This is a genomic window from Arthrobacter sp. ISL-72 (assembly GCF_018613755.1).
GTDB lineage: Bacteria > Actinomycetota > Actinomycetes > Actinomycetales > Micrococcaceae > Arthrobacter.
In genome coordinates this window covers 281,936-339,168 of record NZ_JAGGPP010000001.1, presented here as the reverse complement: position 1 = coordinate 339,168, position 57,233 = coordinate 281,936, and the positions used below count along the sequence as shown (strand labels likewise).

The 57,233-nt window shown below is 66.4% G+C and carries 51 protein-coding genes, 1 tRNA gene and 2 riboswitches (2 of these 54 running past the window's edge); of the genes, 30 read left to right on the top strand and 22 right to left on the bottom strand.

Features of this window, described 5'->3' with window-relative positions; all coding sequences use genetic code 11:
- A protein-coding gene (otsB, locus tag J7I92_RS01610; RefSeq protein ID WP_214836402.1) for a trehalose-phosphatase crosses the window boundary here: on the top strand, positions 1-2,430 show its 3' portion. The gene continues 198 nt to the left of window position 1, outside the view; the window shows 2,430 of its 2,628 coding nt (coding positions 199-2,628); the start codon falls outside the window, past its left edge; it ends in the stop codon at positions 2,428-2,430.
- A 35-nt stretch (positions 2,431-2,465) separates the two neighbouring features.
- Here the strand turns inward: otsB and J7I92_RS01605 are convergent, their stop codons facing one another.
- From J7I92_RS01605 to J7I92_RS01595, 3 genes are all read right to left on the bottom strand, one after another.
- The gene (locus J7I92_RS01605; protein ID WP_214836399.1) at positions 2,466-3,389 is read right to left on the bottom strand and encodes an AEC family transporter; all 924 of its coding nucleotides are present in this window, start codon (positions 3,387-3,389) and stop codon (positions 2,466-2,468) included.
- 143 nt (positions 3,390-3,532) lie between these two features.
- Positions 3,533-3,961 carry an aspartate 1-decarboxylase gene (gene panD / locus J7I92_RS01600; protein WP_214836395.1) on the bottom strand — a complete coding sequence of 143 codons (429 nt, stop codon included), beginning with the start codon at positions 3,959-3,961 and terminating at the stop codon, positions 3,533-3,535.
- A gap of 98 nt (positions 3,962-4,059) precedes the next feature.
- On the bottom strand, positions 4,060-4,995 hold the full coding sequence (locus tag J7I92_RS01595) for a LysR substrate-binding domain-containing protein (RefSeq protein WP_214836392.1): 936 nt from the start codon (positions 4,993-4,995) through the stop codon (positions 4,060-4,062).
- 142 nt (positions 4,996-5,137) lie between these two features.
- Here J7I92_RS01595 and J7I92_RS01590 point away from each other — a divergent pair, with 142 nt between their 5' ends.
- Positions 5,138-6,601, top strand: coding sequence for an amino acid permease (locus tag J7I92_RS01590; protein ID WP_214836389.1), 1,464 nt, complete (start codon positions 5,138-5,140; stop codon positions 6,599-6,601).
- 290 nt (positions 6,602-6,891) lie between these two features.
- Positions 6,892-10,410 (top strand): bifunctional proline dehydrogenase/L-glutamate gamma-semialdehyde dehydrogenase, encoded by a 3,519-nt coding sequence (locus tag J7I92_RS01585; protein ID WP_214836385.1) that lies wholly within the window; start codon positions 6,892-6,894, stop codon positions 10,408-10,410.
- Positions 10,411-10,543: 133 nt separating this feature from the next.
- Here J7I92_RS01585 and J7I92_RS01580 read toward each other — a convergent pair whose 3' ends face one another.
- Positions 10,544-10,852 (bottom strand): hypothetical protein, encoded by a 309-nt coding sequence (locus tag J7I92_RS01580; RefSeq protein WP_251039301.1) that lies wholly within the window; start codon positions 10,850-10,852, stop codon positions 10,544-10,546.
- Positions 10,853-11,153: 301 nt separating this feature from the next.
- Positions 11,154-12,008, bottom strand: coding sequence for a LysR substrate-binding domain-containing protein (locus tag J7I92_RS01575; protein WP_214836379.1), 855 nt, complete (start codon positions 12,006-12,008; stop codon positions 11,154-11,156).
- 141 nt (positions 12,009-12,149) lie between these two features.
- Between J7I92_RS01575 and J7I92_RS01570 the strand changes: the two genes are divergently transcribed.
- Positions 12,150-13,616, top strand: a complete 1,467-nt coding sequence (locus J7I92_RS01570) for an MFS transporter (protein ID WP_214836377.1) — start codon at positions 12,150-12,152, stop codon at positions 13,614-13,616.
- On the opposite strand, the gene J7I92_RS01565 is transcribed toward J7I92_RS01570, so the two are convergent.
- The 3 genes from J7I92_RS01565 to J7I92_RS01555 all read right to left on the bottom strand — a co-directional run bounded on the left by J7I92_RS01565 (position 13,549) and on the right by J7I92_RS01555 (position 15,095).
- Entirely contained in the window at positions 13,549-14,709 is a 1,161-nt protein-coding gene (locus tag J7I92_RS01565; RefSeq protein WP_214836374.1) for a N(5)-(carboxyethyl)ornithine synthase, read from the bottom strand. The two genes, J7I92_RS01570 and J7I92_RS01565, sit on opposite strands and share 68 nt — an antisense overlap.
- A complete protein-coding gene (locus tag J7I92_RS01560) occupies positions 14,706-14,855 on the bottom strand; it encodes a hypothetical protein (RefSeq protein ID WP_214836371.1) in 150 nt (49 codons plus the stop codon). The genes J7I92_RS01565 and J7I92_RS01560 overlap by 4 nt, the downstream gene beginning before the upstream one ends.
- A 166-nt stretch (positions 14,856-15,021) precedes the next feature.
- Positions 15,022-15,095 (bottom strand) — tRNA-Gly (locus J7I92_RS01555).
- A gap of 272 nt (positions 15,096-15,367) precedes the next feature.
- On the opposite strand from J7I92_RS01555, the gene J7I92_RS01550 reads away from it, so the two are divergent.
- Complete coding sequence (locus J7I92_RS01550) at positions 15,368-15,814, top strand: SRPBCC family protein (RefSeq protein ID WP_214836368.1); 447 nt, start codon at positions 15,368-15,370, stop codon at positions 15,812-15,814.
- Between the two features lie 26 nt (positions 15,815-15,840).
- Here the strand turns inward: J7I92_RS01550 and J7I92_RS23650 are convergent, their stop codons facing one another.
- Together J7I92_RS23650 and J7I92_RS23645 are read right to left on the bottom strand one after the other, a co-directional pair.
- Complete coding sequence (locus J7I92_RS23650) at positions 15,841-16,602, bottom strand: VCBS repeat-containing protein (RefSeq protein ID WP_251039300.1); 762 nt, start codon at positions 16,600-16,602, stop codon at positions 15,841-15,843.
- 96 nt (positions 16,603-16,698) lie between these two features.
- Positions 16,699-17,700, bottom strand: a complete 1,002-nt coding sequence (locus tag J7I92_RS23645) for a CAP domain-containing protein (RefSeq protein ID WP_311380019.1) — start codon at positions 17,698-17,700, stop codon at positions 16,699-16,701.
- A 102-nt stretch (positions 17,701-17,802) separates the two neighbouring features.
- Here J7I92_RS23645 and dcd point away from each other — a divergent pair, with 102 nt between their 5' ends.
- A complete protein-coding gene (dcd, locus tag J7I92_RS01540) occupies positions 17,803-18,378 on the top strand; it encodes a dCTP deaminase (protein WP_214836365.1) in 576 nt (191 codons plus the stop codon).
- Between the two features lie 71 nt (positions 18,379-18,449).
- On the opposite strand, the gene J7I92_RS01535 is transcribed toward dcd, so the two are convergent.
- The 3 genes from J7I92_RS01535 to J7I92_RS01525 all read right to left on the bottom strand — a co-directional run bounded on the left by J7I92_RS01535 (position 18,450) and on the right by J7I92_RS01525 (position 21,630).
- Positions 18,450-19,643: a cation:proton antiporter gene (locus J7I92_RS01535; protein WP_214836363.1), complete on the bottom strand. Its 1,194-nt coding sequence runs from the start codon at positions 19,641-19,643 to the stop codon at positions 18,450-18,452.
- A 5-nt stretch (positions 19,644-19,648) separates the two neighbouring features.
- Positions 19,649-20,131 (bottom strand): cation:proton antiporter regulatory subunit, encoded by a 483-nt coding sequence (locus J7I92_RS01530; RefSeq protein WP_214836360.1) that lies wholly within the window; start codon positions 20,129-20,131, stop codon positions 19,649-19,651.
- Between the two features lie 65 nt (positions 20,132-20,196).
- Entirely contained in the window at positions 20,197-21,630 is a 1,434-nt protein-coding gene (locus J7I92_RS01525) for an MFS transporter (protein ID WP_396020338.1), read from the bottom strand.
- Positions 21,631-21,804: 174 nt separating this feature from the next.
- Here J7I92_RS01525 and J7I92_RS01520 point away from each other — a divergent pair, with 174 nt between their 5' ends.
- From J7I92_RS01520 to mnhG, 6 genes are read left to right on the top strand one after another with little or no spacing between them, the layout of a single operon-like run.
- A complete protein-coding gene (locus tag J7I92_RS01520; protein WP_214836352.1) occupies positions 21,805-24,855 on the top strand; it encodes a Na+/H+ antiporter subunit A in 3,051 nt (1,016 codons plus the stop codon).
- Positions 24,852-25,514 (top strand): Na(+)/H(+) antiporter subunit C, encoded by a 663-nt coding sequence (locus tag J7I92_RS01515; RefSeq protein WP_214836349.1) that lies wholly within the window; start codon positions 24,852-24,854, stop codon positions 25,512-25,514. Before J7I92_RS01520 ends, J7I92_RS01515 begins: the two co-directional genes overlap by 4 nt.
- Entirely contained in the window at positions 25,511-27,112 is a 1,602-nt protein-coding gene (locus J7I92_RS01510) for a Na+/H+ antiporter subunit D (RefSeq protein WP_214836346.1), read from the top strand. Before J7I92_RS01515 ends, J7I92_RS01510 begins: the two co-directional genes overlap by 4 nt.
- Entirely contained in the window at positions 27,109-27,654 is a 546-nt protein-coding gene (locus J7I92_RS01505) for a Na+/H+ antiporter subunit E (protein WP_214836345.1), read from the top strand. The genes J7I92_RS01510 and J7I92_RS01505 overlap by 4 nt, the downstream gene beginning before the upstream one ends.
- Positions 27,651-27,929 carry a monovalent cation/H+ antiporter complex subunit F gene (locus tag J7I92_RS01500; RefSeq protein WP_214836342.1) on the top strand — a complete coding sequence of 93 codons (279 nt, stop codon included), beginning with the start codon at positions 27,651-27,653 and terminating at the stop codon, positions 27,927-27,929. The genes J7I92_RS01505 and J7I92_RS01500 overlap by 4 nt, the downstream gene beginning before the upstream one ends.
- Entirely contained in the window at positions 27,919-28,380 is a 462-nt protein-coding gene (mnhG, locus tag J7I92_RS01495; protein ID WP_214836339.1) for a monovalent cation/H(+) antiporter subunit G, read from the top strand. Before J7I92_RS01500 ends, mnhG begins: the two co-directional genes overlap by 11 nt.
- A gap of 118 nt (positions 28,381-28,498) precedes the next feature.
- Here the strand turns inward: mnhG and J7I92_RS01490 are convergent, their stop codons facing one another.
- Entirely contained in the window at positions 28,499-28,762 is a 264-nt protein-coding gene (locus J7I92_RS01490) for a DUF4235 domain-containing protein (RefSeq protein ID WP_214836336.1), read from the bottom strand.
- 140 nt (positions 28,763-28,902) lie between these two features.
- Positions 28,903-29,045, top strand: a riboswitch (TPP riboswitch).
- A 72-nt stretch (positions 29,046-29,117) separates the two neighbouring features.
- On the opposite strand from J7I92_RS01490, the gene J7I92_RS01485 reads away from it, so the two are divergent.
- The 8 genes from J7I92_RS01485 (at position 29,118) to J7I92_RS01450 (ending at position 37,016) form a co-directional block, all read left to right on the top strand.
- Entirely contained in the window at positions 29,118-29,750 is a 633-nt protein-coding gene (locus J7I92_RS01485) for an ECF transporter S component (RefSeq protein WP_214836333.1), read from the top strand.
- Between the two features lie 16 nt (positions 29,751-29,766).
- Positions 29,767-31,374, top strand: a complete 1,608-nt coding sequence (locus J7I92_RS01480) for an ABC transporter ATP-binding protein (RefSeq protein WP_214836330.1) — start codon at positions 29,767-29,769, stop codon at positions 31,372-31,374.
- Positions 31,371-32,171: an energy-coupling factor transporter transmembrane protein EcfT gene (locus tag J7I92_RS01475; RefSeq protein WP_214836327.1), complete on the top strand. Its 801-nt coding sequence runs from the start codon at positions 31,371-31,373 to the stop codon at positions 32,169-32,171. Before J7I92_RS01480 ends, J7I92_RS01475 begins: the two co-directional genes overlap by 4 nt.
- Before the next feature lie 91 nt (positions 32,172-32,262).
- Positions 32,263-33,786, top strand: coding sequence for a UDP-N-acetylglucosamine 1-carboxyvinyltransferase (locus J7I92_RS01470; RefSeq protein WP_214836323.1), 1,524 nt, complete (start codon positions 32,263-32,265; stop codon positions 33,784-33,786).
- A 105-nt stretch (positions 33,787-33,891) separates the two neighbouring features.
- Positions 33,892-35,118 (top strand): glutamate--cysteine ligase, encoded by a 1,227-nt coding sequence (locus J7I92_RS01465; RefSeq protein ID WP_214836320.1) that lies wholly within the window; start codon positions 33,892-33,894, stop codon positions 35,116-35,118.
- Positions 35,119-35,150: 32 nt separating this feature from the next.
- Positions 35,151-35,474, top strand: a complete 324-nt coding sequence (locus J7I92_RS01460) for a hypothetical protein (RefSeq protein ID WP_214836318.1) — start codon at positions 35,151-35,153, stop codon at positions 35,472-35,474.
- Between the two features lie 100 nt (positions 35,475-35,574).
- Complete coding sequence (locus tag J7I92_RS01455; RefSeq protein WP_214836316.1) at positions 35,575-35,967, top strand: nuclear transport factor 2 family protein; 393 nt, start codon at positions 35,575-35,577, stop codon at positions 35,965-35,967.
- Positions 35,968-36,299: 332 nt separating this feature from the next.
- Positions 36,300-37,016 carry a hypothetical protein gene (locus tag J7I92_RS01450; protein WP_214836314.1) on the top strand — a complete coding sequence of 239 codons (717 nt, stop codon included), beginning with the start codon at positions 36,300-36,302 and terminating at the stop codon, positions 37,014-37,016.
- Positions 37,017-37,099: 83 nt separating this feature from the next.
- On the opposite strand, the gene J7I92_RS01445 is transcribed toward J7I92_RS01450, so the two are convergent.
- From J7I92_RS01445 to J7I92_RS01435, 3 genes are read right to left on the bottom strand one after another with little or no spacing between them, the layout of a single operon-like run.
- Positions 37,100-38,308 (bottom strand): O-succinylhomoserine sulfhydrylase, encoded by a 1,209-nt coding sequence (locus J7I92_RS01445; RefSeq protein ID WP_214836312.1) that lies wholly within the window; start codon positions 38,306-38,308, stop codon positions 37,100-37,102.
- Positions 38,309-38,719: a rhodanese-like domain-containing protein gene (locus tag J7I92_RS01440; RefSeq protein WP_214836310.1), complete on the bottom strand. Its 411-nt coding sequence runs from the start codon at positions 38,717-38,719 to the stop codon at positions 38,309-38,311.
- Positions 38,716-39,036: a DUF1737 domain-containing protein gene (locus J7I92_RS01435; RefSeq protein WP_396020334.1), complete on the bottom strand. Its 321-nt coding sequence runs from the start codon at positions 39,034-39,036 to the stop codon at positions 38,716-38,718. Before J7I92_RS01435 ends, J7I92_RS01440 begins: the two co-directional genes overlap by 4 nt.
- 13 nt (positions 39,037-39,049) lie before the next feature.
- A riboswitch (SAM riboswitch) is annotated at positions 39,050-39,165 on the bottom strand.
- 221 nt (positions 39,166-39,386) lie between these two features.
- Here J7I92_RS01435 and J7I92_RS01430 point away from each other — a divergent pair.
- The 4 genes from J7I92_RS01430 (at position 39,387) to J7I92_RS01415 (ending at position 44,619) form a co-directional block, all read left to right on the top strand.
- Positions 39,387-40,682: an NtaA/DmoA family FMN-dependent monooxygenase gene (locus J7I92_RS01430; RefSeq protein WP_214836308.1), complete on the top strand. Its 1,296-nt coding sequence runs from the start codon at positions 39,387-39,389 to the stop codon at positions 40,680-40,682.
- A 4-nt stretch (positions 40,683-40,686) separates the two neighbouring features.
- Positions 40,687-42,276, top strand: a complete 1,590-nt coding sequence (locus J7I92_RS01425) for an aromatic amino acid ammonia-lyase (RefSeq protein WP_214836306.1) — start codon at positions 40,687-40,689, stop codon at positions 42,274-42,276.
- A gap of 5 nt (positions 42,277-42,281) precedes the next feature.
- Positions 42,282-43,307 carry a PLP-dependent cysteine synthase family protein gene (locus J7I92_RS01420; RefSeq protein WP_396020337.1) on the top strand — a complete coding sequence of 342 codons (1,026 nt, stop codon included), beginning with the start codon at positions 42,282-42,284 and terminating at the stop codon, positions 43,305-43,307.
- A gap of 253 nt (positions 43,308-43,560) precedes the next feature.
- Positions 43,561-44,619 (top strand): EAL domain-containing protein, encoded by a 1,059-nt coding sequence (locus J7I92_RS01415; RefSeq protein WP_311380013.1) that lies wholly within the window; start codon positions 43,561-43,563, stop codon positions 44,617-44,619.
- Between the two features lie 221 nt (positions 44,620-44,840).
- On the opposite strand, the gene J7I92_RS01410 is transcribed toward J7I92_RS01415, so the two are convergent.
- Positions 44,841-45,785, bottom strand: coding sequence for an aminodeoxychorismate lyase (locus tag J7I92_RS01410; protein WP_214836299.1), 945 nt, complete (start codon positions 45,783-45,785; stop codon positions 44,841-44,843).
- Between the two features lie 94 nt (positions 45,786-45,879).
- Here J7I92_RS01410 and cls point away from each other — a divergent pair, with 94 nt between their 5' ends.
- On the top strand, positions 45,880-47,355 hold the full coding sequence (cls, locus tag J7I92_RS01405) for a cardiolipin synthase (protein ID WP_214836487.1): 1,476 nt from the start codon (positions 45,880-45,882) through the stop codon (positions 47,353-47,355).
- 8 nt (positions 47,356-47,363) lie between these two features.
- Here cls and pabB read toward each other — a convergent pair whose 3' ends face one another.
- On the bottom strand, positions 47,364-49,448 hold the full coding sequence (pabB, locus tag J7I92_RS01400) for an aminodeoxychorismate synthase component I (RefSeq protein WP_214836296.1): 2,085 nt from the start codon (positions 49,446-49,448) through the stop codon (positions 47,364-47,366).
- Positions 49,445-49,993 carry a low molecular weight protein-tyrosine-phosphatase gene (locus tag J7I92_RS01395; RefSeq protein ID WP_214836293.1) on the bottom strand — a complete coding sequence of 183 codons (549 nt, stop codon included), beginning with the start codon at positions 49,991-49,993 and terminating at the stop codon, positions 49,445-49,447. Before J7I92_RS01395 ends, pabB begins: the two co-directional genes overlap by 4 nt.
- A gap of 149 nt (positions 49,994-50,142) precedes the next feature.
- Here J7I92_RS01395 and J7I92_RS01390 point away from each other — a divergent pair, with 149 nt between their 5' ends.
- The 5 genes from J7I92_RS01390 to J7I92_RS24160 all read left to right on the top strand — a co-directional run bounded on the left by J7I92_RS01390 (position 50,143) and on the right by J7I92_RS24160 (position 55,746).
- A complete protein-coding gene (locus J7I92_RS01390; RefSeq protein ID WP_214836290.1) occupies positions 50,143-50,493 on the top strand; it encodes a DUF3846 domain-containing protein in 351 nt (116 codons plus the stop codon).
- Between the two features lie 207 nt (positions 50,494-50,700).
- On the top strand, positions 50,701-52,227 hold the full coding sequence (locus J7I92_RS01385) for an ABC transporter substrate-binding protein (protein ID WP_251039338.1): 1,527 nt from the start codon (positions 50,701-50,703) through the stop codon (positions 52,225-52,227).
- A gap of 15 nt (positions 52,228-52,242) precedes the next feature.
- Positions 52,243-53,184 (top strand): ABC transporter permease, encoded by a 942-nt coding sequence (locus tag J7I92_RS01380; RefSeq protein ID WP_214836284.1) that lies wholly within the window; start codon positions 52,243-52,245, stop codon positions 53,182-53,184.
- Positions 53,177-54,007 (top strand): ABC transporter permease, encoded by an 831-nt coding sequence (locus J7I92_RS01375; protein WP_214836281.1) that lies wholly within the window; start codon positions 53,177-53,179, stop codon positions 54,005-54,007. The genes J7I92_RS01380 and J7I92_RS01375 overlap by 8 nt, the downstream gene beginning before the upstream one ends.
- Positions 54,004-55,746, top strand: a complete 1,743-nt coding sequence (locus J7I92_RS24160) for an ABC transporter ATP-binding protein (RefSeq protein ID WP_214836278.1) — start codon at positions 54,004-54,006, stop codon at positions 55,744-55,746. Before J7I92_RS01375 ends, J7I92_RS24160 begins: the two co-directional genes overlap by 4 nt.
- A 29-nt stretch (positions 55,747-55,775) precedes the next feature.
- On the opposite strand, the gene J7I92_RS01365 is transcribed toward J7I92_RS24160, so the two are convergent.
- Positions 55,776-57,089, bottom strand: a complete 1,314-nt coding sequence (locus tag J7I92_RS01365) for a Y-family DNA polymerase (protein WP_214836275.1) — start codon at positions 57,087-57,089, stop codon at positions 55,776-55,778.
- Positions 57,082-57,233, bottom strand: the 3' end of a protein-coding gene (locus J7I92_RS01360) for a LexA family transcriptional regulator (protein WP_214836273.1). 280 nt of this gene lie beyond the right edge of the window; 152 of the gene's 432 nt are visible here — the last part of the coding sequence; its start codon lies off the right edge, out of view — the gene reads right to left on this strand; it ends in the stop codon at positions 57,082-57,084. Before J7I92_RS01360 ends, J7I92_RS01365 begins: the two co-directional genes overlap by 8 nt.

Here is a 57,233-nt window from a genome sequence, read left to right as displayed (position 1 = left end):
GCTGAAGGAATCTCCACCGAAACCCTCCCGCTGGGCAGCGCTGCGATTGCGCTCCGTGCGCTGGCAGCCCTGCCGAACACCCACGCCGCCGTCATCTCCGGCCGGTCGCTGCGTGACCTCGCCGCAGTTTCGAGGCTCCCGGCGGAGGTGCACCTGGTGGGTTCGCACGGCGCGGAGTTCGACATGGGCTTCGCCCACGGCCTTTCCCTGGCCACTGAATCAGTCCTGCAGCAGGCAAGCCAGGCCCTCGTTGAAACGATCGGTGCCTACAAGGGAATCAGCATCGAGCGCAAGCCCGTGGCGGTCTCCGTGCACACACGGCCGGCCTCGCCTGCGATCGTTGCCAAGGTGCTGGAGAAGGCCGAGGAGGTTGCCCGCGCCCACGGCCTGTTCTACATCATTGACGGCTCCGTGCTGGACCTTTCGGTGGTGGAGCCGTCCAAGGCCGACGCGCTGGAGCACCTCCGGGCCAGGCTCGGCGTGAGCGCGGCCCTCTATGCCGGTGATGCCTCCAGCGACGAACTGGCCATGGCCACCCTGCGCGGCCCGGACATGGGAATCCGGGTGGGGGAGGGGTCCACCGTGGCGGCGCACCGGCTCCGGGATCCCGAATCGTTCGCCCGGATCCTGGCCATCCTGTTCGAACTGCGCCGGGCCTGGCTCTTCGGGGAGGACGCCGTCGGCCTGGAACGCCACTCCATGATCGGCAACGGCTCGTCCACGGCCCTGATCACCCCCGAGGCCAAGGTCTGCTGGATGAGCCACCCGCTGCCGGACTCCGGTTCGCTGTTCGCCCACATCCTGGGCGGCGACGCGGCCGGCCACTTCTCGGTGGAGCCGGTCAAGGCGTCCCAGGTCCTGGGTCAGCGCTACGTCGACAGCACCATGATCGTGGAAACCCGCTGGGCCGACGTCACCGTGACCGACTACCTCGAACCGGCGCCGGACGGGATCACCAGCCTGGTCCGGGTGCTGTCCGGGAGCGGCGCGGCACGGATTGTCTTCGCACCCCGTCCCGACTACGCCAACGCCCCGTTCAGCATGGAGGCCAGGGGCGAGGAGCTGCACGTGGTGGGCACCTCCGATCCGATCATCCTGCTGGCTCCCGGGGTCAGTTTTGCCATCACGTCGGACGGTCGCCATGCCACGGCGACCGCGGACGTCAACCTGCAGAACGGTCCCGTGGTCCTCAACCTTCGGTGCGGTGACACGGATCCGGGAAACGCGGCGGCGGCCGGCGAAACGGAACGCCGTGCCGCCGTCGCCCATCACTCCCGGCGGTGGGTCCAGGACCTGGAGCTGCCCGGCGTCAAGCCGTCGCTGGTGCGCCGCTCGGCGCTGGTGCTCCGCGCGCTGGTGCACGAACCCACCGGCGCCGTCCTCGCCGCACCCACCACCTCGCTGCCGGAAGGCATCGGCGGCACCCGGAACTGGGACTACCGCTATTGCTGGCTGCGGGACGGATCCATGACCGTCAACGCGCTGGTTGACCTGGGTTCCACGGCGGAGGCGTACGGGTTCCTGCGCTGGCTGGGGCGGATCCTGGAGAATGCGCCGGGCCCCGAATGGCTGCATCCGCTGTACTCGGTCACCGGGGCTCCGCTGTCCACGGAAGCCATCATCGAAAGCCTGCCCGGTTATGCCGGGTCGCGCCCCGTCCGGATCGGAAACGCCGCGGACCACCAGGTGCAGCTGGATGTCTTCGGGCCCATCGCGGAGCTGATCTGCGCAGTGAGTGAACGGGAGGGCGGGCTGGAGGATTCGCTCTGGGAGCTTATGGTCCAGATGGCGTCCGCCGTGATGGCACGCTGGCACGAGGCCGACCACGGAATCTGGGAAGCCCGCCGGGCGCCCCGGCACCACGTGTACACCAAGGTCATGTGCTGGGTGACGCTGGACCGGGCGCTGCGGACTGCTGCGCGGCACGGCAGGGCACCGGAACCGTCCTGGGCCCCCACCGCGGCAACCATCCGCGAGGAGGTCCTCCGAGAAGGCTGGGACGACGGCGCGGCGTCCTACACCGTCGCCTACGACAGTCCCGACCTGGATGCCGCCGTGCTGCACATCGGCCTGTCCGGCCTACTCGACGTCAACGACCAGCGCTTCCTGGACACGGTCACCGCCGTGGAACGGGAACTCCGCGTGGGGCCCACCGTTTTCCGGTACAGGTACGACGACGGGCTGCCGGGACTGGAGGGCGGGTTCCACATCTGCACCACCTGGCTCATCGAGGCCTACGTGGCGGTGGGGCGGATCGAGGAGGCCTGGGACCTGTTCGACCAGCTGGTGAACCTGTTCGGCCCCACCGGGCTCCTGCCCGAAGAGTACGATCCGGGCACCGAGACCCACCTCGGCAACCATCCGCAGGCCTACTCCCACCTCGGCTTCATCCGCTGCGCCCGTCTCCTGGACCGGCACCAGAAACACTAAAGCGGGCGGTCCCGGACGGGCTTGGCCCGTAAGGGTCAGGTGAGCAGCAGGGCAACGCCGATCATCGCGGGGACCGCCACGATCGTGGTGATCAGCACAGTGTCCTTTGCCACGGTGATCCCCGTCCGGTAGCGGCTGGCCGCGACGAAGACGTTCTGGGCCGTGGGCAGCGCGGAAGTCACCACAACGGCGAACAGGGCCTGCCCTTCCATCCCGAGGGTGAGCGCGAAAACGTAGGCGACCGCGGGGTGGACCACCAGCTTGAAGACGCTGGACAGCAGCGTGTCGATGCGGCGGCCTTCGGCTGCCTGCAGGGGCCGGGACCCGTTCAGGCTCATGCCGAAGGCGATCAGCATGGCGGGGATGGCAGCTCCGCCGATCAGGTGGATGGGCTGCATGACCAGCTCGGGCACCTGCCATCCCGTTCCCGCCACCACCAGGCCCAGGGCCGAACCAACGATCATCGGGTTCCTGAGGATCATGAGCGCGAAGCCGCCGGGAGTGGTTCGGTGCGAGCTCGTCGTCGCGTCCAGTGCCATCAAGAAGAGCGGGGTGAAGAAGGCCAGCTGGAAGATCAGCAGCGGTGCCACATAGCTTGCGTCGCCGAGGACGTACACGGCGATCGGGATGCCCAGGTTCGCGGAGTTCGCCAGCGATGCGCTCATGGACGAGGTCAACGATTCGGGCGCGGCCCGTTTGAGCAGGAACCGGACGATCACAAAGAACAGAGCGGCCGTGACTATTGCGCCGACGGCCGTGACCAGCAGGGGAGCGGCGAAGACCTCCTGGAGCTTTGCCTTGCTGAGGGTTTCAAACAGGAGCGCCGGGCTCGCCACGAAGAAGGTCAGTGCGCTGAGGACCGAACGGGCATTCTCTCCCAGCACCTTCCGGCGGCCCACGAACATGCCCACCAGGATGATGGCCCACACCACGAAGAAGCCTGCGAGAACGCCTAGCACCCGGGGGTCCCTGCAAGGCCGGGTAGGCGGGGGTTGGCGTTCACCACCCCAGCCTAATCAGATTTAATCGGCCTGAAGCGCTAGGGTGGGCAGGATCTCGGTATCCGGACTGGCCGAAATACAGCCGCTGCGGAGGCCGCCGCCTAGTTCAGCGCGGAGTTGTTCAGCGCGAAAGGCGGCCGCATGAGACCGCGGGTGTGGCCCTCGGCGGGGTCGTTCCCGATCTGGACAATCCTGTTGTCCTCGTCCACATGGACCACCTTCGGAGTGTAGGCCTTGGCCTCTTCCGTGGTCATTTCCGCGTAGGTGATCAGGATGACGATGTCGTTTTCGTGCATCAGGTGCGCAGCTGCCCCGTTGATGCCGATGACTCCGGACCCGCGCTCGCCGGCAATGGTGTAGGTCTCCAGGCGGGCGCCGTTGGTCACGTCAACGATCGCCACGAGCTCTCCGGGGAGAATGTCCGCGGCTTCCAGCAGGTCCAGGTCAACGGTGACCGACCCCACGTAGTGAAGGTCAGCATGCGTGACAGTGGCCCGGTGAATTTTGGACTTGAACATTGTGCGATTCATAACGTGATCAGTGTAACGCCCATGGCACATCCGCGCTGTGACGTACGGAACTCGCGGCCGGACTGCTGCAATGGTTCGTTGGTTCGGTTCCGGCGGTGTCAGGCGGACTTGGCCTCGGGCGGGACGGGCCCGGCCGGCGCAATCGAATCGGCTGTCATGGCCAGTACCTCGCGGGCGGCAAGGATGGCGGGCCGTTTGGCGCTCGACCGCCGCACGGACGTGAAGACGGTCCGGTGCGGATTGCCAGGCAGGAGCAGCAGCTGAGCCGACGTCCCCCTTCCCGTCCACACCAGGTCCGGCATCAGTGCGACGGCGTTTCCCGACTCGATCAGCCGGATCTGCGCCTGCAGGTCGGCTGTTTCGTATCGGACGTCCGGCTCGAAGCCTGCGCTTCGGCAGGCCTGTTCGGCCCAGTGCCGGGAGGCTGCACCCCGGGGCTCCATCACCCAGGCGAGGTCCGCCGTGTCCTCGAGCGAGTTGATGGGCGGCAGGCCCTTGTCCGCTCCCGGGACGGCCAGCCGGATGGCGTCGCCGGTCAGCCGGATTCGGTCCAGTTCCGGGTACCGCGGTGCGGCGTGGCCGGGATACTGTTCCGCGATGACCAGGTCAAAGTCCCGCGCCCACGTTTCGTGGAGTGCTGTTTCCGGTTCCCTCTGGACCATCTCGATCCTGACTTCCGGGTAGGTGGCCGCCATCCGCGTGAGGGCCCCCGGCATCAGCGCAAGGGCCGCGGACTGGAAGACGGCGATCCGGACCGTGCCGGTCACCGTGGTGAGGGAGGCGGCCAGATCGGCTTCGGCCTGCTCCAGCGTTTCGAGCAGGTGTGCGGTGTGCTCCACCAGGACTTCGGCCTGCGGGGTCAGCTGCACGCGCCGCCCGGTCTTTCGCAGCAGTTGAACCCCGGCTTCCTTCTCCAGCAGCGCCAACTGCTGGGAAACCGACGACGGGCTGTATTGGAGGGCGTCCGCCACTTCCGCCAGGGTTCCCCGGATCTTCAGTTCACGGAGCAGCCTCAAGCGCCTGACGTCGAGCATGGCCGTTCCTTTGCTAAATCTAATGATTACTAATTAGGAGAATTCACTTTATCTAATGCAATTAGGATTGCATACTGATCAGACTGAGTTACCCCCATCACAGGGCGGATTGATGGGCCAAACATCTATGCAGGAGTCCCTGATGAGCACTAAAGACTTGTCCCAGTCGATCCTGAGGCGAAAGCCGATTGACGACATCGAAGTTGAAAACAAACACAGCGGACTATTCAAGTCCCTCGGCCTCTGGCAACTGACAGCCATCGGCGTCGGCGGAATTATCGGCGTCGGTATCTTCTCGCTGGCCGGGCTCGTGGCCCACGGCAGTGCCACCGAACCGGGCGTCGGCCCGGCCGTGCTGTTCTCGTTCCTGGTGGCCGGCCTGGCGTCGGCAGCGGCGGCATTGTCCTATGCGGAATTCGCCGGGATGATCCCGCGGGCGGGCTCGGCGTACACGTACGGATATGTGGCACTGGGGGAAGTGATCGGCTGGTTTATCGGCTGGGATCTGCTCCTGGAATACATCGCGATTGTGGCCGTTGTGGCCATTGGTATCTCCGGCTATTTCGACGCCTTCCTCTCCGGCCTCGGCATTCACATGCCCGTCTGGATGACCTCGACTCCGGATGAAGGCACCGGCGGCATCGTCAACATTCCGGCCATCGTGGTCTGCCTTATCGTTACCTGGATCCTGTCGCGCGGCACCAAGACCTTCGGCCGCTTCGAACTCGTGGCGGTGGCCGTCAAGGTCGTCCTGATCCTGTTCATCATCGGGCTCGGCATGTTCTACATCAACGCTGAAAACTACAACCCGTTTATGCCGAGCGGGATCGGCCCGGTCTTCGCCGGAGCAGCCACAGTCTTCTTCGCCGTGTTCGGCTACGACGCCATGAGCACCGCCGCCGAGGAAGCGACCGACGGCAAGAAGCACATGCCCAAGGCCATCCTCCTCTCGCTCATCATTGCGATGCTGCTGTACGTGGCGGCCACCCTGGTCCTGACCGGCATGCAGAACTACCAGGACATCGACCCGAAGGCCGGCTTCGCGTCCGCCTTCACCGGCGTGGGCCTGCCGATCATCGCCACCATCATCTCCGTCTTCGCAGTGCTGTCCATCCTCACCGTGATGCTGACCTTCCTGCTCGGCGTCACCCGCGTCTGGTTCTCCATGAGCCGCGACGGCCTCCTTCCGGGCTGGTTCGCCAAGACCGACCGCCACGGCACCCCGCAGCGCGTGACCTGGATCGCCGGCGTCGCTTCCGCCCTGCTGGCCGGGGTGTTTCCCATCAAGGCCGTCGCCGACCTGACCAACATCGGCATCCTGGCCGCGTTCGTCGTCGTCTGCTTCTCCGTGATTGTGTTCCGCTACAAGAGGCCCGACGCGCCCCGTACCTTCCGCCTGCCCCTCATGCCGCTGGTGCCCGCCTTCGGTGTGCTGGCTTCGGCTTTCCTGATGTTCCAGCTGCACTGGGAAACCTGGCTGCGCTTTGTCGTCTGGCTGATTATCGGCCTGGTGATCTATTTCGGCTACGGCCGCAGGCACTCACTCATGAACCCGAACAGCCCGCGACACGCAGAAGCCGTGGAGATGCACCGCCCCGTGGGGTAGCAGCCCAACCCTCTCTCACTTCCTGCCACAAATAACCGGATGCTCTCTCACATCCGGTGCCATATCGACTGACCCTCTCTCACCCTGTGGGAGGGGGTTCGTCGTTTGTGGGCAGGAAGTGAGCGAGCGTCGGCCGGGGAAAAGGGGTGGTTTGAGGCCTCCGAGCGGCCATCAAAATCGTTGGTTTTCCTAACCTGTATTGCTCAGGAAACGTCGCTTTATCTTAAGTGACGGGAGGTTCATACTGATTGAAAGACGGTCCTCACCAACGGAAAGAACGAGTGTTAGACATGACCAACATTTCAACGGAGCCTGGTGTCCGCACCCGCAAATCGGCCACCGAAGCAGCCGTTTCACGCGCTTCCCACGTACCCGAAGCCCAGGCCCTTGCCGGGGAAACCATCGGGTTGGTGCGCCGCTGGTTGACGGAAGCCTCCAAGGTCCCCGTGGATGCCTCCGCTGAACAGCTCGCCGGTGTCCTGAAGGACCCCAACGGGCTCGACTTCACGGTCGGATTCGTCGACGGCGTCGTCCGCCCGGAAGACCTCCACGTTGCCGCCCGCAACCTGGCAGCCCTGGCCCCGAAGGTTCCCGCGTTCCTGCCTTGGTACATGCGCCGTGCTGTCCAGGTCGGCGGCCTGATGGCCCCGGTCCTGCCGCAGGTCGTCATCCCGGTGGCCCGCAAGGTCCTGCGCGAGATGGTGGGCCACCTCATCGTTGACGCCACGGAGGCCAAGCTGGGCCCTGCCATTGCCAAGATCCGCAAGGACGGCATCAAGCTCAACGTGAACCTCCTCGGCGAAGCAGTCCTCGGCGAGCACGAGGCCTCCCGCCGGCTCGGCGGCACCCACACCCTGCTGGCCCGCCCCGACGTGGACTACGTGTCCATCAAGGTCTCCTCCACCGTGGCCCCGCACTCCGCCTGGGCTTTCGACGAGGCCGTGGAGCACGTCGTCGAAAAGCTCACCCCGCTGTTCCAGCGCGCCAACTCCTTCGCCAGCGGCGGCAGGAAGGCCAAGTTCATCAACCTGGACATGGAGGAGTACAAGGACCTGGACATGACCATCGCGGTCTTCACCCGGATCCTGGACAAGCCCGAGTTCAAGAACCTTGAAGCCGGCATCGTGCTCCAGGCCTACCTCCCGGACGCCCTCGCCGCCATGATCCGCCTGCAGGACTGGGCTGCCGCCCGCCGCGCCGAAGGCGGCGCCGCCATCAAGGTCCGCGTGGTCAAGGGCGCCAACCTGCCCATGGAGCAGGTCGAGTCCTCCCTGCACGACTGGCCGCTGGCCACCTGGGGCACCAAGCAGGATTCCGACACCAACTACAAGCGCGTCATCAACTACTCGCTGCACCCGGACCGGATCAAGAACATCCGCATCGGCGTCGCCGGCCACAACCTCTTCGACATCGCCTTCGCCTGGCTGCTCGCCAAGCAGCGCGGCGTGGAGTCCGGCATCGAGTTCGAAATGCTGCTGGGCATGGCCCAGGGACAGGCCGAAGCTGTCAAGAAGGACGTCGGCTCGCTCCTGCTCTACACCCCGGTGGTTCACCCGGCCGAGTTCGACGTGGCCATCGCCTACCTGATCCGCCGCCTCGAAGAGGGCGCCAGCCAGGACAACTTCATGTCCGCCGTCTTTGAGCTCAGTGAAAATGAAGCCCTTTTTGAGCGCGAGAAGCAGCGCTTCCTCGCCTCCCTGGCAGAGCTCGACGAGGAGGTCCCCGGCCCGAACCGCCGGCAGAACCGCAGCCTCCCGGCCGAGCCGATGCCGCACGACTCCTTCGAGAACACTCCGGACACCGACCCGTCCCTGCCCGCAAACCGCGACTGGGGCCGGGCCATCCTGGAACGCGTTCCGTTCTCCACCCTGGGAAACGCCGCGGTCGAAGCAGCGGCGATCACCGATGCGGACACCCTCAACAACGTGATTGAAACCGCCGTTGAAAAGGGCAAGGCATGGGGTGCCCTCAGCGGAGCCGAGCGCGCAGAGGTCCTGCACCGCGCCGGTGACGTCCTGGAGGCGCGCCGCGCCGACCTGCTGGAAGTCATGGCCAGCGAAACGGGCAAGACCATCGACCAGGGCGACCCCGAGGTCAGCGAAGCTGTTGACTTTGCGCACTACTACGCCGAGTCGGCCCGCAAGCTCGACGACGTCGACGGCGCCACCTTCGTGCCGGCCAACCTCACCGTCGTGACCCCGCCGTGGAACTTCCCGGTGGCAATCCCCGCCGGCTCCACCCTTGCGGCACTCGCCGCCGGCTCCGCCGTCGTGATCAAGCCCGCCAAGCAGGCAAAGCGCAGCGGTGCCGTGATGATCGAAGCACTGTGGGAAGCCGGCGTTCCGCGCGACGTCCTCACCATGGTCCAGCTCGGCGAACGGGAGCTCGGACAGCAGCTCATCTCCCACCCGGCCGTGGACCGCGTCATCCTCACCGGCGGCTACGAAACCGCCGAACTGTTCCGCTCCTTCCGCAAGGACCTGCCGCTGCTGGCAGAGACCAGCGGCAAGAACGCCATCATCGTCACCCCCAGCGCGGACCTGGACCTGGCAGCGAAGGATGTTGCGTACTCGGCCTTCGGCCACGCCGGCCAGAAGTGCTCGGCCGCCTCACTGGTGATCCTGGTGGGCTCCGTCGCCAAGTCCAAGCGCTTCCACAACCAGCTCATCGACGCCGTCACCTCGCTGAAAGTCGGCTACCCGGAAGATCCGACCAGCCAGATGGGACCAATCATCGAGCCCGCCAACGGCAAGCTCCTCAACGCGCTCACCACATTGGGCGAGGGTGAAAACTGGGCTGTTGAGCCCCGGAAGCTCGATGAGACCGGCCGGCTGTGGAGCCCGGGCGTGCGCTACGGCGTGCGCCGCGGATCCTACTTCCACCTGACCGAGTTCTTCGGCCCCGTCCTCGGCGTCATCACCGCGGACACCCTGGAAGAAGCCATCGCCATCCAGAACCAGATCGAGTACGGCCTCACCGCAGGCCTGCACTCCCTCAATACCGAAGAGCTGGGCATCTGGCTGGACAGCATCCAGGCCGGCAACCTGTACGTGAACCGCGGCATCACCGGGGCGATCGTCCAGCGCCAGCCGTTCGGCGGCTGGAAGAAGTCGGCCGTCGGCGCCGGAACCAAAGCGGGCGGACCGAACTACCTTGCCGGCCTCGGCGACTGGGTCAGCAAAGCCAGCTCGGCCAACGCCACCGTCAACCACCCGGGTGTCCGCCGGATCGTCAACGCGGCCGGTGCAGCCTTGGAGCCCGCCGAGCTTGAGTCCGTCCACCGCGCCCTGGCATCCGACGCACAGGCCTGGGCCGATGAGTTCGGCACCGCCAAGGACGTCTCCGGCCTCAGCGCGGAACGGAACATTTTCCGCTACCGCAGCCTGCCGGTAACGGTTCGGCTGTCCGAGGGCGAACCGCTGGCCGACCTGGTCCGGACCGTCGCGGCCGGTGTTTTGGCCGGCTCGGCACTCACCGTGTCCACCGCCGTCGAACTCCCCGCTCCGCTGAAGGCAGCGCTGGGTGCCCTGAACATCACGGTCACCGTGGAGGACGACGCCGCGTGGCTGGCCGCAGCAGGCCGGCTCGCCGAGGCGGGCAAGCTGTCCGGCGCACGGATCCGCCTCCTCGGCGGGAACGCCACGGCCCTCGCCGAAGCCACCGGCGGCCGCCCGGACCTGGCCGTGTACGCACACCCGGTCACCGAGGCCGGCCGCGTGGAGCTGCTGCCGTTCCTGCACGAGCAGGCCGTCAGCATCACCGCCCACCGGTTCGGAACCCCCAACCACCTCTCCGACAGGCTGATCTAGCGGCTCCCGCCCAAACGAAGTCGCCGCCGGCCGGCACCCTGGGGTGCCCGCCGGCGGCGACTTCTTTTAGTTGTGGATAAAGGTTCTTACTTATACCTGGATGTAAGGGTGTCTGTTAATTCAGGGAGCCTGGCTAGCCCAAATACCAGCCCGGTGGCACCCATGAGGCCGGAACCGAGTGTGCCGAAAAATCTTCACATCCCGTGCAGAAGTAGGTGACTTCGCCCGGCTTCCGGAGGGTGCCGTCGTGCCGGTACTTGGCCGGGACGAAGGTCTCCAGGTAAATGAACTCGTCCGTCCCGCACCGCTCGCAATAGGGGCTTCCGACGAATTCAGTATCCACCAGGGTGGCGGCGGGGTGCGGTTCGCGCTGACTGACCAGATCAGCGTGTGCGCTTGCTTCATGATGTACTGGCGTGTTGCGGTGCGTCCCGAGGGTCATGGGGCGTACCGTATTGAGGGAATGGACCGAATTTGAGACTGAGAGGTGCGGGTGGTTCGTGGTTGGCGTCATCGCATGCCTATCCCGAACGTTGTCCGTCTGGCGCCCCAGGGCATTGGCGACGGGCACGGTTCGTCATCGAATCGTTGTCATTGGCTTCTGCATAACCTTTAACAAAATTCAGCATAAATTACGCACGTAATTTCTTCAATCACTTACTGGCAATACCCACGCCTACCGGGGGCCATTACTTACTTAATTACTCACTTTCCCCGCCCCGCAACCGGTAGGGTACGGGCTTCTAGGCGGAGCGCTTCAAAGTGCGCCCCACAATAGCCTGCGTGAGGGCCTCGATCACCTCCGTGTTGGCCAGCGGATTGCGGATCAGGGTGAAATCCACATCTCCGACGGGCGGCAGTTCAAACCGGCGGGTGATGATTTTCAGGTCTTCCGGAACCAGCGACGACGGCATCACGGCGACGCCGATTCCTGCCCGGACAGCGGCCAGCACGCCGCTGATCTGGCGGGTGGTGCACGTGATGCGCCACGTGCGGCCCCGGGACTCGAGGGCATCGATGGCCAGTTTTCGGCTGAGGCTGGGCGAGGGGTAGGCGATCAGCGGAACCGGGTCCCCGGGCTCCAGCGCTGTCTGCTCCAGGCCAACCCATGCGAACGCGTCGTGCTGGACCACCGTGCCGTCCTTGGCCCCGGCAACCCATTTCACGAAGACCAGGTCGAGCTGGCCGGCATTGAGTTTCTTATACAGCTGGTCGCTTTGGCCCACCGTGAGTTCCAGGTTGATCTGCGGATAGATCTGGCGGAACTCGCGGAGGATGCGGGGGAGTCCGGTGATGGCAAGGTCGTCAGCCGTGCCGAAGCGCAGCCGGCCGCGCATCGCGGATCCGGAGAAATAGCGGGATGCGGCGTCGTGCGCTGCGAGGATGCTCCGCGCGAACCCGGCCATGGCATCGCCGTTGTCCGTCAGCCGCACATCCCGGGTGTCCCGGGCGATCAGCACCCGTTTCGCTGCCGTTTCCAGCTTGCGCACGTGCTGGCTGACGGTTGGTTGCGCCAGTCCAAGGCGTTCTGCGGCCTTGGTGAAGCTGAGCGTTTCGGCCACTGCCAGGAAGGACCGGAGCTGGGCGGGTTCGAACATTTCACTCCCGGGTAGGCATCGACCGAACCCGCACCTATTGCGGATCGCAATGTTAGTTATAGGAACAATACGCTTCCATAATCTGTTTGGCCCACCATAGCGTGGGAGCTGTCCCGCTCACCCGCACCTTTGAGGATTCCTGTGGCACCCCCTTCGCCTATCACGGCAACCGTCAGTCAGCCCGCCACCCAGCCGATCGCCGTCGTCAGTGAACGGCTCCCCTGGCGCCACACCTTTATTTCCCTCCGGGTCCCGAACTTCCGCATTTTCGTCATCGGGCACTTCATCGCCGTGATCGCGCTCTGGATGCAGCGGATCGCCCAGGACTGGCTGGTGCTTCAGCTTTCCGGATCGGTCACCGCGGTGGGCATCACCGTGGCGCTGCAGTTCACTCCGTCCCTGGTGCTGGGGCCGTGGGGCGGCATCATGGCCGACAGGTTTCCGAAACGGAAGATCCTCATCCTTTGCCAGTCCGTCGCGGCGGTTCTTGCGGCTGCTCTAGCCGTCCTGGCACTGAGCCAGCGCATCGACGTGTGGCACGTCTACGCCATCGCGCTGGTGCTGGGGCTCGTCACCGTCCTGGACCAGCCGGCCCGGCAGGTGTTCGTCAACGAACTCGTCGGCCCTACCTACCTGCGCAATGCCATCAGCGTCAACTCGACAACGTTCCAGCTCGGCGGCCTGATCGGCCCCGCGCTCGCCGGACTCCTCCTCACCGCCGTCGGTGCCGGCTGGGCCTTCGCCGGAAACGCCGTGGCCTGCTGCTCAACGGTGGTGATGCTGCTGCTCCTGCGTAAGGACCAGCTGTTTGTCAGCGCGCCTGCGCCCAAGCGCAAGGGCATGCTCCGGGAGGGGCTGAAGTATGCGCTAAGCAAGCCCACCATCTACTGGCCCTGGCTGATGGCCGGTTTCATCGCGGTATTCGCCATGAGCCTCCCGGTGCTGCTGGCCGCTTTCGCGGACCACGTGTACGACGTCGGCGCCGGGGGCTACGGCCTGCTGAACGCGCTGGTTGCGCTCGGAGCACTCGGCGGCGCCATCGCCTCCACCCGCCGTCGCCGCCTGCGGCTCCGCTCGGTGGTTTTGGGCGCCGGGATGTACGGGCTTATGCTCTGCCTGTCCGCCCTGGCGCCGACCATGGTGTGGTTCGGCGCGGCCATGGTGCTCTCCGGGTTCTGGTGCCTGATGTTCCTGACCGCGTCGAACCAGCTGGTCCAGGTCAGTTCCAACATAGGGATCCGCGGCCGCGTCATGAGCCTGTACATCATGGTGCTGATCGGGGGCCAGGCCATCGGCGGTCCCATGATCGGATGGATTGCCGAGCACCTGGATCCGCACACCGCCCTCGTGGTTTCGGGCGGGGTGCCGGTGCTTGCAGCGGTGACTGTCGCCGTCGTACTAGCCCGCCGAGGTGAGCTGACGCTCAAAGTGGATCTTAAAGACCGCCGCCGCTTGCTCCGGATAGTGAGGCGAACAGCGCAACGGCCCGGCGGTGGGCCCTCAGGACCGGCGCCCCAGCCGGCGACCACGCCGGCATCGCTTACGCGTGCAGTGGGGTGTGCGGGTAGTCCGCCTGCCGCTGCTGGAACTGCAGCACGTCCTTATTGAGGATCTCCCCGTCACGGACTTCGATGGCACGCGCGATCGTCTCGTTTCCGGCCCATGCCTCTGGGCCGGAAATGACGGTTTCCAGGAATGGAAGCAGCGCCTCGCTGATCTCCCAGCTGGAGGAGTTCCACAAGTAGGACGGGCTGTGGTCCACGGCGTAGTAGTCGATATGGTCGCCCATGGTGAAAATCGGCTGGGCGAACGTGGTGGTTTTCGCCCAGCTGAAGCCCATGCCCTCGTCGCAGGACACGTCCACAATCAGGCTGCCGGGACGGAACGCGTCGAGGTCCTCTTCCCGAAGGTAAGTCAGAGGGGCGTTGGGATCCTGCAGGGTGCAGTTGACCACAATGTCACTCTCGGCGAGGAAGGGTGCCAGCGGTACCCTTCCGCGTTCGGTGATGACCTGGCTGAGGAACGGCGCCTTGTCGTCATGGTCGAACTGGGCGATCCGCACCGAATGGATGGGCGAACCGACGGCGGCCACGCCCCGGTTGGTCAGCACCTGGACGTCGTGGATGCCATGGGCATTGAGCGCTGTGACGGCACCGCGGGCGGTGGCGCCGAAACCGATGACGACAGCTGTGAGTCGCCGGCCGTAATCGCCCGTGGAGCCGGTGAGGGCAAGAGCGTGAATGACGGAGCAGTATCCGGCGAGTTCGTTGTTCTTGTGGAAGACATGAAGGCCGAAGCCGCCGTCGCTTGCCCAGTGGTTCATGGCCTCGAACGCAATCAGGGTGAGTTTCTTGTCGATGGCCAGCTGCGTGATGGCGCGGTCCTGGACGCAGTGCGGCCAGCCCCAGAGGACCTGGCCGTCGCGGAGGTCAGCGAGATCTTCGGCCTGAGGTTTGGGCAGCAGGACGACGTCGGCGTCGGCAATGATCTGGTCGCGGGTGGCAACGCGTCCCACCAGGGAAGCCAGGTGGTTGTCCGAGACGCCGAACCGTTCACCGTAGCCCTGCTCGAGGATGATCTGTTGCCGCAGCTCCGGCGCGATGCGGTCCAGGTGAAGGGGGTGGAGCGGGAGACGGCGTTCATCAGGCTTTCGCGTGCTGGCCAGGACTCCGAGGGTGAGGTGGTTCGCGGAACCGGTCACTTCTTTTTGGGGCTCGCTGCCTTGGCCGCGGTTCCCTTGTCGAGGGAGCTAGGCGGTGCTGCCGCGGCCCTCTTGTCGGCACGTTTTTCCTTGATGGACTTGCCGGATTTTGCGGATGCTGCTTGACGCGGGGACTTGTCAGCCATGATTGCTCCTGTAGCGGAACCGAAGGGGTTCCTGACTTCTGACCATACAGGTAGCGACCTAATGCCCCGCCGGATGGCCGGAGTAGGCGGCGACGGCGGGCGCCGCTGCTGACCGGAGTGTGCTGGCCTGGTGCCCGCCCGCGGGCGCTACGAGATTCGCGTGAAATGGAGCGGCTGACGGGAATCGAACCCGCGTATCAAGCTTGGGAAGCTAGCGCTCTACCATTGAGCTACAGCCGCAAAGGGGACTGGCCACTACCTCGGTCAGGTCCCGGTTACGTCAACCGGACTTACTTTACCCCAGCCGCGCGCCCTCCCCGACCAAGGACACCCTTGAAATCCTCGCCCGGCCAGGCTCTGCCCTTGACGGCTAACCGCTTTCCATAACTCTTCGATTAAGGCGCGCCGCAGGCCGCTCCGGAGGGGCCGCTCCTGAATATCCTGATTGAGTTAGCTGCAGTATCAGGGGAACGGGCTACGCCAGAAAGCTGTCCGACAATCAAGGGATCCCCGTGGCATTTGCAGAGTACGAGGTCGTCGTGGAACGCGATGCCATGACCGTGTACCGGTTCCTGCAGGACGGGCTGAACCTCCCCTCGTGGCGGGAAGGGATCCGGAACATTGAACTGCGCTCAGGCGCTGTGGGCGCGAAGGGCGCAGTCTACCAGCAGACCCTGAGCGGGCCGGCGGGCCGCCCCATCGCTGCGGACTTCCAAATCACGCAGCTTCGTCCGGGTGCCGAAATCCAGTTCCAGGTGGTTGCCGGTCCTGCCCGCCCGCACGGAGGCTATTACCTGAGCACTGAAGGAATGAACACGCGCGTCCGCTTCGCGCTCGAATTCCGCCCCAAGGGGCTGGCCGGACTCATGGACTTCATGATCCAGCGGTCCATGAAGGCGGAAGTGGCGCAGCTGGAACGACTCAAGGCAGTGCTGGAAGCCCGGCCCGCGGAGCACTAGCGGCAGGTTTACTGGACGAGGCGCCGTTATTGGGCGAGACGCTGTCCGGTCCACGGCCCCGGCACGGACGACGGCGACGACAGGGCTCCGCTGCTCAGATCCCAGTACTGCACCACGTCACCGGCGCGTCGAAGCGCAAGCCCGCTTGTGTTCAGCCCGGTGACATCCCGCAGCGGCCGGATGGCCATGACATCCGCCCATCCGCTGGCCACCACGGCCCGAGACTCGGCGCGCGGCGCCGGTGCGCCCGAGCCGCGGTAGAGGCGGACATTGCCGTCCGCCTGCCGTGCCAGCAGGTCCTGGAACCCGTCGCCGTCGTAATCAGCCATGGCAAGCCGGTCGGCGGAGACGCCGGTCGCTGCCAGCGTCCGTTCCGTAAGGTCAACCGTCCCCCGGTTGGGGTAGAGCCAGAGGTTTCCGGACGCGTCCAGGGCCAGCAGTTGCGGAAGCCGGTTGTTGGCGCACCAGCCTCCCACTGCCAGCGTCATTCCGGCCCACCCGGACTGGCCCAGCGTCACGGCGGCGAGGAACCCGCCGCTAACCGTGCCTGAATGCAGCGTGATCCGCCCGTCGGTCCATTGGACCAGGACGTCATAGACGCCATCCCGCTCCCAGTCCGTGACGAAGAGTTCCTTGGCGGAGCCAAAGCCGGTTCCGATGACCTGCTGTACGCCGAACTGACGGTTCCCGAGCGAAGCACGGTTCAGGAGCTGGCCAGAGGAGTTCACTGTCAAAAGGTCGCCCGGCCCCTTGATTGCCGCAGCGGTGAGATCCGCAGTCGGCGGCATGTGGCGCACCAGCGGGTCGCAGATGGTGGCGGGCTGCAACGGCTGTTCGATGCTGCTGCCGCCCGGGCTGGCGGTGGTTCCCGACGGGAGGGTGCCCTATCCGAAGAAATTCACCACCCCCCACATGGTGTAGCGGCCAGGGGTGGTTTGCCAGTTGCCGTCCGTGAAGGTGATGCCGATGCCCATCACATTAAACCGCGGGTCTTTCAGGAGCGCGTTGTGGGCCGGGGAGCTCTTCCACCACTCCACAAGCTGTGCGGCGTCGCGGTCCCAGCGGACGGCGATGACTTCTCCGGCGCCGTTCGTGGGGCTCAGCGCCCGCGGATCGGTCCAGAAGCTGGACCGGTGCTCGAGCACTTCCCTTGACGCGATGCTGTCGGACCACTCCTGCGCCATCGAAGCCACGGTGGCGTGGTACTTCACGGCGGGAAGGCCGAAGGAGGCCCGGTAGCTGTTGATGGCGTTGAACACCGTCTTGATCTGGGACGATGCGTCATCCGTGACGAGGGCCTGCGTGGTGGAGGCATCCGTTCGGAGGGCGTTCGTTTGGAGGTGGTCCGTTTGGAGGGCGCCTGGGCCAGGGTGGGTTTGCAGCGTCTGCCCAGACGCGTCGAGGAGGGCCGCCAGTTCCGAAGCGGTGGCGGACAGCGGTGGAATGGAGGCAGGCTCGGGTCCCTTGGCGACCGTGCCGGCAGGGCCCGGTACGGCGGGGTCGACGTCGGCCGCCGTGGCTGGCGGAGCCGCCGCCGAAGTGTCAGGCAGCGCCGCGGCGGATGCGCCCGGGCTGCCGGGCAGCACGGCGGGATGGTCCCCGGGGGAGCGCGGCGAACCGGGCGCTGCAGCAGCGGCTTCCGTGCCGCCGTCGTGCTCGGAGCCGTAGTACTCGGATAGCGGACCGGTGGCGCTCTGCGGGTGTTGGCCCGCGACGGAGGACGCGGAGGATTCAGGACTTGAGGAAGATCCCCCCAGCTGGCCTGCGGCAGGCGGGATGAGAACCGCGGTGCAGATCATGACCGCCAGTGCCCCTGCCGAAATCTTCCCCAAGCCGAACCCCAGATCCGCCGGTATCGCCTCCATTTTCAGGAGAAGTACCGTCACAGCCGTAACATCAGCCTCGTGGTCTATCGGAGATGACGTTCCTTAACAGCAGTAACAGTAACCCCGGACCTCGGCCTCGGCAATGGTGCGGTATTTTTGAGTGTGCTGATCTCTGACCGCGATATTCGTGCCGAAATTGATTCCCAACGGATTGTCCTGGATCCGTATGACCCCGTAATGGTCCAGCCGTCGTCCGTGGACGTCCGGATCGACCGTTTTTTCCGGTTGTTCGACAACCACAAATACGCCCACATCGACCCCGCCGAAAACCAGCCTGAGCTGACGCGGCTGGTGGAAGTGGACCCCGGGGAGCCGTTCATCCTGCACCCGGGCGAGTTCGTGCTGGGCTCCACGTACGAGACCGTCACCTTGCCGGACGATATCGCCGCCCGCCTCGAGGGCAAGTCGTCACTGGGCCGGCTGGGCCTGCTCACGCACTCCACCGCCGGGTTCATCGATCCCGGCTTCTCCGGGCACGTGACGTTGGAGCTGTCCAACATGGCCACCCTGCCGATCAAGCTGTGGCCGGGCATGAAGATCGGCCAGCTCTGCTTCTTCAAGCTCAGTTCGGCCGCCCAGTTCCCCTACGGCTCCGGTGAGTACGGCAACCGCTACCAGGGCCAGCGCGGCCCCACCGCAAGCCGCAGCCACCTGAACTTCCACCGCACCGAGATCTGAGAGAGCGTCGCTGTTCGGGCGGCTGGATCTGGGAGAGCGTCGCTGTTCGGGCGGCTGGATCTGGGAGAGCGTCAGATGGGGCGGGTGGCCGCTTGGGTTTTCGCCGGACGCCGCCGCATCATCTTGACGATGGGCTCCACGTAGCGCGAAGCCAGCGGACCCAGAACCGCCATGATAAGCACGTAGGCGGTGGCCAAGGCCGCCAGTTCGTCGGGCACCACTCCGGAAGCAACCGCCAGCCCCGCGATGACGATGGAGAACTCGCCGCGGGCAATGAGGGCAGCCCCGGCACGGAAGCGTCCGGGCAGGGCGATCCCTGCACGCTTGGCCGCCCAGATGCCTGTGAGCATTTTTGTGGCTGCCGTGATGACTGCCAGGACCAGTGCCCACCCGAGGACCGGCGGGATCGTGGCAGGGTCCGTGTTGAGGCCGAAGACGACAAAGAAGATGGCCGCGAATAGGTCGCGAAGCGGCTCGAGGATCCGGGTGGCACTGTGCGCGGTGGCACCGGAAATGGCGATGCCCAGCATGAACGCACCCACGGCGGCCGAGACCTGCATGGCGGCTGCCAGGCCGGCAACCAGCAGCGCCGCCCCGAGGAGGTTGAGCAGGAACACCTCGGAGTTTTCGCTATGAACCGCCTTCGACACGCGGTGCCCGTGCCGCAGGGCGACGACGAGGACCACCGTGACCACGGCCAGTGCAATTCCGACAGTCTGCAGACCCACCAGGAAGCTGATGCCGGTCAGTGTGGCGGTCAGGACCGGGAGGTAAATGGCCATGGCCAGGTCCTCGAAAACGAGGATGGCCAGCACCACCGGCGTTTCGCGGTTGCCGATCCGCCCGAGGTCGGTGATCACCTTGGCGGCGATCCCCGAGGACGAGATATAAGTGACTCCGCCCATCACCATGGCTCCCACCACTCCCCAGTGGAGCAGGACGGCCAGCCCTGCTCCCGGCAGGAAGTTCAGCACGAAGTCCAGGATGCCCGCCTGCCATGACCTGCGCAGCCCGGTGACGAGCTCAATCGCCGTATATTCCAATCCGAGCATAAGCAGCAGCAGGATCACACCGATCTCGCTGGAGAGATGTGCGAACTCGTGCATACCTTCGAGTTTCACCAGGCCGCCCGCCCCGAAAAAAAGCCCGCCGAGCAGGTACAGGGGAATGGGAGACATCCCGATGCGCCCCGCGAGCCTGGCCAGCAGGCCAAGGCAGAACACAACGGCCCCCAGCTCGATGAGGGTTAGCGCGAGCGGATCCATGCCGCTCAGCCGTTGCGCAGGATATCGGCCGCCGTATCAAGGCCTTCTTGCGTTCCGACCGCCACCAGCAGGTCACCCGGGTGCAGGACAACGTCCGGCCCCGGCGAGGGCACCACTTCTCCCTCCCGCATGATGGCAACGATGGAGACACCGCTGCGGGTGCGGATACAGGCCTTGCCCATGGGCTGGTTGTGGAATGGAGACTCCGCGCCTATGGAGAACTGACGCGTGACGATGCCGGGGATCTCCCGGTGCTCTTCCGAGAGCTGCATTGCCAGGCGCTGCCCGCCGAGGAGGTTTCCCAGCGTGGCGGCTTCATCTGCGGTCAGGGGAATGGATGCCTGGCACGTGTCCGGATCGTCCCACGTGGAAACGATCAGTTCGGTTTGACCCTCGCGGTACTCCACGACACCGATCCGGCGCCCGGAAGCGGTCATAAAATCCTTGCGCCTGCCAAGGCCAGGGAGGTCTGTCTCGTCCACGTTCATGGCACCAGCCTAGTCCGCACACAGGCTGTTGGAGCAGTGGAACCGCCGATTTCCCGAGCCGTCGCTCAGGCCTCCGGAACCACCGCGATTTCGGCCTTGCCGGGCGCCTTGACCGGCAGCAGGACCAGCAGCCCGGCCAGCAGCACCACCATGATTCCGAGGATGCCCCAGCGCTGGGCTTCCCCCGGCGCCACCAGCGGGGACGCCACGGTGATGCAGAGCGTGAAGAGTGTTGGGGCCAGGAAGCTGACAGCGCGGCCGGTGGTGGCATACAGGCCAAAGAGCTCCCCGGACTCGCCGTGCGGTGCCAGCCGGGCAAGGTAGGCCCGGGAGGAGGACTGCGCCGGTCCGACGAAGAGGCAAAGGAACAGCCCGAAGACCCAGAACGTCGTTGTCCCCGGCCAAGGCTGGCCGAAGAAGACATAGCTGCCGTTGCCCAGGACCAGGATGACCGTGCCGGCAATGAGCAGTCCGGCCAGCGAACCGAGGATGACTGCCTTCGGCCCAACACGGTCGTCCAGCAGGCCGCCGATCATGGCCCCTACAGCCGCCACGATGTTGCCGAAGATGGCGAAGAAGATGACTTCCTTCAGTTCGAACCCGAAGGTTCCCGCGGCGATAATCCCGCCGAAAGTGAAGACGGCAGCCAGACCGTCCCGGAAGATGGCGCTGGCGAGCAGGAAAAAGATGGTGTGCGGGCTGGTCCGGTAAATCGCCTTGATGCGGCGGATCAGCAGCCCGTAGGAGGCCAGGAACCCCAGCCTGGCGGCCTGCTTCGGCTTGGGCAGTTCCGGCACGGCGAACAGGACCGGCAAGGCAAAGATGAAGAACCACAGCGCCGAGAACACGGCGACCAGGCGGATGTTGAGGCTGTCCTCAGTGGAGGCGCCGAACCACGCGAAGCTAGGCTGGACGAACAACTGCAGCACGATCAGCAGGGCCACGATGCCGCCGAGGTAGCCCATGCCCCAGCCGAAGCCGCTCACTTTGCCGATGTTCTTCGGGTTGGAGATCTGCGCCAGCATGGCGTTGTAGTTGACGCCGGCAAATTCGAAAAAGACGTTGCCGAGGGCGATGAGCGTGACGCCGAGCAGCAGGAACTCCGGCCGCGGAAAGACGAAAAAGCAGAGCCCGGTCAGGACGGCGACGGCTGCCGTGTTGAGTCCCAGCCACAGCTTCCGCCGGCCGCCTGTGTCCGAACGCTGCCCGGTGACGGGCGCAAGAAGCGCGATTGCGGCGCCCGCAATCGCCAGCGCGCCGCCCAGCACTGCCGAGGCCTGGTCCTCGCCGCCGAAGGCCTTGGAGGTGAGGTACACCGTGAACACGAACGTGGTCATCACGGCGTTGAAGGCTGCCGAGCCCCAGTCCCAGGCGGCCCAGGCGAGGACCCGGCCCTTGCTGGTGGCCTGCGCTCCGGACTCCAGTTCTGACGGTGGTTGCGTGGCCGCGGATGCGGTGGCGGGGTTCATAGGCTGAATGCTATCCGCCCTAAGCGCAATGAAGAATGAAGAGACGGCCGAAAGCCCCGGCGGACGCAAGGAATCCCCGGCGCCACAGGGTCGTCCACGTCAAAAGTGTTTGCAACCGCTTGATAAACTGTGACGACCGAACCTGACGAATGACCGCCTGCTCCAACTTTTGACAATCGAATTCCTGACGTTGCGGAGACACCAGTGATCACAGTCCTTGCCGTGCATTTCGCTGTGGCCGCTGTGGCGCCGTTCCTCTTCCGGAAGTTCCACAGGAATTCGTTCTACGCGCTGGCCGCGGTGCCCGCCGGCTCCTTCGTCTGGCTGCTCCTGCAGCGCGACTCCGTATACCCGGGCGCAGCGGAACATGGTGCGGCAAGCCCCGGCTCCCCGGGCGGCGGGGTCACCGAGATCATTCCCTGGATCCCCGAACTCAGGATCGAGCTCGCGTTCCGGATGGACGCCCTGGCCTGGATCATGTCCCTGCTGGTGCTCGGGGTGGGCGCGCTGGTGCTGGTCTACTGCGCGCGCTACTTCAAGAACAAGGACAGCGACCTGGGCGGCTTCGGCGCCCAGCTCCTTGCCTTCGCGGGCGCGATGTTCGGGCTTGTCACGGCCGACGACCTGCTCCTGATGTTCATCTTCTGGGAACTCACCACCGTGCTGTCCTACCTGCTGATCGGCTACGCCCGCACCAGGCTGGCCGCCAGGCGCTCGGCCCTGCAGGCCCTGATGGTCACCACCGCCGGCGGCCTGGCCATGCTGGTGGGCCTCATCATTCTTGGCTTCAACGCGGGGACCTACCGGATCTCGGCCCTCCTGGAGCAGGCTCCCGAGCTGGCATCCGGGCCGGCAGCGGGAGCCGTGGCGACTGCCGTCGTACTCATCCTCATCGGTGCCGTGACGAAATCTGCGCTGATCCCGTTCCACTTCTGGCTGCCGGGCGCGATGGCGGCCCCCACCCCTGTGAGTGCGTATCTCCACGCCGCCGCGATGGTGAAGGCTGGCGTCTATCTCGTGGCGCGGCTGGCTCCGGGATTCGCCGAAACCGCCTACTGGCTTCCCATGGTGCTTGGGCTGGGCCTGGCCACCATGCTGGTCGGCGGGTACCGGGCGCTCCGGCAGACAGACATCAAGCTCATCCTTGCCTACGGCACCGTCAGCCAGCTGGGTTTCCTCGCCATGGTGGTGGGCCTCGGCAAGCCGGACGCGGCGCTGGCAGGGCTGGCACTGCTCCTGGCCCACGGACTTTGCAAAGCGACCCTGTTCCTGGTGGTGGGCATCATCGACCACCAGTCCGGCACCCGCGACCTGCGCAAGCTGTCCGGCGTGTACAAATCGTCCCGCGCCCTCGCCATCGTGGCGGCCATCGGCGCTGCCTCGATGGCCGGCATCCCGCCGCTGGCCGGGTTTGTGGCCAAGGAATCGGTGTTCGAGGCGTTCGTCCACTATGCCTTCCACGATGGCGGCGGGCAGCCGGAGCCCTGGGCGCTGGTGGTGCTCGCCGGCCTGGTCCTGGGCTCCATCCTGACCTTCGCCTACAGCGCACGTTTTATGTGGGGCGCGTTCGCTGTGAAGCCGGGCCTTGAGCCCACGCCGTTCAAGGCCATCAAGCCCTCCTTCCTGGCCGCTCCCGCCCTGCTGAGCCTGCTCACCATCGTGTACGGCCTGTGGCCCGCGCCCGTGGACGAATGGATCCAGCCGTACGCCGCCGAATTCGTGCACGACGGCGGGGATCCGGCTGCCGCCGCAGGGCACCTGGCGCTGTGGCACGGCCTGACTCCCGCGCTGGGCCTCACGGCCGTCACCTTCATCCTGGGCCTGGCGATGTTCTACGGCCGCGACCTGGTGGCGCGGGCACAGAGCCTGGTTCCGGCGTGGGTGGACGGCGATCGCGCCTACCAGTTGACCATCGGTGCCCTGGACGATGCCGCCGTATGGATCACCGGGCGCACGCAGCGTGGTTCGCTGTTCTTCTACCTCGCCGTGATCCTCACCGTGGCCTTCGCGCTTCCGCTGACTGCCCTGCTGATTGCCAGGAAACCCCTGCCGGACGGTCTCTACTTCATCGATCCCCATTCGCCGCTGCAGCTGGTGGCCGGTGCCGGCATTGTCATCGGTGCGCTGGCGGCCGTGCGGGCCAACAAGCGGTTCCTGGCGGTGCTGATGGTCTCAGTGACCGGTTACGGCATCGCCCTGATGTTCGCCCTGCAGGGCGCTCCGGACCTGGCCCTGACCCAGATGCTGGTGGAGACCATCATCCTGGTGGCGTTCGTCCTGGCCATGCGCAGCCTGCCGGCCGAACTCCGGGACCGCACCGGCGGCAAGTACCGGGTGATCCGCGTGATCATCGGGGCAGCGTTCGGCATCACCATGATCTTCGTGGCCATCTACGCCATGGGTGCACGGGTTGCGACGCCGGTCTCGCTCGAGTTCCCGCGGCTCGCCTACGAAGGCGGCGGGGGACTGAACATCGTCAACGTCACGCTCGTGGACATCCGCGCGTGGGACACGTTCGGCGAGATCTCGGTGCTGGCACTGGCCGCCACCGGCGTTGCCAGCCTCATTTTTGTGAAGGGCCGCGGCGACGGCATCCGCGCTTCCTCCACCGTGGCCGAAGGCACGGTGGGCCGCCGGATTCGAACGGGCCAGAACAGCCGCGACAAGGCCGCGCTGGCATTGACGCGCCAGTTTGCGGCCGCCACCCGGGACGCCTGGCTGGTGGCCGGGCGGACGCTGGCTCCGGAACGCCGCTCCATCATCTTCGAAGTGGTGGCCCGGCTGGTGTTCCACTCGATGATCGTCTTTTCCCTCTACCTCCTGCTGGCCGGCCACAACCTCCCCGGCGGCGGCTTCGCCGGCGGGCTGCTGGCCGGGCTCGCCCTGACCATCCGGTACCTCGCCGGCGGCCGCTTCGAACTTCGCGAAGCCACCCCCGTGGGAGCCGGAACGCTGCTGGGAATCGGGTTGGCCACGGCCGCGGCGACAGGCGTGGTGCCGGTGCTGCTGGGCGGCCAGGTGTTCCAGAGCGCCATCATCGAACTGTGGCTGCCGGTGTTCGGCGACATCAAGTTCGTCACGTCCACCATTTTCGACATCGGCGTCTACATCGTGGTGGTGGGGCTTGTGCTGGACGTGCTCCGCAGCCTGGGCGCCGAGATCGACGAACACTTTGAAGAGCACCCGGCCGGCGAAACCGAAGGCCAGGAAGCGGACGGAATTCCGGCCGAAACCACCGGGAGGGGGATGGCATGAGCGTCAACCTGACATTGCTGACGGTCATGGGGGCGCTCTATGCCTGCGGCATCTACCTGATCATGGAACGCAGCCTCACCAGGGTGCTGCTCGGGCTGATGCTGCTGGCCAACGCCACCAACCTGCTGATCCTGGCCACCGGCGGCTATGCCGGCCTGGCGCCGATGTTCAGCAAGGACACAGACCCCGGCGACTACAGCGATCCGCTGCCGCAGGCGCTGATCCTGACATCGATCGTGATCTCCTTCGCGGTGACGGCGTTCATGCTGGGCATCATCTACCGCACCTGGGTGCTGGCGCGCCAGGATGAGATCCAGGACGACGTGGAAGACATCCGCGTTGCCGAGACGCCCAGCTTCGACGCCGAGGACGATGCCGAGATCCCCGTTGAGACGTCCGAATTTCCGCTGACTATGATCGGCTCCGACGGACGGGGCATCTCCGACTCGGGAATTTCCGACGGCGGTGCTTCCGGTGCTTCCCGTGCTTCCGACGGCGGTGCTTCCGGTGCTTCCGACGGCGGTGCTTCCGACGGCCGCGACGGCGGCATCGCCACCGTGAAGGTGGGCGACCGCAAGATCGCCGCCGAGGACGCCGCGGCGGAAGAGCAGCCAGGTTCCCAGAACGTTATTGCCGGCCCGGAAGGAGGCGTGAAGTGAACATCGTAAGCTTTGCCCCGCTCGCCGTCGTACTTCCCATCCTCGGTGCCGCCCTGACGTTCGTGCTGATCCGGCACTCGCGGGCCCAGCGGGCGGTCAGCATTACGCTGCTGTCCCTGACCCTCCTGCTGGAGTGCGTGCTGCTGGCTTCCGTGTGGGACGGCGGGACGGCGGCCGTCAACGTCGGCGGCTGGCTGCCGCCCTGGGGGATCGTGCTGGTGGTGGACCAGTTCTCGTCCCTGATGCTGGTGGTCTCCTCCTCCGTGAGCCTGGCCGTGCTGGTGTATGCAACAGGCCAGGGCATGGCCGACGGCGACCAGGACGCACCGCTGTCGATCTTCCACCCCACCTACCTGATCCTGGTAGCGGGGGTGTCCAACGCGTTCCTGTCGGGGGACCTTTTCAACCTCTACGTGGGGTTCGAGATCCTGCTGACGGCAAGCTACGTGCTGATGACGCTCGGCGGAACGGGTCCCCGCATCCGCGCCGGCGTCACGTACGTGGTGGTCTCCGTGGTGTCCTCTATCCTGTTCCTGATCGCCATCGCCATGATCTACGGGGCCACCGGAACCATCAACATGGCGGACCTGGCCATCAAGCTTGCGGACCTGGACCCGGGGACCCGGATGCTGCTGCACGTGATGCTGCTGGTGGCGTTCGGCATCAAGGCTGCCGTCTTCCCGCTGTCCTTCTGGCTGCCTGACTCCTACCCGACGGCGCCGGCTCCCGTCACTGCGGTGTTCGCCGGCCTGCTGACGAAGGTGGGCGTCTACGCGATGGTGCGCACCGAGACACTCCTCTTTCCGGGGGACTCGCTGAACACTCCGCTGATGGTGGCGGCGCTGCTGACCATGGTGGTGGGAATCATGGGTGCCCTGGCGCAAAGCGACATCAAACGTCTGCTCTCCTTCACCCTGGTGAGCCACATCGGCTACATGGTGTTCGGACTCGCCATGTCCTCCGTCGCAGGCCTTGGTGCGGCCGTGTTCTATGTGACCCACCACATCACCATCCAGACCAGCCTCTTCCTGGTCACGGGCCTGATCGAACGCCGCGGCGGCAGCTCGTCGATTGACCGGGTGGCCGGCCTGGCCAAGCTGTCGCCGGTGCTCGCCCTGCTGTTCTTCATTCCCGCCATGAACCTGGCCGGCATCCCGCCCTTCTCCGGCTTCCTGGGAAAGCTGGGTCTGTTGCAGGCCGGGGTGCAGCTGGGCACGCCGCTGGCCTACGCCCTGGTGATCGGCGGCGTCCTGACCAGCCTGCTGACGCTCCTGGCCATCGCCCGCGTCTGGAACCGTGCCTTCTGGCGCAAGCCCGAGGACGCCGAGAACCCGGACCCGGTGCTGCTGGCCGCCCCCGAGGACGCCGAGACCGGTGACCGGGCCGGCAAGCGGAACGTCACGCTCCTGCCGCGGACCATGGTGGGTTCAACGATGGGGCTGGTGGCCTTCGGGGTTGCGCTTACCGTCTTCGCCGGGCCGCTGTTCCGGGTGGCGGACCAGTCGGCCGTGGAGATGCTGGACAGAACCTCCTACATCCAGGCGGTGCTGGGCGAACACGCGCCGGTGCCGCCGATCGCGCAGGAGGGGCGGAAATGAGCCGACGGCGGATCTCCCTCCGGCAGGAACTGCCCCTTCTCGTCTGGCTCGTGTTCGTCTGGGGTGCGCTCTGGCAGGACTTCAGCCCCGGGAACCTGCTGTTCGGTGCGCTGATCGCCGTGGTGGTGGCCCGGCTGTTCTATCTTCCTCCGGTGGAACTGGGCGGCAGGTTCAGCGTTCTGCGGGCCGTCCCGTTCGCGATCGTGTTCCTGGGCAAGGTGGTGGCCGCCAGCTTCCAGGTGCTGTATCTGGCGGTTGCCCGCGGGCCCAAGGTGACCAACGCCGTCGTCGCCGTCCAGCTGCGAAGCCATTCGGACCTGATGGTGACAGCGACCGGGCACGTCATCTCGCTCATTCCCGGGTCCCTGGTGGTGGAGGTGGACCGTTCAACGTCCACTCTGTACATCCACGGACTCAACGTGCGCAACGGGGAGGACATTGTGAACCTGCGCAAAGAAGTCCGCGACACCGAGGCCGCCCTGATCAGGATCATGGGCACCAAACACGAACTTGCCGCGCTGCAGCAGGAGGTGGGCGCGTGATGGAGATCGTCCTGACCATGACGGCCGTGATCCTGTCGCTGGCGGCGGCGGGGGCCATTGTCCGGATCGCCGTCGGCCCGTCGCTGCTGGACCGCGTGCTGGCCTCGGACGTGCTGCTGGCCATCATCGGCGCCGCGCTGTGCATCGACATGGCGGTCAACCGGCACCTGAACAACCTGATGCTGCTCGTGGCCCTGTCCATCATCGGGTTCATCGGGTCCGTCACCGTGGCGCGCTTCGTGGCGGACCGGCGGGAGCAGCCCAATGAATCCTGACGCATCCGCCGTGGACGCGCTGACCGACACGGTGTCCGCCGTCTTTATGGTGGTGGGCGCGCTGATGTCCCTGGCTGCTGCTGTGGGCCTGTTGCGGTTCCCCGACCTGATGAGCAGGATGCACGCCGCCACCAAGCCCCAGGTGCTGGGACTTTTCCTGCTGCTGGCCGCGGTGGGCCTGCAATTGCGGACCTGGTGGGTTTGGCCTGCACTGTTCGTGGCGTGGATTTTCCAGGTGCTCACCGTTCCGGTGTCCGCCCACATGGTGGGAAGGGCCGGGTACCGCACCAAGCACCTGCACAAGGAACTGCTCACGGCGGACGAGCTGGAGGCCGTGGTCCTCAAGTCGGCGGACAAGAAGGCGGCCGACCTGCGCGCCAAGGGCAACGGGCGGATGCCGGGCGAAAAACGGAAAACGGACGACGACGGCGGCAGCTCAGTCTCCGTCTAGGCCCCCGTTCCTCAGGGAGTTTTTGTCCAGATAACGCGACTTCCGGGGCAATTAACGGCCGTTATCTGGACAAAAACTCCCGTGGGTGGGGCTGGTGTACTCCCGAGCGCGGATTGGGCTAGACGATGTCCTGGGTCTTGGCGAAGCGGGTGATGGCACGCTGGGTGCCGCGGTTGGCCAGGACCTGGATGATGGCACTGACAACAGCCGAGACCAACGCAAAGGTCAGGGCGGTGCGAAGGGTCGTGGGGACGTCGTCCTTGTCACCCTTCGGGGGCTTCCGGCCGGTGACCTTCTCCCAGACGACGTCGACGGCCTTGGTGCCGGCGAATCCGGCCAGCAGGCTCACTCCGGTTCCAAGCAGCTTGATGAAAAAACTCATTCCGGAACTCCTAAGCATACGGAAACAGGGCTTCCCCTAGCCTAACCGCAACAGTGCGGCCGGACCGGTTTGATTGTGACAACTTCCCCGGGATTTCGCGGTGCGGCAGGTGTAAACTGTTCAATGCCCACAAGGGCGAATTAATACGACAGGGGAGCGTCGCCGTCGGGCATCACTGGAACTATCCAGGGAACCGGAGGCGGGCGCTGAGAGTGCGGACAGCCGCAGACCCTCGAACCTGATCCGGTTAGTACCGGCGCAAGGGAGTCGAGTTCTCAGAGTGTCCGGCAGCAGGCGGCGGAAGCCGCGGTCCGGCCGGAAAACACTCTCCCCTCCTGTATCTCAGGAGGAAGACATGACTGATATTTCTGCAAACCAGGCGTTGCGCCACAGCAAGTACAGCTGGCGTGTGGTGGATATTGTGGTTGCCGCGTTGATCGCCGTGGCGGGCGGCGTCATTTTCTGGGCCTGGTCCCAGGGTGCCGCCGCGGTGTCGCCGCCGATGAACGCCGTCTACCCGCCGCTGACCGGCCTCATTGCCGGCGGCTGGATGATTCCCGCGGTGCTGGGAATGCTGGTCATCCGCAAACCGGGAGCGGCCCTCTTCTGCGAAACAGTTGCCGCCACCGGTGAGCTGATCATGGGGTCGCAGTACGGCGCATCGGTGCTGTTCTCCGGCTTTGTACAGGGCCTCGGCGCGGAAATCATCTTCGCCGTGTTCGTGTACAAGAAGTTCAACCTGCCCGTTTCGCTGCTGGCCGGTGCCGCTGCAGGGCTCTTCTGCGGCCTGAACGATTCCTTCGCTCCCTGGGGCTGGAACATCGCGTACGCCGCCGGCGACAAACTGGCCTACATCATTTTCACCGCCATCTCGGGCGCCATCATCGCCGGCGCACTGTCCTGGATCGCCACCCGCGGCCTGGCCAAGACCGGCGTGCTGAGCTCCTTCGCTTCCCGCAAGGCTGCATCGGAGCCTGTCTTCTCCTGACGAAGGCAGAGCCTCCATGACATCTTCAGACAGCGTCCGCCCCGCCGCGGTCACCGCCCGCGGCTGGGGCTGGCGGCACGCGGGCCGGTCCCTTCCTGCGGTCCACGGCCTTGACCTGGACATCCAGCCGGGCGAACGGGTGCTGCTCCTGGGTCCTTCCGGCGCGGGCAAATCCACGCTGCTCCACGCCCTCGCCGGGGTCCTTGGTGACAGCGACTCCGGCGCGCATGACGGCGCGCCGGACGCCGAGGACTCCGACGAAACGGGCAGCCTGCTAATCGACGGCGCCCCGCCCCGCGCCCAGCGGGGCCGTGCAGGCCTGATGCAGCAGGACCCGGAGACGCAGGTGGTCCTCTCCCGGGTGGGGGACGACGTCGCCTTCGGCGCCGAAAACCTCTCCGTGCCGCGCCGGGACATCTGGAGGCGCGTGGAGGAAGCGCTCGACGACGCCGGGCTGGCCCACCTGCCCCTTGACCACCCGACGTCCGCGCTGTCCGGCGGGCAAAAGCAGCGCCTGGCGCTCGCAGGGATCCTCGCGATGCGCCCGGGACTGCTGCTGCTCGACGAACCTACTGCCAACCTGGACCCCGACGGCGTGCTGGAAGTGCGCGACGCCGTGGGCCGGTGCCTGGACAAAACCGGGGCGACGCTGGTGGTGGTGGAGCACCGGGTGGGGGTGTGGAAAGACCTCGTGGACCGGATTGTGGTGCTGCAGCCGGGAACCGCCACTGATTCGGCAGTACTCCTGGACGGGTCCCCGGACCAGGTCCTGGCGCAGGCGCGGGAGATGCTCGTCGCCGCGGGTGTCTGGGTGCCCGGCTACGTGCCGGCCACCCGGACGCGGAACAACGGCACGGACGGGATGGCGGCGGCGCCCAGCGGAGGGGACCTGCTGCTGGCCGCGGAGGACCTGGCCGTTTCCCGCGAACAGCCACGCCGGCGGCGCTTCAAGGCCATCCCGCCGGTTCCAGTGCAATCCGGCATCACCGCGCAGGTCCGGGCCGGCCAGGCCCTCACTATCACCGGCCCCAACGGGTCGGGAAAATCCACGTTTGCCCTGACCCTCGCCGGACTGCTCCGGCCAGTGTCGGGCAAGGTCTCGGCCACCCTTGACTTGAGCGACGGCGCCGGAATTGATCCCTACAAATGGAAGGCCGAGCAGCTGATCGCCCGGATCGGCACCGTGTTCCAGGAACCGGAGCACCAGTTCGTGACCGGCCGGGTGCTGGACGAGCTGATGTTCGGACCGCGCCACCTGGGCCACGGCGAGGAACGGGTGGACGAATTGCTGGAGCGGCTGCGGCTGACCCAGCTGGTGGATGCGAACCCCTACACGCTCTCCGGCGGGGAGAAGCGCAGGCTGTCCGTGGCCACAGTGCTCGCTGCCCACCCCCGCGTGCTGATCCTCGACGAGCCCACCTTCGGCCAGGACGCCAACACCTGGGCGGAACTCGCATCCTTCCTCTCGGAACTCCTGGACGCCGGGACGGCAGTGGTGTCCGTGACGCATGACCAGGAATTCAGCGACGTCCTGGGCGGCACCGAACTGAAGTTCGGCGCGCCCCGGCTCAAACCCGCCGCGCAGCAAGCCGGCCCGCGAAACCCGGAAGTGGCCGCACCATGAGGGAAGCCTTGACCCTGTCCGCCAACCACGCCCTGCTCACCCGCGCGAACCCGCTGGCCAAGTTCGCCGTCGTGATGCTCATGACCGTGGTGCTGGCGCTGTCCATCGACTGGGTGTCCGCCTCCGTGGCGCTGGCCTTCGAGCTGCTGCTGTTTCCGCTGGCAGGCCTGACGCTCACGCTGCTGTGGCAGCGCGGCTGGCCGCTGATCCTGGCGGCCGCGCTGGGTGGCTGGAGCACCTCAATCCTGGCGCCTGACTCGGGAAAGATCCTGCTCGACGCCGGCATCTGGTCCATCAGTGAAGGATCGCTCGAGCTGGGGCTGGGATTCCTGCTGCGGGGACTGGCGATCGCCCTCCCCGCGGTGCTCCTGATGAGCTGCACCGACCCCACGGATCTGGCCGACGCCCTGGCGCAGAAAGCGAAACTGCCGCACCGCTTCGTGCTGGGCACACTGGCCGCCATGCGTCTGGTGGGCCTGATGGCGGAGGAATGGCAGACCATCGGGATGGCCCGGCGAGCCCGCGGCGTCGGCTCGCACGGAAGCCCGGCGCAGCGCCTCAAGGCGACGCTGGGGCAGAGCTTCGGGCTCCTGGTCCAGGCCGTCCGCAGGGCCTCACGGCTGGCGGTCACCATGGAGGCGCGCGGATTCGGCGGGGCCCGGCGGACCTGGGCCCGGGAGTCCACGTACAGTGCGCTGGACATCTGGGTGGTCCTCGGCGGGCTGCTGATTGCCGCCACCGCCGTGTCCGCGGCAGTGGGCGCAGGCACTTGGAACATGGTGTTCCTCGAGCAGTAGATATATCGCACGAGGCGGGTATTCTGTGAGATCGAGTGCACTTTTCGGCGTTTCGCATGTCCTAATAACTCATGGGTGATATTTTTGATGCATGACTCAAGAGACCGCTGAACACGTAGGCCTGCTGCTCCGCGATGCCCGGAGCGAGAAGGGCTGGACCCAGGGACAGCTGGCAGCGGAGCTGGGAACCAGCCAGAGCGCCATCGCCAGGATGGAGCAGGGCAAGCAGAATCTCAGCCTTAAAATGATCGAGCGGCTCGAGGCCATTGTCGGCCGGAGCATCGTCAAGGTGGGCAGGCCGCAGATGACCCACCTCCGGGTGGAGGGCGGCCACACACTGTCCGGTTCAGTGGACGTCAACACCAGCAAGAACGCCGGGGTTGCGCTTCTTTGCGCCAGCCTCATCAACCGCGGCACCACCACGTTGCGGCGGCTTGCCCGGATCGAGGAAGTCAACAGGATCGTCGAGGTCCTCACCAGCATCGGCGTCGAATGCACCTGGCTCAACGCCAACGACCTGCAGATCCGCCGCCCCGCCGTCCTGGACCTCGACTCCATGGACGTGGAAGCTGCCCGCCGCACCCGCAGCGTCATCATGCTGCTGGGGCCGCTCCTGGACGAGTCCGGCGAGTTCCGGCTCCCGTACGCGGGCGGCTGCGACCTGGGAACTCGCACGGTGGAACCCCACATGCAGGCGCTGCGCCAGTTCGGCCTGTCAGTGGAAGCCAAAGCGGGTTTCTATTCCGTGCAGGCCCCGCCGGCAGACGGCGACAACCGCACCTTTGTGCTGAGCGAACGCGGTGACACGGTCACCGAAAACGCCATCATGGCGGCAGCGCACCGCAGCGGCACCACGGTGATCCGCAACGCAAGCCCCAACTACATGGTCCAGGACCTCTGCTTCTACCTCCAGCGCCTTGGAGTGGAGATCGACGGGGTGGGGACCACCACCCTGAAGATCACAGGACGCCCTTCGATCGACGTCGACATTGAATACTTCCCCTCCGAGGATCCCATCGAAGCGATGAGCCTCATCACCGCCGGCATCGTCACCAATTCCGAGGTGACCATCCGCCGGGTTCCGATCGAATTCATGGAGATCGAACTGGCCACCCTGGAACAGATGGGCCAGGAACTGGAGATCTCCGGGGAGTACTTTGCCCGCAACGGCCGCACGCGCCTGGTGGACGTCACCACCAAGCCCTCTGAACTGCACGCCCCCACGGACAAGATCCACCCCATGCCGTTCCCCGGCCTGAACATCGACAACCTGCCCTTCTTCGCCGTCATCGCCGGCAACGCCGAGGGCCAGACCATGATCCACGACTGGGTCTACGAGAACCGTGCAATCTACCTGACCGAGCTGAACAAACTGGGCGCCCGCGTGCAGCTCCTTGACCCGCACCGGATCTATGTCAACGGCCCCACCCGCTGGCGCGCCGCGGAGATCGGCTGCCCGCCGGCCCTCCGCCCGGCCGCGTGCCTGCTGCTGGCGATGCTGGCTGCACGCGGCGTGTCCGAGCTGCGCAACATCTACGTGATTGAGCGCGGCTACGAGGACCTGGCTGAACGGCTCAACACCATCGGCGCGAAAATCGAGTACTTCCAGGACTGATTTGGGAGCTCTTCACGGACGGGCGAGGCCGGCACCGGACCGCCCGTTCGTGAGCTTGCGTCACGGAAGCTGTCGAACCGGACGCAGCTGTCGCACAATGTATGCATGCGAACTTTCGGGGTTGAGGAAGAGCTGCTGATTGTGGACCCCGTGACCGGGGAGCCGCTGGCGCTGGCGGACGCCCTCCTGACAGGGCGGAAGCTCGCCGCCGACGACGCCCCGGACAGGCCGCGGATCCCGGATCCGCATGATGCAACGAACGACGACGACGCCACGGGACTCACCGCTGAGCTGAAACTTGAGCAGATCGAGACCCAGACCCGGCCGTGCCTCGACTACACCGAGCTGCTTTTGCAGATCCGCCAGGGCCGTGCCTTGGCCGACCGGGCCGCAAGGAAACACGGTGCGCGGGTGGCTGCGCTGGCAACATCGCCCATTGGCTCCACTACGCACACCACGCCGAACGCGCGCTACGCCACCATGCAGGAGCGGTTTGGGCTCACTGCCTATGAGCAGCTGACCTGCGGATTCCACGTTCACACGTTCATCGAGTCGGCCGAGGAAGGCGTCGCCGTCATCGACAGGATCCGGGACAAGCTCGCAGTGCTGACGGCGCTCAGTGCGAACTCGCCGTACTGGAACGGTGTGGAGACGGGCTTCGAAAGTTACCGCACGCAGGCCTGGAACCGCTGGCCGACGTCGGGGCCGTCCCAGATCTTCGGCACGCACTCCATGTACCGGCGCGTGGTCACCCGGCTGCTGGACAGCGGGGTGCTGCTGGACGAAGGCATGATCTATTTTGACGCGCGGCTCTCCCGCAACCACCCCACCGTGGAGGTCCGGGTGGCGGATGTCTGCCTGGCTGCGGAGGACGCCGCCTTGATCGCCGTGCTCGTACGGGGCCTGGTTGAATCAGCCAGCAGGGAATGGCGGGCCGGTGTGGAACCTGCTCCTGTCCCCACCGTGCTGCTGCGCATGGCGGCGTGGCAGGCCAGCAACTGCGGGCTCCGCAGCGATCTGCTTGATTTCGGCACCTTCCGCCCCGCCCCGGCCGAGGAAGTGGTGGAGGCGTTGGTGGACTTTGTGGCGCCGGTCCTGGGCGAACAGGACGAGCTGGAACTGGCCCGCGAAGGTGTCCGCAGAATCCTGGACCGGGGGACCGGTTCGGAACAGCAGCGTCATGCGATGCAGGAGGCCCTCGCCAGGACCGAGGACGCGGTGGCCGGGCTGGCCGCCGTCGTGGCTCACTCGGTGGAGGTCACCATGAGCAAGGCGGAAGCGGCTCCCGTTCGCGAACCGGCTCCGGTCCTGTTGCGCGTGCGCCAGTCCTGACCACAGGTTCCTACCAAGTCCCGGAGCGCGCCATGGAAACAGAATTCGCCCAAGTGACCGGCCACGATGTCACCACCATCACCTGCGTCTGCGGCAACACGGTAGGCGATGAAGGACTGATCCAGGCCAACTCCGAAGGCATGCCGGTCCACCTGGGCGGGGACACCCCCGTGCCTGCGGGACTGGCCGTGTGGCCGCCGGACGAGGACCTTTACACTCTGTGCCCCGCCTGCGGCCGGGTCTACCATGACACCGTGATTGAAGAGACCGGAACCGCGCCGGTCGCCTTTACGGTGGACGTTGCCTCAGGTCCGGTCGCCGAGGCCATCCGGGTGCACTGGGAGCTGGACACCTGAAGTTCCGCGGTGCCCGGGATCCATCGACAAGAAATCCGCGCGGGAATAGCCTTGATCCGTCCGATACTTACCCGACGACGTAGACGGAGAGGTGCCAGAAATGGGAACGCAGGAGAATGTCGAACTGGTCCGGCGCGGATATGACGCCTTTAATGCAGGTGACATGGCAACCCTCGGCGAAGTGTTCGCGGAGGATGCTGTCTGGCACGTTGCGGGAGCAGGAGCGCTATCGGGCACGAAGCAGGGGCGCGAGGCCATTCTGGCCTACTTTGGCGAGCTGGGGACACGCTCCGAGGGCAAGTTGAAGGTGACCGTTGAGGAAATCATCGGCGGGGAAACCAACACTGTTGCTGTGCAGCACGCCACGGCCGAGAGCAGGGGTAAGTCCCTGGACCAGGATGGCGCACTCGCGTTCCGCGTACGTGACGGCAAAATCGCCGAGGTCCGGGAGTTCTTCCAGGACACCGCGAAGGGCGACGCGTTCTGGGCGTAGCCGATCGGACGCGCCCCAACCTATCGGACCAATCCCCGCGGACCAATGCCCCGCGGATGAAGCCCCCGCGGGGCAAGCAGCGAGGGCGCGCGTGCTCGCGCCCTGACAAGGTAAAACGGGTAGCTAACACTCTGTTTGGGCCGTGCGCTGTGCCGTAGCTTGGCGCTATCGCGTCAGTCAGCGGTGCACGAGGGGGATCGTTGCACCGGCGGATCCGCCGAACCGGGCGTCCCCCAGACACGGTCCCCCAGCACTGCCGCACGCGCAGCAGGTTCCGGAATGCGCCCCGAAACCCCCCGGGGCGGACCGGATCATCGAACGGGGATCAGTCCATGCAAAGGCGCACCACTCCAGCAGCCCTACTCCTTGCAGCACTCCTTGCCCTCACAGCATGCGGAACCACCACCGCCACCGGGACCGCAACCACCTCACCGCCGCCATCCAGCGCCACGCCAAGTCCGGCCAAAACATACACGGACGCGGACCTGAGCAGCCTGCTCGCCACGCTGAAGGATTCCCAGGGCCGCCCGCTGACTGTGATCCCCGCAGCGCAGATCGACCAGGGCATCATCAAAGCCAAGGAAGTCCTCAAGACCGCCGTCTTCACGCCACCGGAATGCAATGTCTTCGCGGACAGCAATTCCCAGGTTCCCGAGGACAGCACTTATGCGGCCGGAACCACCGTGTCAGCCGCTGACCAGACCGCCATCGTCGTCACCGTCATCGCCCTTAAGGACGCCAAGCAGCTGACGGACCATCTGGAGGCCTCCAGGAAGGCCACGGCCCAGTGCAGCAATTTCACCGTTGAACTGTCCGGGCAGAAGATCACCACGGAAATCCAGCCGATAGATGCCAAGACAAAGGGGGACCAGTCGTTCGCAGCGTTGGCCAAGCAGAGCATCTCCACCGGCGAACAGCAGACCGCACTGACCATGACCGGCATCAAGGGAAACCTGGCAGCCACGGCGGTCAAGGGCGGCCCGGCAGTGACCCAGGACGCGGCCGCTGAGCTCGCCCAGCTCATCGACACCATCCTCGCCCACGGCTGACAAAAACGTTCGCCACGGACCACCACGTCCGTGGCGAACGCTTCGGTCTGGCGGGCCCGTCACAGCGCTGCTCCGGGCTTCGGCTAGATCTGCTTGAGTGCCTGCTCCAGGTCGCGGATGAGGTCGTCAACATCCTCAAGCCCCACGGACAGCCTGACTACGCCGTCGCTGAGCCCGATGGCCGCGCGGCCTTCCGGGCCCATGGCGCGGTGCGTTGTGGTGGCCGGGTGGGTGATGAGTGTTTTGGCATCACCGAGGTTGTTGGAAATGTCGATGATCCGCAGCGCGTCCAGCAGCGCAAACGCAGCCGCTTTCGCCGTTCGGCCCGCGGGCTCGGCCAGTTCCAGCGTGAGCACGGTGCCGCCGGCCTTCATCTGCTTCGCCGCAAGCTCGTACTGCGGGTGGGACTTCAGCAGCGGGTACTTGACCCAGCTGACGGCCGGCTGGTCCTCGAGCCACTCGGCCAGGCGAAGGGCGGAGGCCGACGAATGGTTGACGCGAAGGGCGATGGTTTCGAGGCCCTTCGTCAGCACCCAGGCGTTGAAGGCCGAAAGGGCCGGCCCGGTATGCCGCATGAGCTGCTTGACCGGGCCGTCAATGAACTCTTTGGTGCCCAGAATGGCCCCGCCCAGGACCCTGCCCTGGCCGTCGATGTGCTTGGTGCCCGAGTACACAATCACGTCCGCACCCAGTTCGCCGCAGCGCTGGAGCAGCGGAGTGGCGAAGACGTTGTCCACCACCACCGTGGCGCCTGCTGCGTGTGCAAGCTCGCTGACCGCGGCGATGTCCACGATTTCCTGCATGGGGTTGGACGGCGACTCGAAAAACACGGCCGTCGTCGGCTCGGCCAGTGCGGTGCGCCACTGATCCAGGTCCGGTCCGTCCACGAACACTGTTTCCACGCCCCAGCGCGGCAGGATTTCATTCAGGATCACAAAGCAAGAGCCGAACAGCGACCGGGCAGCCACCACCCGGTCCCCGGCAGCCAGCAGGGCACCCAGGGCGGTGAACACCGCGGACATGCCGGACGCCGTCGCAAAGCATGCCTCGGTGCCCTCAAGCAGCCGGAGGCGTTCCTGGAACGTGGCAACCGACGGATTCCCGTAGCGGGAGTACACAAAACGTTCGTCCTCGCCGGTGAAGGCACGCTCGGCGGCTGCCGCGGATTCGTACACGAAGCCGGAGTTGAGGAAGATCGGCTCGGCGGTCTCCTGGAAGTTGGTGCGGTCAAGGCCGCCGCGGACAGCCTGGGTGTCGGGGCTCCAGCCGGCGGCGTCGGGATTGAAGGTCACTTAGTTCTTTCCGAGATTGGTGGGCAGGCCGCGGTTCTTCCAGCCGTTGACGGTGCGCTCGCCCCAGCGGTCCGGTTCGCCCTCGAAGCCTTCAAGGACGTTGTAGGCGGTGAAACCGGCCTGCGTGGCGGCAACTGCGGCAGCCACGGAGCGGACGCCCGAACGGCAGATGAACACAAGCTCGACGCCGGTGTCCTCCGGAGCCTGCTGCTTCAGCTGTTCGACGAAATCCGGGTTGGGAATGCCGCCCGGGAAGGTCCACTGAATGAAAAGGGGATCGTTTTCCGTGGCCTTGGTGTCCGGGATGCCGATGTGCGCCCACTCGCCCTCGGTGCGGACATCCACCAGGACCGCACCCTGTTCCAGCTTGGCCCAGGCATCCTCGGGGCTCAGGTCTCCGGCGTAGCTCACGCGTGCCCCTCGAATGCCTCGGGGAAGTCGCCGTCGAAGTCCAGTTCGTCCACAGCGGTTGCCACGGCAGCGTCGGCGGTGGCGATTGCCGAGGGCAGGATCACGGCCTGCGCCACGATCACGCTGGTGCCGTTGAACGTGGCCGCCGGGTTTCCGTGCAGGACGTAGCCTTCGGTCAGTGCCGCGGAGATGCGCTCGCAGAACGCGCGGTCATCGGGGCCGGTGATGAGCCGGTAGGCCAGCTTTTCCTGGGGCTGTTCCTGGTCGGCGGCGGCCGTTTGGGCGGCCGTAACCAGTTGGGCGGGGGCGTCAGACACGACGGGTCTCCTTCTCTCACGCTTGCAGCTCGAATGGGTCGATATGCCGAGTATTCACCTGAGGCACCCCGCCGCGAAAGGGAGGGTTGCCGACCGGCCAGTCAGGGCTTGCCACCGGTTCTCATTACTCCCGAAAAACGTAACACTTACGACGGCGGCCCGCACCGCCGTCGTCGTCATCTTCCGTAACGGGAGCACCCGCAGTCCTGCGCCGGCGGCGGCCCTTGCCAGCCGCCGTCGTGCCGTTACAAAAGCTAGTGCCGGGAGGATAATGACGGGAGATGAACCGCCGTAACGCCGGATGAAATCAGGCAGCCGTGAACAGACCCAACGGGAATACAGTCAGTCCCATGCTGCACTTCGGTTGGTTTGTGGGTCACGGATTCGGTGTCCAAGGCTGGGGTACGCCCGGGTACGGCATCGGGTACGACTGGAAGAAGCCGGCAACGTACCAGCACGCAGTCCGGGAATTCGAGCGGGCCGGGCTGGACCTGTTCATCATCGAGGACTCCCTCACCGTGCCGGACACGTACGGCGGGAGCGCCGAGGTGTCGCTGGCGCAGGCGTCGTTCGCGCCCAAGCACGATCCGCTGGCCCTGGTGCCGTATTTGCTCTCCGCCACGGAACACCTGGGCATCGTTCCCACGGTCAGCGCCTCTTTCTATCCGCCGTTCACCGCGGCCCGGCTGCTGGCAACCCTGCAGCATTTCTCCAGCGGCCAGCTGGGCTGGAACGTGGTGACGTCCGGCAGCGACCTCGCAGCGCAGAACTACGGGCTGGACCAGCAGATCGAGCATGACCTCCGCTACGAGAAAGCGGAGGAATTCGTGGACGTGGTGCGCAAGCTCTGGCGCAGCTGGGAGCCGGACGCCATCGTGGAGGACGTCGAGGCCGGCATCTTCGCGGACCACACGAAAGTCCGCCCGATCAACCACGACGGCCAATTCTTCAAGGTCCGCGGCCCCCTGAACACCGCGCCGCTGCCGGAGGAACCGGTGCTGGTCCAGGCCGGGGCGTCGCCGCGAGGCAAGGCGTTCGCGGGCGGCAACGCCGACGTCGCCATTGCCCTGGCGAGGGGTGCGGACGGCATGAAGGCCTACCGCGATTCGATCCGGGCGGAGGCGGCCGCAGCCGGCCGGAACCCCGACGACGTGAAGGTGCTGTTCGTCCTCAAGCCCACCGTCGCGGGCTCCCGTGCCGAGGCGGAGGAGCTCCGGGCCGCGCGGCGGGAGCTGACACAGCGGGACATCGACAGCCAGCTGAACTCCATCTCGTACCTCTCCGTGATCGACTTCAAGCAGTTCGACCTCGACGCCCCGCTGCCCGAGCTGACCACCAACAGCAACCAGGGCACCCTGGACCACTTCGCCAAAGCCGGCCCGCCCGGTTCCACCCTGCGCCAGCTCCTGCAGGCCCGCAGCGGCGGCGCCGGGGACAGTATCGTCGGCACGGCCGATGAGATTGCCGACTATCTGGAGGAAACCGGCGCGCAGGTGGGCGGTGACGGTTTCCTGTTCTCCGGTTTCGTGGACCCGGCAACCGTCCACGGGGTCCTCGACGGCCTGGCGCCGGTGCTGCGCCGCCGCGGGCTCCTCCGTTCAAGCTACGGCGACGGCGGTTTCCGCCGGAACCTGCTGGACTTTTAGTGCCATGACGTCCACGGGCAACGGCGCCAGCAGCTTCCTGATCGGCACGGCGCACCTGCGCGCGAGGGACATCGCCGAAGCCGCCGCCGATCCGGCCGTGAAGTTCGTCCTGAGCACGGACGCCCTGGAGCTGATCGGTCTCTCCAGGGAGGTGGTGCAGCGGGCCGTCGACTCTGGCCACCGCGTCTACGGGCTCAACACGTTGCTGGGGTCGGGCCGGGACACCACCGTGGAGGAGAAGTCGATCCTCGCCTACCAGGTGCAGGTGGTGCGCTACCACGACAGCGGGGTCGGGGAACTCCTGGCCCCGGATGAGGTCCGGGCCGTGATCCTGGCACGGCTGGTCGGCTTCAGCCGCGGTGGCTCCGGTGTCCGCCCGGAAACAGCCCGCTTCTACGCCGAGATGCTCAACCGCGAAGTGGTTCCGGCCATCCCGCGTGAAGGGTCCGTGGGCTCCGCCGACCTGACGCACCTGGCTGCTGTGGCCGCCGTCGCCATCGGGGAAGGCCAGGCGGTGGCCGCGGACGGGCAGCTGATTCCGGGCGGGAAGGCGCTCGCTGACGCCGGCTTGGCGCCGCTGGAACTGGCGCCCGGCGAGGCGCTGGCCCTGGTCAGCTCCAACTCCTACTCCATCGGCGTCGGCGTGCTGGTGCTGTACCGGATCCGGCGCCTGGCCGATCTCGCGGACACCGCGCTCGCGCTCTCGCTTGAGGCGACGGCAAGGCACGACGGCGGCGGGAACCTCAGCCCCTTTTCGCCGGCGGTGCAGGCGGCGAAGGCGGTGGCCGGGCAGGCGGTCACGGCGGGCCACGTGCGGCGGCTCCTGGCCGGCGGCTGGCTGGAGGATTCGGCCCGTGAAGTATCCGTGCAGGACGCGCTCTCCTTCCGCGCGGCGCCCCAGACCCACGGGGCGTTCCGGTGGCAGGTGTCAGCCTTGGAGGATGCCTTGGAGGTTGAGCTCAACGGCCGGGGCGACAACCCCCTGACCGACCTGGACTCCGGCCTGATGGTGTCCGGCGGGAACTTCCAGCCCATGCAGCTGGCGCTCGCGTTCGAGGCACTGCGCCTGGGGCTGGCCCATCTGGGGATCAGCAGCGAACGCCGGATCGCCAAGCTCTACCCGCCGCAGCGACGCATCCGGCAGCAGCACCTCGACGCTGCGAGGAACGGGACTGCCCTGGAATCGGAAGAGTTGCCGGGCCTGCTCTGGTATTCCGCGGCCGGCCTGCTGTCCGAGCTCAAGGTCCTCGCGGCGCCGGCCACGCTGGGGGCACCCACGCTGTCCGCGGATGTGGAAGACCATTCAACGCTGGCACCGCTGGCCCTCCAGCAGTTGGAACGTTCCGTGGAGGCCGCCGGGAAGCTGCTCACCATCGAGGCGCTGACAGCCGCGTACCTTTTGGGCGCGGCGGAAGCGCCTGTGGCGCGGCCGCTGGGGAAGGGGACGGCCGCCGTCGTCGACCGTCTTTCCACTGTGCTGGCCGCGCGTTTGCCGGCGGCAGCGCTGGTGAACCAGGCGCGTAGGGAACTGAACGGCGTCGTGGTCAGCGTCCTGAGCGGTGGCTTCGACGGCGGGACGGAAAGGAAACCATGAGCATCATGACAGGCAGGCACGCGATCCAGGGCGCTGACGTTGCGGCGGACGCCGCTGCCGTGCTGGCGCGGGTGGGAAACACTCCCCTGGTGCCGCTGGACATCCTGAGCAAGGGCCTGGGCAGCACCGTCTACGTCAAGCTCGAATCGAACAATCCCGGCGGTTCCATCAAGGACAGGACAGCGCTCAGCATGGTCCGCGCGGCAGAGGACAGCGGTGAGCTGCGCCCGGGGGCAACCATTGTGGAGAGCACCTCGGGGAACACCGGGATCGGGCTGGCGCTCATCGGGGCGCTGACCGGGCATCCGGTGGTGGTGGTCACCGGGGACACGATCTCTTCGGAGAAACTCGCGGCGCTGCACCGTTACGGCGCCAAGGTGGTGGTGACGGACTGGACCGCGCCGGCGGAGTCGCCCGAGAACGCTCGGGCGGTCGCGGCCCGGATCACCGCCGAGATTCCCGGCGCCTGGCGCCCGCTTCAGTTCGACAATCCGGCGAACCCGCTGGCCCACTACGCCGGAACGGCGCCGGAGATCTGGGGCCAGACGTCCGGGAAAGTGACCCATTTCGTGGCCGGGATCGGCACCGGCGGGACCATCAGCGGCAACGGCCGGTACCTGAAGGAAAAATCCGCCGGCCACGTTGAGGTGATCGCAGCGGACCCCGTCGGTTCGGTATACAGCGGCGGGCATCCCGGCGAAATCCTGGTGGATGGCGTCGGGAACTCCTGGCCGGAACCCGAGTGGCCCAAAATCTTCGACCGGAGCATCGTGGACCGCTTCCTGCGCATTCCCAACAACGAGGTGTACACCACCGAGCACCTGCTGTTGAACGAGGAAGGACTGTCCCTCGGTCCTTCGTCAGGACTCACCGTCGCCGCCGCCCTCAGGGTTGCGCGCGCCGCTCCGCATGGATCGGTGGTGGTGGCAATAGCCCCCGACGCCGGCAGCAACTACCTGAGCAAGGCGTTCAATCCGGTGTGGCTGGCAGAGAACAACATCCACCTGGCCGCAGAATTCGTGGAGGAATAGCTCGTCTGCTTAGCATCACGACTCGGAAACAGGTAGAGACAGACAGCCCGGTCTCGTTGTACTCTTTTGAAACGTTCGTGGTTCCCGCATCCTCGAATAAGCATGCGGTGTAGTTATGGGCGGGTCCCGGGCTCAGCCGGGACCAACACTTATAAAGGAATAGCCAATGTCAATGGATGAGACTTCTTTTCCAGCATTGACCGATGGAGAATCGACTGCGGGCCGGGGACCCCGATCGATCCCGCCTTCGGACGTGAGTGTTCCGACGATCCGCGGACAAGCGAGGGACATCATCGAGTCTGTGCTGGATGATGCCACGCCGCAGAGCGAGTGGGCCCGTGAGCAGTTGCGCAGCCGGATGGAATCGCATCCGGGGAATCCCGAGCGCGCCCTGCTGGAACACCTGATTGCCACCAGGACCATCACCGACGAGCAGACGGACGAGCCCGGACCGCACCTCGTCCCGGAACCCACCCTGCCCAGCCCGGATCTGCCCCTGCCTGATGAGGATTTCGGAGCCACGGTGTTGTTCACGCGCCGCAGCCGGCGCCGGATCGAGTCGATCCTCGGCGACAGGATGCTCCTTACTGCCTTCCAGCCCATCCACGAGCTTTCCAGCCGGAACGTGATCGGGGTTGAGGCACTGACACGGTTCGTGAGCGACGATGGCGCAAGCGCTGATCACTGGTTCAACGAGGCCGCGGCCGTGGGCCTCGGTCCGGACCTTGAATTCGCTGCCCTGCAGGCTGCCCTTATCGCCGCTGAACAGTTGCCGGAGCATGTCTACGTGGCGCTGAACCTGTCGCCGGCCACCTGCCTGGATCCCCGGCTGCGTGCTTTCGTGGAGCGTTCCCAGTTGCCGGTGGACCGGATCGTGATCGAGCTGACGGAACGGCTGGCCGAGGATGAATACGAGCCCGTGGTGGCAGCACTGGCACCGCTTCGGCAGCGCGGTCTCCGGATTGCTGTCGACGGCGCCGGCGCGGGCTTCGGCTCGATGAGCCAGGTCACACTGCTCAGCCCGGACATCATCAAACTCGACCGGAACATGATCGCGGGGATCGACCGCGCCGCGGGCCAGAAAACCCTGGGCGCAGCGATGGTGGCGTTCGCCCGGCAGGTCGGCGCGCAGCTGGTCGCTGAAGGAATCGAAACCCAGGAAGAGCTCGATGCAGTCATGGAACTGGGGATGACCTCCGGGCAGGGGTACCTCCTGGGACGACCCTCGGTCCAGCCGCTGGAATGGGCCGCCTGGCAAACCTCCGCCGAACACGAAGCATCCGTCACCGGCTCCTCCGGCCCGGCCACCTAAACGCTCTTTCACTTCCTGCCGCCCAACCCGCTGGGGGAAACGGCAGGAACTGAGAGAGCGTCGGAATTGTGGAACTCCATCACTTCGCCGCGGCGCACAGCGATGCAACTATTGACGCTGCAGGCCAGGGTGAGAGTGCGTCTGGAATTATCCGGCAGAACGTGAGAGAGCATCGGTAAATAGCCGGCGGGAAGTGAGAGAGCGTCGGGGTAGGGACGGGGCTATTCGATGGTGGCGAACAGCTCGCTGAGCTCGTCGGTCAGCTGCTTCCGCAGCGCGGGCGTACCGATCTCCTTGCCGTCGATGTGGTTCACCGGAGCCAGCAGCCGGATGCTGGAAATCAACCACACGGCATCGGCGTCGAAGAGATCCTGCGGTTCCAGCGGCCCGTAACCGAGCTCCCAGCCGGCCGCCTTTGCGGCGGTGAAGAGCGCGCCCTGGGAGGTGCCCGGAAGGATTCCGCTGTCCAGTTGCGGCGTGATGAGGCGGCGCACCGTGCGGGTACCGCCGGCGCCGTCGTCGAGCGTCTCAAGGTGCGCGAGCAGGACCGTTGACGTGGGGCCCTCGAGGACGCGGCCGTCGGACGAAGTGAAGATCACGTCGTCCGCCCCCTGGTGGTGGGCGTACCGCAGGGCTGCCATGTTCACCGCATAGGAGAGGGTCTTGGCGCCAAGCAGCAGCCACGGTGCACGTTCCCCCACCTCACTGTCGTAGCCGCGGTCCAGGAGAATGACGTCGATTCCGGCCTCGCGCTGCCGCCGGCTGGAGGCGGGAACCGGTGAGGCCTGCACCCAGCACGTGGGGGCCGCGCCGCCCTCGGCACCCCGGGTGCAGATCAGCTTTACGACCACTTCGTCCTCGTCCGGCGTGCCGGCGGGGTGCTGGGAACGGTATTCGCCGACCGCCGTCGCGATGGCCCGGCGCCACGCGTCCTCCCCCGGAATCAGCAGTTCCAGAGCGGTTGCGGAACCCTGCAGCCGCCGCAGGTGTGCGTCAAGTTTCCGAGGGGTTCCGCCCACGGACAGCATGGATTCAAACACGCCGTCGCCGCGGGTGGCACCCTGGTCCGTCGCCATCAGCTGCGGCTGGGAAGCGTCGGCGATCCGGCCGTCGTCGAACCGGGGGTCAAGGAATACCAGCACTGTGGCCTGGACAGCAGGAGTCATGCCTCAAGCTTAGCCTCGGCCGCCTGCGGGATAGGCTGTGCTGGATGCCCTTCCGGAACCGGTCCGGCGGGCGAGGAACCGTGGGGGTTTGTCTGTGCTGTGGCCGTTTCCGCTTGTGGGTACCGCGCCCAACTGGCTGGTGCTGGCGCTGAGCGTTGTTGACCTGGTCATCCGAGTGCTGGCGGTGGGCATCATTCCGGGCAACCGCCGTCCCACCACGGCCATGGCCTGGCTGCTGGGAATCTTCTTCGTTCCTGCCCTCGGCCTGGTCCTGTTCCTGCTTTTCGGCAACTTCAAGCTCTCCCGGCGGCGCCGGGCACAGCAGGAGGCCGTGAACACGCGGGTCCGCGCGGGCACGTCCCAGCTGGCAGCCCTCGAAAGCCGCTACGGCGGTCCGGAATGGGTGGCCTCCGCCGCGGAACTGAACAAAACGCTGGGCTCGCTGCCCATGGTGGACGGCAACAGCGTGGAACTCCTGCCCGGGTACCCCGACTCCATCAAGGCCATGGCGGCGGCGGTGCGCGAGGCGAAGGACTTCGTCAACGCCGAGTTCTACATCATGAGCACCGACCACATCACCGACGACCTGTTCTCGGCACTGGAAGAGGCTGCCGAGCGCGGCGTCCAGGTCCGTGTGCTGTTCGACCACCTCGGCACCCTGCGGATCAAGGGCTACCGGAAGCTGATCCGGCGCCTCAAGGCGAGCAAGATCCAGTGGCGTCCGATGCTGCCGCTGCGTCCGGTGCACGGCCAGTGGCGCCGACCCGACCTGCGGAACCACCGCAAGATCATGGTCATCGACGGCGAAATCGCCTTCACCGGCTCACAGAACCTGATCGAGCCCTCCTACAACAACCCCCGGCACCGCAAGGTGGGGCGCGAGTGGGTGGAGCTGATGGCCTGCATGCGCGGGCCGATCGTCAACACACTCAACGTGGTCTTCGCCACCGACTGGCTCAGCGAGACCGACGAGTCGCTGGAGGACCAGCTGGCGCACCGCCCCGAGATTGCCCCGGGGAAGGTCACCGCGCAGGCAGTCCCCAGCGGCCCCGGGTTCATCACCGAGAACAACCTGCGCCTCTTCAACACCCTCATCTACTCCGCCCAGCACAAGATCTCCATCTGCAGCCCGTACTTCGTCCCCGACGATTCGCTGCTCTATGCGGTGACGACGGCGGCGCAACGCGGCGTCGACGTCGAACTCTTCGTTTCGGAAAAGGGGGACCAGTTCCTGGTCCACCACGCGCAGCAGTCCTACTACGAGGCACTGCTGGAAGCGGGCGTGCGGATTTACCTGTACAGGGCGCCGTTCGTGCTGCACGCGAAGCATTTCACCATTGACGACGAAGTGGCCGTCCTGGGGTCGAGCAACATGGACATGAGGTCCTTCTCGCTCAACCTCGAAGTTTCGGTGATGCTCCTTGGCGCCGACATCGTGGCCAAGATGCGCGCCGTGGAGGACACCTATCGGGATATCTCCCGGGAGCTCACGCTCGGGGACTGGATGCAGCGGCCCATGGCGGTCAAGTACGTGGACAACGTCGCCCGGCTCACGGCCACGCTGCAGTAGCCGCGGCGTCAGCCTTCAGGGAATTCCGCGCCCAGTGCGGAGAGCACCCCGAACGCCTTCGTCCGGATTTCGTCGTACTCCTCCTGGGGTGAGGAATCCGCAGTAATGGCACCGCCGATGCCGAGGCTCAGTTCGGTGCCGCCGGCACCGTCGTCGCGGATAACCAACGTCCGGATGGCCACCGCCGTGTCCATCGCACCGCTCAGCGAGAAGTAGCCGATCGCGCCCGAATAGACACCGCGGGGCTCGCCTTCAAGGCGGTCCAGGATGGCCATCGTGCTGATTTTCGGGGCACCCGTCATGGACCCGGCGGGGAAGCATGCTGCAACAGCCTCGGCGCGGGGAAGCCCGGGTTTGAGCTTCGCGTCGATGGTGCTGACCATCTGGTGGACCGTGGCATAGCTTTCGATCGCGCAGAGCCTGCTGACAGTGACGGATCCCGCGACGGCGAAGTGGCTGAGGTCGTTGCGCAGCAGATCCACGATCATGATGTTCTCGGCCCGGTCCTTCGGGGAGGACTCCAGCTCACGCCGCAGATCTTCGTCCCGGTCCGGTTCCGCGGCCCGGGGGCGTGTGCCCTTGATGGGTTCGGCGCGCATGCCGCCGTCGGCCGCTATCCGCAGGAAACGCTCGGGTGAGGTGCTGGCCACGTTGAGCCCGTCGAAGCGGAGGTAGCTGGCGAACGGGGCCGGGTTCTTCCGGCGCAGGGCCAGATACACCTGCCAGGGGTCCAACGCGTCCGGGCCGCACCCCAAGGCGGCGGTCACCGCGGTGGTCAGGCAGACTTCGTACGTGTTTCCCTCGGCGATTTCGCGTTGGGCCTCGGCGATCTTCGCCTTGTAGGCAAGTTCGCTGTCACGGGCAGCGAAGAACGGCGCGGTTGGGCTTCCGGTGCCGACGGCGGTGCTCTCGACCGCGGTGCCCCCGGTGCTAACTGGTCGGGCGGTGGCGGATCCCGCCGGGGACGCTGCCGCCGTGACCGCTGCGCGGGCCAGTGCCAGCCATTCCTCGGCGTCTGGCCCCTCCAGTGCAAGGAGCCAGACGGTGTGTTCAACGTGGTCCAGGACCACCGCGCGGCCGGCGAAGATCATGGCGGCATCAGGAGCGCCAGAGGTGACATCGCTGCCGCCGGTTTCTCGTTTGAGTTCATAGCCGAGGTACCCCAGCCAGCCGAGCGTGAACTCGCAGGCGTAACCCTCGGGCGCCCGCAGGGCGCGGCGGCCCCAGACTCCGTCCAGCCAACGGAAGAAGGGCCCGGCGGTTTCCACCGTGGCGGTGCCGGTGGTCAGCAAGGTCACGCCGGAACGGTGCCGGACAACCTGACCGAAGCTGCCGCCGTCGTCCGCCAGGATGCTGAAGCGGCTGCGCTCGGCGGCACTGCCTTCCGGCGGGAGGGAGGAGTCCAGCCAGACAGCGTTCCGCGAGCGGCCGTAGAGATCATCGAACAGCCGGGCGGGGTCGGGGACACAGTCCAGCCGCTCCGCACGGAGCCGGAGGCCCCAGCGCGCCGAGAGCTCGGGCAGCAGCGCAGGCGCGAGGGCGGGAAGATATTGCAGTGCCAGGAGGACGTCGGCGGGGGCGGTACCGTCCGCCCTGTTAAGGACGCGGACATCGGCGTGGTCCGGCACGGGGTCCGCGGCGAGCCAATCCTCTTCCTGCGCTGCCCACTGGTCCCAGAACGGTTCATAGGTGCCGCCGTCGCGCGTCAGGGCGCGGGTGCGGCGGTCGTCGTCGGAAGACTCCGCCCAGATGACGGCATCCAGCAGCGGGCGGGCGGCCGTGGCAGCCGCGCCGACTCCCTCCACGATCACGATCTCCGCCGGCAGGGTGGTGCGCGCCTGGCCGTCGTAATGCTTAGCCCAGTCCCAGCTGATCCATTCAGCGGCCTCGCCACGGCGCAGCGGGGCCAGCACCGTGCTGACGAACCGCTCGATGCCCGCCGCCAGCCCGTTCCAGCCGGGATAGATGTCCTCCAGATGGAACAGCGACACCTTGTGGTGCTCCCGAAGCCGTGCAGCAAGCTCGATAGCGAGGGTGGTTTTTCCTGCGCCGGACCGGCCGTCGATGGCGATGATCACGGGTGCAAGGGTCATGAAATAGAGCGTACCTGCTGCCCGGACCCGCTCCGTTGCCGCATTTCCTGGCGGACGTACTCCACTATCCCCGGGACGGCGGCTTTGATGAGGTCCCAGGTGACTTCGAAGTCGGCATGCCCGCCGTACCAGGGGTCCTCGATGCCCTGGTCCAGGAGGTCCCGGCCCGCCACCGCCGGATCGAAGCTGCGCAGTATCCGGATCCGGGCGAGTGCCTCGCCGTCAGGGGCGGAAGCCCGCAGCCAGCCGTAGTGGTCCACGTCCAAAGCGAGGATCAGGTTGCGGTCACGGAACCACTCCGGGCGCCATTCCCGCGCGACGTGCAGGTTCGAAGTGAGCTGGTGGGCGGCCAGCTTGCGGGCGGCACGGGGATCGATGGGGCGGCCCGCCTCATAGGCTGTGGTTCCCGCTGAATCCACGGCGACGGCGCCGGCGAGTCCCGCTGCTGCGAAGGCCTCGGCCAGCATCAGCTCGGCCATCGGGGACCGGCAGATATTTCCGGTGCAGACCGCGATGATCCGGTATGGGCTCGACACTGAGGACATGGAGCAAGCATGGGGGATGGCGGGCCGTCTTGGCTAGTCACCGCTGGATGCCATTACGCTTCGGTCAACAATGTTTCGGATTGCGTCATAAGTTGGCCTATTCGGGAACAGATTGAGGCGCCTCTCGGTTATCTGTACTGAGGAAGAATATGAGCATCACATGTACTGCACTGGTCATTCCGGCCCGGTTGGGCGAGGCCCTGCGAATCATGGCGCTGGATGAAACTCCGGAAACCCTCCGGCGCTTGGTCGGGGGACACTTGGAGTCCGTCAGCCGCGGAGACTGGCACGTCTACCTCAACGCCGACGGCCACTCCATGAACCTGCCGCCGAACATCCGCGCGGCGCAACTCATCCATGAAGCAGGCCTGGACCTCTCCGACGCAGCCCGGGGCACGGCCGTGTTCCTGGGCCGCACCGGACACGGCGGCGAGGCGGACGTCCCGGAGCACCTGCTGAGGCGGGCCACCGAAATGTTCGGCTCCCCGCTGGCGGCCTAGCTGCCCTCAACTTTTACCGCAATGCCTGTTACGGCGGGCCGTGCCCCGCCGTACCAAGGCCGTTCGACTATTACGGCGGCGGGCATCTCGGGATTCACAGGATCGCAGCAGGTAAGGCTAACCTAAATCGTCCTCATGTTTTTATCCGGCGATCTGCCGGCAGCTCAGGCGGTTTTTGTGCTTTCAGTCAACAGGTCCCGGACCATCATGTGCGTCGTCGCTCTCCTTACGCTCAGCGGGTGCGGCTTCAGCGGAGGCCAGGGGGAATCCGGCTCTGCCGCCCCGGCTGCCGACACCAGCCAGCGGATCGTAGTTGATAACTTCCGGGCTCCGGTCGCCGACTGGGCCCTGGAATCGGATGCCGCCTACATCCTGTCCCTGTCCGGATGTCTGGAGACGCTGACGAGTTATGACCATGCAAAGGGCGAAGTGGTGCCCATGCTGGCCGCCAAGTGGACGCAGTCCAGCTCCCTCCAATGGGACTTCACCATCCGCGAAGGTGTGACCTTCCAGGACGGCACCCCGCTCACGGCCGAGTCGGTCGCAGCCGCACTGAACCACGTTCTGGATGCCACCGTTCGTGCCCGCGCATTCAACCGCACCATGATCAGCGGCGTCACCGCCCTGGACGCAAACACGGTCCGTGTCAGCACACCCACCGAGAGCCCCCTGGTCCCTTACCGACTGGCCAGCGTCAACGCCGGAATCCTGGCCCCCGCCGCCTACAAGGGTGCGACCTTAAACCCCTTCGGCCACTGCACCGGACCCTTCGTTCCTGTCTCGGAGGTCTCCCAGCAGTCCCTGACCCTGAAGCGAAACGAGGACTATTGGGGAGGCGACGTGCAGCTGGCCGGCGCCGAGGTCCGGTTCATCACCAATGGGGCCACCCGGGCCGCCCAGGTCCAGACCGGCGAAGCGGACATCTCGTTGTCCATCCCGGTGGCCAGTTTGTCCGCCCTGGACTCCGCTGCCGACGTCAAGGTGCTCAAAAAAGACTCGGCGCGGACGGCAACCCTTTACATGAACAACGGCAAGGCGCCGTTGAACGACGTTGACGTGCGCACCGCCATCCGGAAAGCGCTCGACTTGGATGCGCTGGCAGCCAGCGTCTATGAGGGGGCGGCAGCCCCGGCCACCGGCGTGTTTGCGCCCTCGGAACCCTGGGCCGGGGAGTCGAAGGACGCCCCGAAGCAGGACCTGGACGCCGCCCGGAAGCTGCTGAAGGACTCCGGCTACACCGCGGACCGGCCGCTGGAGATCATCGCCATCGTGGAGCGCGCGGAGTTCGCCGACGTTGCGGCTGTCCTGCAGGAAAACCTGAAGGCCGTGGGAATTCCCGTCACCATCCAGGCCAAGGAGTACGCCGCTGCAGAACCTGACGTCCTGGCCGGCAACTACGACATGCTGCTCAGCCAGCGGAACCGTCTGATCGACATTGCGGATCCCCTCGGCTTCCTCACCGCCGATTACACCTGCTCGGGATCCTACAACCTGAGCCACTTCTGCGACGCGGAGTACGACCGCCTGGTCACCGAAGCCGGCCGGACGGCCGACGCCGACGAACGATACCGGCGCTATGCCGAGGCCGGGAACATCCTCACCGACAAGGCAGCGAGCATCTGGCTGGTGAACGAGCAGGCAACCGATGCCGTCCGCACAAACGTGCTGGGCTACGTGCAGGACCCGCTGTCCCGCTATGTGCTGACGGCCCAGACGGCGAAATCCGGCTCCTAGCGAGCCACCGGCCACATGCTTCCGTTCATAGCCAAAAGAACAACCACACTGGTGACGGCGGTCGTCGTGTCCTCTTTTGCGGTCTTCCTGATCCCCTACTTCACTCCCGGGGACCCGGTCCGCAAGATCATCCGGTCACGAGTGAACGGGGATGTTGTGGATGACGCTTCGGTGCAGTCCCTGAGCCTCAGCCTGGGACTGCAGGATCCCCTGATGCTGCAGTATTTCCGCTGGCTTGGCCGCATGGCCAGCGGCGACATGGGCCTCTCCCACGTCAGCCGGACAGCGGTGGCGGAGCAGGTCCTGCCGGCGCTCGCCGTCACCCTCAGCCTGGTGGTGTTCTCACTCGGACTTGCCGTCCTGGTGTCCCTGCCGCTGGGAATCGCGGCGGGACTGCGGCCGGGCAGGGCCACGGATAAGGTGATCACGACTGTCACCCAGTCCTTCATCGCCATGCCTGAGTACTGGGTGGCGCCGCTGCTGGTGCTCGTTTTTGCGCTGAAACTGTCCGTCCTGCCGTCCGCGGGCTGGGCGGGCCCGGCGTCGATGGTTCTTCCGGCCGTAACCCTGGCACTGCGGCCCATCAGCTACTTCACATCCGCCGTCCGCTCCGGAATCCTCGAAGCCTCGGCAGCGGAACACGTCCCGGCTGCCAGGGCCAGGGGATTGAGCCAGGCCCAGGCGGTCCTGAGGCACGTGGTCCCCAACGGGCTGGTCCCGCTGTCCACCCTCTTCGCGGTCTGGTTTGCCGGCCTGCTCGGCGGCTCGGTCATTGTGGAAGTCATCTTCGCAGTGCCGGGCATGGGACGGCTGCTGTTCAACGCCGTCATCAACAGCGACGTCCCGCTGGCCCAGGGTGGAGTGGTAGTGGTGGTGGCTCTTGCCGTCACCGTGACCACCCTCGCCGACTTTGTCCACCGCCTGCTCAGCCCGACCGTGGAAGGCAGCTATGCGTAGCCTCGCCGGAGCGAGCCGGGTCGCCGCCGTGGTGCTCGCCGTCCTGATCCTGGCCGTGGCCGTTGCCCCCTGGATCTACCCCTATCCTCCCGCTGAACAAAACCTTGCCGCCCGGCTGGCGTCGGCATCCCCCGAGCACTGGCTGGGGACCGATCACCTGGGCCGGGACACCCTGAGCCGCCTCCTGGAAGGCGGCAGGTTCTCCATGGCAGTCGCCGCGCTGGGAACCGTGCTCACGTGCCTGACGGGAGTGGCCGTCGGAGTGCTGAGCGCGCGCCGCCGCGGCTGGCTGGATGAATTCCTGACCCGGACCAACGACGTCTTGCTCGCAGTTCCCGAGATGGTGGTGGCGCTGTTCATCGTGGCCGCGCTGGGCACTGGTTTCGGACCCCTCCTGCTGGCCTTGACCGTAACGGGCTGGACGCCGTTCGCCCGGCTGGCGCGGACGCTCGCCTACGACGTCTCCAGCCGCGGATTCGTTGAGGCCGCCCGCGTCGTGGGCTGCCCGCCGTCGTTCATCATCTTCCGGCACGTCATCCCGCACCTTGCCGGGCCCATCGTCGGCCAGGCCACGCTCCGCTTCGGCCAGCTGCTGATCAGCGTGGGCGCCCTTTCGTACCTGGGACTCGGGGTGCAGCCGCCGCAGTCGGACTGGGGCTCGATGATGGCCGCGGCGCAGCCCTTTACGGAGCGGGCGCCGCTGGGGATCCTCGCGCCGGGCCTCGCCATTTTTGTGGTCGCCCTGTGCGTGACCCTGCTGGGACAGCGCGCCGCGCACAGGGCAGCCGGTCCACTGCTTGTGCCCGTAGCGGAGTCAAAATGAACAATATTCTCGAGATCCGGGACCTGGAGGTCCGGAACCTGCGGCAGCATGACGCGCCCGACGGCGGCAAGGACGGCCGTACTGCCGGTCCGGACGGCGTTGGCGCCGGCGCAGCGCCCCTCGTCCGGGACCTGTCGCTGGCCGTCGGTGCGGGGGAATTCGTGGCACTCGTGGGCGGTTCCGGGTCCGGAAAGACCCTGACCTCGCTTTCGTGCCTCCGGCTGCTGCCGCCTCAGCTGGGCATCACGCGAGGGTCCATCAGGGCGGGTTCCCTCGACGTCACTGCTGCCACCGAAAAGGACCTCACCGCGCTCCGGGGCGGCCAGGTGGGCATGCTGTTCCAGCAGCCGAAACGCATGTTCAATCCGAGCCGGACCATCGGCCAGCATCTGGCGGAGCCGCTGCGGATCCACGGCGGCCTGCGCGGGGCGAAGGCCAGGGCCGCCGCGCTGGAGATGCTGCACGACGTCGGATTCGCCGACCCGCACCGCGGCGTCCGGTCGTACCCCCACCAGCTTTCCGGCGGGATGGCCCAGCGGGCCATGACTGCCCTTGCCCTCGCCGGGCGTCCGCAGCTGCTGCTGGCAGATGAGCCGACGTCGGCCCTGGACAAGATGTTGGAACAGCAGGTTCTCCGGCTCCTGGACCGGGAACGCCAGGAACGGGGACTGGGGGTTCTGTACATCACCCACAACATCGCGTCCGTCGCCGCCTTCGCGCACCGGATCCTTGTGATGGATTCAGGCAGCATTGTGGAGGCCGGGCCAGCAGGCCGGATCCTGGCCAGGCCGCAGCGTGACTACACGCGCGAGCTGCTCGCGGCATCGCAGCTGGCCCCTGGATCCCGCCGCAGGCCGCCGCCCGCGGAGCGGGAAGTCCTCACCCTCACGGGTGTCCACAAGAAGTTCGGGGCGCACCGGCGCAGATCCCACCTGGCCCTCGAAAACGTCAACCTGGAGCTGAAACGCGGGGAGATCCTCGGTGTCCTTGGCCAATCCGGGTCCGGGAAAAGCACCCTGGCCCGCGCCGTCGTGGGACTGGAAAAGGTCAGCAGCGGAACCATCGGGCGCCACCTGGACGAGCGCGGCGGCAAACTGGACAGGGCGACGACGGCCGTCCAGCTGGTGTTCCAGGAACCGCACAGTTCGTTCGACCCGCGAATGACGCTGCGGTCCAGCATGGAGGCGCCCCTCCTGCGCCGCGCGGGCCTCACCGCCGAAGCGCGGGCCCGGCGCATCGCGGACGCCATGGCTGAAGTGGAACTCGATGAGTCGATGCTGGACAAGCGTCCCGGGCAGTGCTCCGGCGGGCAGCTTCAGCGCGCCACTATCGCCAGGGCGCTTCTTTTGGATCCGCAGGTGCTGATCTGCGACGAAGCCACCTCCGCATTGGATGCCCTGACGCAGCGCACCGTCCTCAACCTGCTGCTGCGCCTGCAGCGGGAGCACCGGTTGTCACTCATCGTCATTTCCCACGACATGGACGTGGTGCGGTACATGTGCGACCGGGTGGCGGTGCTGCTGGACGGGCGCGTGATTGAGGTTGCGGAGACGCAGGCATTTTTCACCCGGCCCGCCCATCAGCACAGCCGGGCCCTCGTGGAGGCCGCCATCCCGTGCCGGGGGGATCACCTCCAGTCACTGCTGCACCAGGAGCCGCGTCAGGAACGGAGCGCGGGGCAGCGCCCGGAGCGCCCGGCTGCCGGCGAAGAGCCGGCCGGGGTGTCAGCAGCTCACTGACCCTCCCCGTTCCCGCTGCCGTGACGCGCTCAGGCTGCCTTGACCAGCGGCAGTTCGTCCCAGTTGGTGGTGTACCTGGGTGAGAGCATGGTGCGCTGCATGGACCAGTCAGGTCCGCCGCGGATGCCCGCATGTCCGAGTCCCACGGAGCCCCGCCCAAACCTGCGGCTGATGTCCTCCAGCAACGTTCCGATGCCGCGTTCCTCATGCGGGTTCGCGAACGCCGGCAGCGGCGACTGCTGCCCGGTGGGGCGCAGATCCGTGACCATGATTCCCGCGCGAACATATTTGATGCCTTCCTGAATCTTGGGGAGCAGGGCGTGCGAGGCCCGCGTCAGAAGGACGGGATCGGCGGTGGGCATGGGGAGCGTGATGCAGACCGTAGGGTACGAGGTGTCGGCGGGGTTGTAGTGCGAGGTCCCCGCAAAGGCGGTGAGGAGCTTGGCCTGCAGTCCGTGTTTCGCCAGGCGGGCGCTCGCCTGCTGGGCGTACACGCTCATGACCTGGCGCAGGTCCGCGGCGGTGGTGATGGGCGTGGAGAACGAGCGGCTGAAGATCAGCTGCTCGCGTCCGATGCGTTCCTCCTCCAGCGGGATGCAGGCAGTTCCCCGCAGTTCCAGGACCGTGCGCATCAGCACCACTGAGAAGCGGTCGCGGATCCGCACCGGATCGGCGCGGGCAAGGTCCAGGATGGAGTAGATGCCCTGGCTGTTCAGTCGTTTGGTAAGCCGCGCGGCGACGCCCCAGAGCTCGATGACGGACAGCCGCGCCATGAGCGCTTCGCGGGCCGGGGCAGGCATGGCATCCCAGTGGCATACCCCGTTGAGGCCGGGATTGTTCTTTGCCCATTTGTTGGCCAGCTTGGCAAGGGTCTTGGTGCCGGCAATCCCGACGCAGACCGGCACCCCGACATTGCGCCGGACAGCTGCCTTGATGCTGTGGCCGAGCCTCCTGAGTTCATCCTGGGTGCCTTTGACTCCCAGGAAGGCTTCGTCGATGCTGTACACCTCCAACCAGGCCGAGTACCGGCCCAGGAGCTGCATCACGCGGGCGCTGATGTCCCCGTACAGCTCGTAATTGCTGGACCGGACTTCCAGGCCCCATTCCTTCGCGCGGGGTGCAATCTTGAACCACGGTTCGCCGACGGGGATGCCGAGGGCCTTTGCCTCGGGGGACCGGGTGACGGCGCAGCCGTCGTTGTTGGAGAGGACCACCAGGGGCCGGCCTTCCAGGGAGGGGTCAAAGGCGCGTTCCGCCGAGGCGTAGAAGCAGTTGACGTCCACCAGGGCGATCTGGTGCGGGCTAAGGAGCGCCGCAGTGTCAGACGCCGCAGTGTCAGACATGGTGGAGGCACCGCGTGGCCACACCCCAGATGACCAGGTCCGACAACGCCGGAACCCGGATGTCCGGGTACCTGGGGTTGTCCGCCTGAAGCACCACTCCGGATGCCGTTATCCGCAGCCGTTTGATCGTCAGTTCGCCGTCCA

Bases quoted from the DNA above. Each gene is read 5' to 3' on its own strand.
- J7I92_RS01410 (WP_214836299.1), bottom strand. From the start codon at position 45,785: ATGACTCCTGCTGTCCAGGCCACAGTGCTGGTATTCCTTGACCCCCGG.
- J7I92_RS01560 (WP_214836371.1), bottom strand. From the start codon at position 14,855: ATGGCTGACAAGTCCCCGCGTCAAGCAGCATCCGCAAAATCCGGCAAG.
- J7I92_RS01575 (WP_214836379.1), bottom strand. From the start codon at position 12,008: ATGTTCGAACCCGCCCAGCTCCGGTCCTTCCTGGCAGTGGCCGAAACG.
- J7I92_RS01420 (WP_396020337.1), top strand. From the start codon at position 42,282: ATGACAGGCAGGCACGCGATCCAGGGCGCTGACGTTGCGGCGGACGCC.
- J7I92_RS01590 (WP_214836389.1), top strand. From the start codon at position 5,138: ATGAGCACTAAAGACTTGTCCCAGTCGATCCTGAGGCGAAAGCCGATT.
- J7I92_RS01580 (WP_251039301.1), bottom strand. From the start codon at position 10,852: ATGACCCTCGGGACGCACCGCAACACGCCAGTACATCATGAAGCAAGC.
- pabB (WP_214836296.1), bottom strand. From the start codon at position 49,448: ATGACCCTTGCACCCGTGATCATCGCCATCGACGGCCGGTCCGGCGCA.
- mnhG (WP_214836339.1), top strand. From the start codon at position 27,919: ATGAATCCTGACGCATCCGCCGTGGACGCGCTGACCGACACGGTGTCC.
- J7I92_RS01470 (WP_214836323.1), top strand. From the start codon at position 32,263: ATGACTCAAGAGACCGCTGAACACGTAGGCCTGCTGCTCCGCGATGCC.
- J7I92_RS01365 (WP_214836275.1), bottom strand. From the start codon at position 57,089: ATGTCTGACACTGCGGCGTCTGACACTGCGGCGCTCCTTAGCCCGCAC.
- J7I92_RS01515 (WP_214836349.1), top strand. From the start codon at position 24,852: ATGAGCGTCAACCTGACATTGCTGACGGTCATGGGGGCGCTCTATGCC.
- J7I92_RS01505 (WP_214836345.1), top strand. From the start codon at position 27,109: ATGAGCCGACGGCGGATCTCCCTCCGGCAGGAACTGCCCCTTCTCGTC.
- J7I92_RS01455 (WP_214836316.1), top strand. From the start codon at position 35,575: ATGGGAACGCAGGAGAATGTCGAACTGGTCCGGCGCGGATATGACGCC.
- J7I92_RS01530 (WP_214836360.1), bottom strand. From the start codon at position 20,131: ATGAACGTGGACGAGACAGACCTCCCTGGCCTTGGCAGGCGCAAGGAT.
- J7I92_RS01490 (WP_214836336.1), bottom strand. From the start codon at position 28,762: ATGAGTTTTTTCATCAAGCTGCTTGGAACCGGAGTGAGCCTGCTGGCC.
- panD (WP_214836395.1), bottom strand. From the start codon at position 3,961: ATGAATCGCACAATGTTCAAGTCCAAAATTCACCGGGCCACTGTCACG.
- J7I92_RS01485 (WP_214836333.1), top strand. From the start codon at position 29,118: ATGACTGATATTTCTGCAAACCAGGCGTTGCGCCACAGCAAGTACAGC.
- J7I92_RS01385 (WP_251039338.1), top strand. From the start codon at position 50,701: ATGTGCGTCGTCGCTCTCCTTACGCTCAGCGGGTGCGGCTTCAGCGGA.
- J7I92_RS01390 (WP_214836290.1), top strand. From the start codon at position 50,143: ATGAGCATCACATGTACTGCACTGGTCATTCCGGCCCGGTTGGGCGAG.
- J7I92_RS01430 (WP_214836308.1), top strand. From the start codon at position 39,387: ATGCTGCACTTCGGTTGGTTTGTGGGTCACGGATTCGGTGTCCAAGGC.
- J7I92_RS01475 (WP_214836327.1), top strand. From the start codon at position 31,371: ATGAGGGAAGCCTTGACCCTGTCCGCCAACCACGCCCTGCTCACCCGC.
- J7I92_RS23650 (WP_251039300.1), bottom strand. From the start codon at position 16,602: ATGCCGCCGACTGCGGATCTCACCGCTGCGGCAATCAAGGGGCCGGGC.
- J7I92_RS01395 (WP_214836293.1), bottom strand. From the start codon at position 49,993: ATGTCCTCAGTGTCGAGCCCATACCGGATCATCGCGGTCTGCACCGGA.
- J7I92_RS01450 (WP_214836314.1), top strand. From the start codon at position 36,300: ATGCAAAGGCGCACCACTCCAGCAGCCCTACTCCTTGCAGCACTCCTT.
- J7I92_RS01480 (WP_214836330.1), top strand. From the start codon at position 29,767: ATGACATCTTCAGACAGCGTCCGCCCCGCCGCGGTCACCGCCCGCGGC.
- J7I92_RS01380 (WP_214836284.1), top strand. From the start codon at position 52,243: ATGCTTCCGTTCATAGCCAAAAGAACAACCACACTGGTGACGGCGGTC.
- J7I92_RS01585 (WP_214836385.1), top strand. From the start codon at position 6,892: ATGACCAACATTTCAACGGAGCCTGGTGTCCGCACCCGCAAATCGGCC.
- J7I92_RS01460 (WP_214836318.1), top strand. From the start codon at position 35,151: ATGGAAACAGAATTCGCCCAAGTGACCGGCCACGATGTCACCACCATC.
- J7I92_RS01465 (WP_214836320.1), top strand. From the start codon at position 33,892: ATGCGAACTTTCGGGGTTGAGGAAGAGCTGCTGATTGTGGACCCCGTG.
- J7I92_RS01425 (WP_214836306.1), top strand. From the start codon at position 40,687: ATGACGTCCACGGGCAACGGCGCCAGCAGCTTCCTGATCGGCACGGCG.
- J7I92_RS01535 (WP_214836363.1), bottom strand. From the start codon at position 19,643: ATGGATCCGCTCGCGCTAACCCTCATCGAGCTGGGGGCCGTTGTGTTC.
- J7I92_RS01375 (WP_214836281.1), top strand. From the start codon at position 53,177: ATGCGTAGCCTCGCCGGAGCGAGCCGGGTCGCCGCCGTGGTGCTCGCC.
- J7I92_RS24160 (WP_214836278.1), top strand. From the start codon at position 54,004: ATGAACAATATTCTCGAGATCCGGGACCTGGAGGTCCGGAACCTGCGG.
- J7I92_RS01595 (WP_214836392.1), bottom strand. From the start codon at position 4,995: ATGCTCGACGTCAGGCGCTTGAGGCTGCTCCGTGAACTGAAGATCCGG.